Raw genomic sequence first — 57,671 nt, 5'->3', positions numbered from 1 at the left:
GCTTACTTTTAAACCGGAGTGCCACTATGGAATTTGAAATCACTGTCTTCTGAAGTAATAAGGTCAGCTTCCACTTGAGCGAAGTGGGCAATACGCTCTGAAATATCTTTCCCTGCGATCTGTTCTGCTAGCTCAAGGTAGTCTTGGTAGTGGCGAGCTTCTGAACGAAGTAGAGACACATAAAATTTTTCCATGTCTTCTTCTAAGAAAGGAGCTAACTTAGCGAAGCGTTCACATGAACGAGCCTCAATAAACGCACCGATGATCAGTTTATCAACCAGAGCATCTGGCTCGTAAGTTTTAACTTGCTTGATCAAACCTTTCGCATAACGACCTGCTTCAATCGGTTGATAAGTAACGCCTTTCTTTTCCATCAATTCCATCACTTGATAGAAGTGATGCAGTTCTTCTTTAATCAACAGCACCATTTTGTCGATCAGGTCAGCACCGTAGTTACACCCTTCTTTCGCTGTGATTTGTTTGGATACGTTGCTCTTACCACGAAGTGACTCTAGGTCTCCAATACGGCGGTAAGCAAACTGCTCGTATGGCAAGATCCATTCATTCAGTTGCTTGGCACTCTCTTTATCAACCGCGTACTTGCGGATAAGGAACAGAGCGCTTTGAGCCGCTTTAAGCTCACAAAGCATGTGATCGCGTAGAATGATGTGCAGATTTTCTGGCTTTTTGGCTTCATCGATCCATGAATCTGGCGTTTCAGCTTTAAGAAAGGAGTTAATTGGAGCTAATAGTTCTTGATACATGGTAGGGGCAAGTTTGTTGATAATGCGGGATTTTATCACAGCTCACTAGAACTCCCTATACAGAGAAAGGAAATTCATTTGGTACAAAAAGACCGCCTATTTAAGTAAATATGGCGGCCTTTTCTTGTTTGGGTTAGACGATTACCATTTCTTCTTCTGACCAAATAGAGCATCCATATCGTCGTCACGCTCTTTAGATTCCATTTGTTGTAAATCTTGTGCGTTTTTGTCTTGGCGTTTCTGGTCAAGATCGTTAAGCATCTGTTGAAGCTTTTCTTTTGCTTGATTCGAGTATGAATCGTTTTTCGTTGCTAGTGCATCAATGCCTTTTCGCAGTAACTGAATGGCCGTACCCGGCTGTCCGCGAGATATTGAGTCATTTGCACGCTTGATAACGTTCTCGATATTGATGCGGATCTGAATGGTTTCTAAGCGAGCGTTTTCTACGACATAAGCTTGCGTTTCAAAACGGCCTTTGTTGTGTTCGTTGCGCACTGTATCACGTAGGCGTTTAACAAGCTTCAGCATCATTATCGCTTGCTTATCACTACTTGGTACTCGGAAAGCTGTGCTTTCGCCACCTTGGTAGTTTTCCTTAAGCTGAGTGATTTGTTGTTTTACGCTTTCGATTCGTTGAGCCAGTTGCTTATTTTTAGGGTCGAGTTGATACATGTTTTCTAATGCATCAAGAATTCGATTGTTTAAGCATACAAGAAGATCTTGGCTAAAAGGCATGTGATGAGCGTTGCCAATCAATTCTTCTGTTCCATCAATAATGGTTAGATAACGAGAAGCTTCCTGTTTCTTCGCTGTCTCTACCTTAACTTTGTATTGAAGCATGATGTTGTAGCCTAAAACCAACACCAAAAGAACGGCTACTAAGGTGATTATTAAACCAATATTCATATATTTGTGTCTGCTTGTTATTTTCTATAGCTAACTGGAGAGGATACACGATTCCATTGTGTATCTGCACTCGTAAATTGCAATTTCTGATTATCTCTTGTTGAGCGAAATCGGCAATCAAAACTTACCTACTAATGTATGAGAATGAGGAGTGGGTTGCAAAGCGTTAGTGATATTTATGTTTGTTAGTGTCTAAAAGCTCAATTTTTCTGTCATTTTTGTGCTTGAAGCGTTATAACTATTAATTATATTACACAAGACTATAACGCTCTCTTTGCAAATAAGTTAGCACAGAAATGAGTAAAGGATTACGAGGTTAGATATGAAGTTACAGCAACTGAAGTACATTGTTGAGGTTGTTAACCATAACCTAAATGTTTCTGCAACGGCAGAGAGTTTATACACATCTCAACCTGGTATCAGTAAGCAAGTTCGATTGCTAGAAGATGAACTAGGTATTCAGATTTTTGAGCGTAGCGGTAAGCATTTAACGCAGGTAACTCAAGCTGGCGAAGATATCATTCGCATCTCACAAGAGATCTTGGCTCGTGTTGAGAGTATTAAAGCAGTAGCGGGTGAGCATACTCATCCTGAGATGGGCACATTGAACATTTCGACTACGCATACTCAAGCTCGCTATGCACTCCCTGATGTGATCAAGGGCTTTACCGCGCGCTATCCAAAAGTGTCACTTCACATGCACCAAGGCACGCCTAGCCAAATGTCAGAAGCTGTCGCTAAGGGGACGGCGAATTTTGCTATCGCAACGGAGGCCCTTCACCTCTATCAAGATGCGATTATGCTGCCGTGTTATCACTGGAATCGTTCAATCGTCGTGACTAAAGACCATCCTCTGGCACAAAAGCGAAATATTACGATAGAAGATCTTGCGGCCTACTCTCTAGTGACTTACGTATTTGGTTTTACGGGGCGTTCTGAGTTAGATACCGCTTTCAATAAAGTCGGTTTAACACCTCGCGTTGTGTTTACAGCAACTGATGCCGACGTTATTAAAACTTATGTACGTATGGGGATCGGTGTCGGTGTCATTGCAAGTATGGCCATCGACCAAGAACAAGATACTGACCTGGTCGCTATTGATGCTAGTCATTTGTTTGGTGCAAGCACCACAAGCATTGGCTTTAGAAAGGGCACTTTTCTGCGTTCGTACATGTTTGATTTCATGGAGCGTTTCGCCCCGCATTTAACTCGACCTGTTGTTGAACAAGCTATCTCTTTAAAATCGAATGATGAGATCGAAGAGATGTTTAAGGATATCGATCTGCCGGTGAGATAGTGATTAGAACATTACAAGACTAGAAGCTCGGAAGCATTTCTAAATTTTAAATCGGTCTGTTATCAGGCCGATTTTTGTTTTAATTATGTGTCATCCCCAAACGTTCGCATCTCGATAACTTTTCTTTACACTGCCTCTCTTTGCGCCGCATCTCATATAGTGCCTTTCTATTTCGGCCTCTACCCCCTACAATCCACCCATCATAGGGGGAAGCATGCATTCACGATTTAAAATACTCGACTCATTTTTGTTAGAGCACCAAATTTATTGGCGTTCAGATCCCTTCCATCTATGTCGAACTCAGCAAACACCATGGCGCAATGTGAATCGTCCTCTTGTTGATTGGTTAGAAGGCTTGAGTATTCAGCGCATTCAAACGTTGAAAGAGCAGCCTCAGCTAGTGGCCGATGAATTGACTCTTTTCCTCCCTCAATTATATTCCGTTAACCAAAATATCCAGTTTGATAGAGCGACACTTGCCGGGTTAAAGCTTGCTCGCGGTACTGGAGATGGTATTCCTGGAAGAAAGTTGCAACAAATTGTTTCGATGGGAGAAGCTGTGCTTGAGAACCATTATGGGAAAGAGTGGTTGGAATGGTGTTCTGGTAAAGGTTTTCTTGGGCGAATCTTGTCTCAACAATCGAAACAAAAAGTCACCAGTTTTGAATGGCAACAATCTTTGTGTGAGAGCGGGCAAGCTATTGCTGACGCTCAGCAACTAGATATGACCTTTGTTCAGGGGGATGCATTTACAGAAGACGCAGAAGAAGTGTTTAATATAGACCAACATGCTGTTGCACTTCACGCGTGTGGTGATCTCCACGTTGAGTTAGTCAAGAAATCTGTTTTTCATGGATTGCCAGCCGTGACTATTTCACCTTGCTGTTACCATCTGATTAGAGAAGATGTTTATCAAGCGATGTCTTGTGTTGCGAGAAGCTCTGCTTTGACCTTAAGCAAGAGCGATTTAAGAATCCCACTTCAAGAAGCGGTGACGGGTGGTGAGAGAGTAAAGAGGCATCGTCAGCTGGAGATGAGCTATCGACTAGGTTTTTGCCAATTGCTTAAAGCTGAACTCGGTATCGACGAATACATCCCCATACCAAGTATCAAAAAATCAGAGTTATCTGAAGGCTTTGAGTCATTTTGTGGTTGGGCGTCTGAAGTGAAAGGCATGTCACTCGGTGCAGGTATCAACTTTGGTTTATATTTAGAGCAAGGTGAAGCGCTTTTTTGGGAAATGGAAAAGCTGAGTTTAGTTCAACAAGTTTTCAGACGACCATTAGAGATATGGTTGGCCTTAGATCGAGCCATCTATCTACAAGAACAAGGCTATGAAGCTTCGATTGAAGAGTTTTGTGAACGCAGTATTACACCAAGAAACCTATTGATTCATGGAGTTAAGTTCGATCGCTAACTGTGTGTGGTACTGTTACGTGTTTTTACGATTGTAATTCATTAATGCAAATAAAATCATAAATAAAAAAGCCAGTGCGACATCATGTCGTACTGGCTTTTTGTTTAATGTGTATGAGTTAACTGAACGCTTCAACGAGAAGATTATTGCGTTCAGTTAGCCATTACATCATTAGTTAAACATTGCGATTGCTTCAGCTGGGTCTACGTACTCTAGGTCAAAGCTTTCTGCAACTTCTTTACAAGTTACTTTACCGTGGATTACGTTTAGACCTTCTAGGAAGCCTTCATCAGATAGAAGTGCTTCGCGGTAGCCTTTGTTCGCTAACTTAACAATGTAAGGAAGTGTTGCATTGTTTAGCGCGTAAGTAGAAGTACGAGCAACTGCACCTGGCATGTTAGCAACACAGTAGTGAACTACGTCATCAACAATGTAAGTCGGGTCAGCGTGAGTCGTCGCGTGTGAAGTTTCGAAACAACCGCCTTGGTCGATCGCAACGTCAACAACTGCAGAGCCAGGTTTCATTTTTGCGATGTGGTCTTTAGTTACCAATTTAGGTGCTGCTGCACCAGGAATTAGTACTGCACCAATCACTAGGTCTGCTGCTAGAACATGCTTCTCAATAGCGTCTTCTGTAGAATAAACCACTTTTGCACGACCTTGGAATTCTTCATCTAGGCGACGAAGCGTATCCACGTTGCGGTCAAGAATGGTTACATCAGCGCGAAGGCCAACAGCCATACGTGCAGCGTTAGCACCTACAACACCACCGCCAACAACAACAACTTTTGCTGGTTCTACACCAGGAACGCCGCCAAGAAGAAGACCACAACCACCGTTAGACTTCTCTAACGTTTGTGCACCAGCTTGAATAGACATGCGACCAGCGACTTCAGACATTGGTGCTAATAGTGGCAAGCGACCCATATTATCTGTTACAGTCTCGTAGGCTACACAGACAGCTTTGCTCTTGATAAGCTCTTCAGTTTGTGGAAAATCTGGTGCAAGGTGTAAATAAGTAAATAATATTTGCCCTTCGCGAAGCATAGCTCGCTCGACAGCTTGGGGTTCTTTAACCTTTACAATCATCTCTGCTTTCGCGAAAACGTCAGCAGCAGTAGGAAGAATGGATGCGCCTACAGCGATGTAATCATCGTCTGAAAAACCGATACCATTACCGGCATTGGTTTCTACAAAAACTTGGTGGCTGTGTGAGATTAGCTCTCTCACGCTAGCTGGGGTCATACCAACGCGGTATTCGTGGTTCTTGATTTCCTTCGGTACGCCAATGATCATCCTGACTCCTCAATATAATTTGGTTGTTTTATCTATGCGTAGGGTAATTCTGTCGAATTAATATCTAGTATAGATATGTTTAAATAAAATTTGATACTGAATATTAAAAAGTTGTAGTATATTTTTTTGCAAGGAAGTAATAAGGTGGAATAAAAAATGGCAGACAATTATAAGAAGCCGTCCAAGGAACTAGATCGTATTGACCGCAACATTCTTAATGAGTTGCAAAAAGACGGTCGTATCTCAAACGTTGAACTCTCAAAACGAGTAGGACTTTCTCCAACTCCATGTCTTGAACGTGTTCGTCGTTTAGAACGTCAAGGTTACATTACTGGGTATACAGCGTTGCTGAACCCACAGTACCTTGATGCTTCACTTTTAGTGTTTGTTGAAATTACGTTGAACCGTGGTGCTCCAGATGTGTTCGAACAATTCAACACCGCTGTTCAGAAACTAGATGACATCCAAGAGTGTCATTTAGTGTCGGGTGATTTTGACTATCTTCTAAAAACACGTGTATCGGATATGGGTGCTTACCGTAAGTTGCTCGGTGATACGTTACTGCGTCTACCAGGCGTAAACGACACTCGAACTTACGTTGTAATGGAAGAAGTGAAACAAACTAATCAACTTGTGATTAAAACTCGTTAATCACAATTGGTGAAATGAAAGAAAGCGGACATTTGTTCCGCTTTCTTGCTTTCTGGAATTGGGTTTTTCTGTTTGATATGGTTAAATCAACAGTAGTTTCATTGGAACGAGTGGCTCGAGCTGCTCGCGACATTTTCATCTCGTTCAATTATTAAGTTGGTTTATGTTCAAGCAGAGCAGTAATAAAGTAGAAACAATCATTAAAACGAGTGAAGAGCCTCAGTCTCCTCGTTTAAATGGTTCTCAACGTCTTAGAGAGTGCAGCCTGATTCTGGGCGTTCTCTTCTCTATTCTACTTGCCGTTGCGTTATTAACTTTCAGCCCAGCTGACCCATCATGGTCGCAAACTGCATGGGGTGGTGACATTCAAAATGCCGGTGGCTATGTAGGTGCATGGTTGGCTGATACACTTTTCTTTGTGTTTGGTTCTCTGGCTTACCCATTACCTATATTGGTGACGGTGACTGCGTGGGTACTGTTCCGTAAGCGCAATGAAGACGAACAGATTGATTTTATGCTGTGGGGTACTCGCTTACTTGGTCTTACGGTTCTTATTCTTACGAGTTGTGGCCTAGCGGATATCAACTTTGACGATATTTGGTACTTTTCGTCAGGTGGCGTAGTGGGTGACGTATTGTCGAGTCTTGCGCTTCCAACGTTAAACGTTCTTGGCAGTACATTGGTTCTGCTTTTCTTATGGGGAGCTGGCTTTACTCTGCTAACGGGGATTTCTTGGTTAAGCATTGTTGAATGGTTGGGTGAAGGTGCAATTAAATTCTTTACGTCTGCTGTAAACAAAGTTCGTGGACAAGATCAAGAGTTGCTCGAACCTGAACTGAAAGAATCTGCCGACCGAGAACGATTGGAAGATCGTCATAAGCAGCCAAATTATCGAGATTTACCCGCTATAGAAGACAGTGCTGAAGAACAGAGTAAAGAAGCAGAACAAGACTCCCTTGATCCAACCATGAGCTTCTCTGCAACGGCTGAATCTTCAGGAGCGGCGAGCAATACCATTGATAATGCTGTGCCACAGAAGCGCCAGTACAATATTCACATGCCTTTAGAGGCAGTGAAGAAGCAAGACGATTCTACCCATGAGCAAGCATCCATTCAAAACGAAAGTGCTACAGCACAACCGATCTCTGTAGCTCCTGTTTACCAAGCGCCAGAGGAGACTTTAGAAGAAGGTGTTGAGCGTTCTAAGCAGTTGAATGCAACGATAGAGCAGCTAGAAAATGCGGCTATGTATGAAGATGACCTCGCAGAACAGGATCAGGTTGACGCGCATGAATCTCAGATCGCGTATCAGCAATACATGCAGGAAGAGCAACCAGCAGTTCATCCTACTGAAACGGTTGTTGACAGTGTAGAACCAGTAATGGATAGCTCACCAGAAGTAAATAACGAGTTCGATGCGGAAGATGTTCAACCAGAATCTCTATACGCTTCGCCAATGGGTGAAATAGAAGAAACACCACAAGAATTCTCAGCGCCTTTCGAGACAACGGAAGAGCAAAGCTTTGAACCTAATTCAGAGCTAGACGCTGAACCTATTGATAATGATGAAGGGCCACTTGCTCCGTCATCTTATGAACAAGAGCTGACGCAAACGACTGAGCAGAACCAAGCACCAGTTGTTGATCTTCCTTGGGAAGAGGTAACAGAAGAAGAACCTGTACATCAAGACCAAGATGTCGCGGCATTCCAAAACCTTGTTTCTGAAGCCCAAGCGAATATCGCGGCGACACAAAACCCGTTTTTAGTTCAACAAGATGTTAACTTGCCGAAACCTGCAGAGCCATTGCCGACGCTTGAATTACTGTTCCACCCTGAAAAGCGTGAAACCTTTATTGATCGTGATGCGCTAGAAGCCATTGCTCGTCTTGTTGAGTCTAAACTTGCCGATTACAAGATTAAAGCCGAAGTCGTTGATATTTTCCCTGGCCCAGTGATCACCCGATTTGAGCTCGACCTTGCCCCTGGTGTAAAAGTGAGCCGTATCTCTGGTCTATCTATGGACTTAGCGCGTTCATTGTCTGCTTTGGCAGTGCGTGTCGTAGAGGTAATCCCGGGTAAACCTTATGTTGGCTTAGAACTGCCAAACATGAGTCGTCAAACGGTATTCTTCTCTGATGTGGTTGCGAGCCCTCAGTTCCAAGAAGCAAAATCACCAACGACAGTCGTTCTAGGACAAGACATCGCAGGTGAAGCGGTTATTGCTGATCTGTCTAAGATGCCACATGTTCTGGTTGCAGGTACAACCGGCTCTGGTAAATCGGTAGGTGTGAACGTGATGATCTTGAGTATGCTATACAAAGCATCACCTGAAGATGTTCGTTTCATTATGATTGACCCGAAAATGCTTGAACTATCGGTTTACGAAGGTATCCCTCATCTGTTGTCTGAAGTGGTAACCGACATGAAAGATGCGTCTAATGCCCTTCGTTGGTGTGTAGGCGAAATGGAACGTCGTTATAAATTGATGTCAGCACTTGGTGTTCGTAACATTAAAGGCTACAACGACAAATTGAAGATGGCCGCGGAAGCGGGTCATCCAATCCATGACCCACTGTGGAAACCGGGTGACAGCATGGATCCTGAAGCGCCATTGCTAGAGAAGTTGCCTTACATTGTGGTTATCGTCGATGAATTTGCCGACCTAATTATGGTCGTTGGTAAGAAAGTTGAAGAACTTATTGCTCGTTTGGCGCAGAAGGCACGTGCGGCTGGCGTCCACTTGATCTTAGCGACTCAACGTCCATCAGTGGATGTTATTACCGGTCTTATCAAAGCTAACATCCCAACGCGTGTGGCCTTTACGGTATCAACCAAAACGGATTCAAGAACTATCCTTGATCAAGGTGGTGCCGAGTCACTATTGGGTATGGGTGATATGCTGTACTTGCCTCCGGGTTCTAGTCATACAACTCGTGTACACGGTGCCTTTGCATCTGATGATGATGTACATGCAGTCGTGAATAACTGGAAAGCACGCGGTAAGCCAAACTATATTGATGAGATCACTAACGGTGAACAGACGCCTGAAACTTTGCTGCCAGGTGAGAAAATGGAAGGCGATGAAGAAGTCGACCCTTTGTTTGACCAAGTTGTTGAACATGTGGTCCATTCGCGTCGTGGTTCAGTTTCTGGTGTCCAACGTCGATTTAAGATTGGCTACAACCGTGCAGCAAGAATTGTCGAGCAACTTGAAGCTCAAGGTATCGTCAGTGCTCCTGGACATAACGGTAACAGAGAAGTCTTGGCACCAGCTCCACCAAAAGATTAGTTCTACTAGGGCGTGTAGATCTTTCGAGCTGTTTTTTGCAGCGAGTTGCTGGGTATTTATACAAGGCAGAGGCTTTGATGTGTAGCTAGCCTACATGAGAAGGCGATAACGTAGTAGAAATGACCAGCAAACGCTGCCCGAAGGGTTCGAGCTGGGCGCCCCCGCAAAAAGCGTTTTACTCTTTGTTGAGGGAGATTTGCTTAGAATGACTAGGCTACTTCCCCCTCGCCGCGATTAAAACGCTTTTGACTAGGCGTCCCCATCCGAACAAAATTCAACCACGAAAGGTCAACACGCCCTATGAACTTATACCCATTAAGTCGGTCAAATCGAAAATATGACCGACGTATGTTCTAACAGGATTATTGATGAAAAAAGTATTCGCACTTCTATTTATGAGTTTCTCAGTGTTGGCTTCTCCGAAAGAAGAACTGAGTAGTCGCTTAGCATTGAACGCAGGTTTTAGCGCTGACTTTAAACAAGTCGTGACGAGCCCTGATGGTGATGTCGTTATGGAAGGTGAGGGCACGGTAGAGATTGCACGCCCAAGCTTATTCCGTTGGGAAACCACTTTCCCTGATGAAAACCTACTGGTATCTGACGGTCAAAGCTTGTGGTATTACAGCCCATTCATTGAGCAAGTGAGTATTTACTGGCAAGAACAAGCAACATCGCAAACACCTTTTGTGCTGCTGACACGTAACCAAGAAAGCGATTGGGATAACTACAACGTAGCGCAGTCGGGTAATCAATTTACACTAACACCAACGGCAGTCGACTCGAATCAGGGTGACTTCCAGATTAATATCAACGAAAAAGGCATTGTTCAGGGCTTTAATGTGATTGAACAAGATGGTCAGAAAGGTGAGTTTACCTTTAGCAACGTCGACTTAGGTAAACCTGCAGCAGACCGCTTTACTTTTGTGGCGCCGGAAGGTGTCGAGGTCGACGACCAAAGAAACTGATCTAGACCGCAGATCGTTTGGTAGCATGTCGATAGGCATTGATGCCATCAATGAATCAAGAGATTGCAATTGAGTAATTACAGCTTAGATTTTGCAGGGGACGAAGATTTTCGTCCCCTTGCTGCTCGTATGAGGCCTGAAACTGTCGAACAGTACATAGGTCAGCAGCATATATTAGGTCCAGGTAAACCGCTTCGCAGGGCATTGGAAGCGGGCCATATCCACTCGATGGTTTTGTGGGGGCCTCCTGGCACCGGTAAAACCACGTTAGCGGAAGTAGCAGCAAACTATGCTAACGCAGAGGTTGAACGCGTATCGGCAGTAACCTCGGGTGTAAAAGACATTCGTATCGCCATTGAAAAAGCGCGTGAGAACAAGCAAGCAGGACGCAGAACTATCCTGTTCGTGGACGAAGTCCATCGCTTTAACAAAAGCCAGCAAGATGCCTTTCTGCCGCATATTGAAGATGGCACTGTAACCTTTATTGGCGCGACGACTGAAAACCCTTCTTTTGAATTGAACAACGCTTTGTTGTCGCGTGCGCGTGTTTACAAACTGACTTCGCTGAATACAGATGATATCTCCCTTGTCATTCGCCAAGCTATCGAAGATAAACAGCGTGGGTTAGGTGATATGTCGGCCAATTTTGCTGATAATGTATTAGATCGCCTTGCTGAACTGGTCAACGGTGATGCACGCATGTCGCTCAACTATCTTGAGCTTTTATATGACATGGCAGAAGACAACGATAAAGGCGAGAAAGCGATAACGTTGCAGTTGTTAGCTGAAGTGGCTGGCGAGAAGGTTGCTCGTTTCGATAACAAGGGTGATATTTGGTACGACTTGATCTCCGCTGTTCATAAATCGATTCGTGGCTCAAACCCTGACGCGGCTTTGTATTGGTCAGCAAGAATGATTGCAGCGGGTTGTGACCCTTTGTATATCGTAAGGCGTTTGCTGGCGATTGCTTCTGAAGATATTGGCAATGCTGATCCAAGAGCAATGCAGGTCGCAATGTCGGCTTGGGATTGTTTCACTCGCATTGGCCCAGCAGAAGGGGAACGTGCTATTGCGCAGGCGGTAGTTTATCTTGCGTGTGCACCAAAGAGTAACGCTGTTTACACTGCTTGGAAGCAAGCTCTAGCAGATGCTCACAACCTTCCTGAATATGAAGTCCCTCATCATTTGCGAAATGCACCTACAACTTTGATGAAGGACATGGGCTATGGGCAAGAATACCGTTATGCTCATGACGAACCAGGAGCCTACGCGGCTGGTGAAAAGTATCTGCCTCCTGAAATGGGAGAGAAGCAATACTATTTCCCAACAAAACGAGGCTTAGAGACAAAAATTGGCGAGAAGCTAGATTATCTGGCGGATTTGGACGCAAAAAGCCCACAAAAACGCTATGAAAAGTAGTCTTTTTTGGATATCGTTACCTAGTCATAAAAATTCAATTAAATCGTTATAAATTGGTTGAAATAGCACCAGTTTTAGGGGTTTAGCAGTGATTCAGTAGCAATCTACTGAATATTCAAATAACTAAAGCATAGGATTAGCAATGCTGGATTCTAAATTACTTCGAGCTGAGCTGGATGAAACAGCGGCAAAATTAGCACGTCGAGGCTTCACCCTTGATGTAGAGACAATTCGTGAACTTGAAGAAAAACGTAAGTCCCTTCAGATGAAAACTGAAGAGCTACAAGCGTTACGTAACTCTCGATCGAAGTCCATTGGTCAAGCGAAAGCAAAAGGCGACCATGAAGAAGCTGAGCGTATCCTTGCAGAAGTAGGCAACTTAGGCGCAGAACTAGACCAAGCTAAAGTAGCATTGGCTGATCTTCAATCTGAGCTAGAAACGATCACAATGTCTATTCCTAACCTACCTGATGCAGAAGTGCCAGATGGTAAAGATGAAGATGACAACGTAGAAGTTTCTCGTTGGGGTCAACCTAAGACTTACGACTTCGAAGTGAAAGATCATGTAGATCTTGGCGAAATGTCTGGCGGTCTTGATTTTGCTAGCGCAGTAAAAATCTCGGGTTCTCGTTTCATCGTGATGAAAGGAAAATTCGCACGCCTACACCGTGCTATTGCTCAGTTCATGCTTGATCTTCACACTGATGAGCACGGCTACACAGAAATGTACGTACCGTACCTAGTGAACCACGATAGCCTTTACGGTACTGGTCAGCTTCCTAAGTTCGGCGAAGACTTGTTCCACACAAGCCCGCTAACTGAGCAAGTAAGTGACGTGCCTCTTAAGACTCTATCGCTTATCCCAACTGCGGAAGTACCGGTAACGAACATGGTTCGTGACACGATTACTGATGAAGCCGAACTGCCACTTAAGATGACAGCTCACACACCATGTTTCCGTTCTGAGGCGGGTTCTTACGGTCGTGACACTCGTGGTCTTATCCGTATGCACCAATTCGACAAAGTTGAATTAGTACAAATCACTAAGCCAGAAGACTCAATGGCAGCGCTTGAAGAGCTAACAGGTCACGCTGAGAAAGTACTTCAACTTCTAGAGCTTCCTTACCGTAAAGTGATTCTATGTACTGGTGACATGGGCTTCGGTTCTGCGAAAACTTACGACTTAGAAGTCTGGGTTCCAGCGCAAGAGACTTACCGCGAAATTTCTTCTTGTTCAAACATGTGGGATTTCCAAGCACGTCGTATGCAAGCTCGTTTCCGTCGTAAAGGCGAGAAGAAACCTGAACTTGTACACACACTTAACGGTTCTGGTCTTGCTGTTGGTCGTACTATGGTTGCTATTCTTGAGAACAACCAAGAAGCAGATGGCCGTATTGCTATCCCAGCAGTACTTCAGCCATACATGGGCGGCGTAACGCACATCGGTTAATCAGTAAAACTGTTATACGAAAACCCAGTCAATCGGCTGGGTTTTTTTATTATCTGTTACACCGGAAAGCAGTGAGTCGAGGGTCAATTTCATTACTCATTTGTAATAGCGTTTCTCTAATTTAGGTTATTATTACACCACTAAAAAATGGTTATAATGCGCTCCTACCGCGGTAGGTACAAATTTTCTCATGCAAATACAGAGGAGGACTTATGGCCGTAGGATTGGCAGGTGACGATAGCGTCAGTCAGCAAATTCAAAATACCATTGATGATGAGTTCTCTCGTGTAAGAGGGAACATTCAAAGTGGGGAAAGCTTGCATTATTGTGACGAGTGCGGTGATGAGATATCAGAAAAGAGACGGCTAGCAATTAAAGGCGTGCGTTTCTGTATTGGATGCCAGTCCATGTTTGAACACGTTGCGTATCGTCACTCATTGTTCAATCGCAGAGCAAGTAAAGACAGCCAACTTCGTTAGAAGGCGGTCGTTCTCTATTGTCGATAATAATGAACCGGCCTCTCCTTAACTTCAATATTGCAGATAGCAAATGAACCAGTAAGGAGAGGTAATAGCTTTGTCTTCTATTTAAAGCAGTGGCGATCTTTTAATGCGCAATTAATAGCGGAAACAAGTTTCTCGATGTGCTCAGGCTTGCTAATGAAGGGAGGCATCATATAAATCAACTTACCAAATGGACGAATCCAAACCCCTTGTTCAACAAAGTGAGCTTGGATGGTTTCCATATCGACAGGTGTATGGGTTTCAACAACGCCAATCGCTCCCAACCAGCGAACATCTTTGACAAGATCATACTCTCGCAAAGGCGGTAGCAACTCAGAGAAAAGTTGTTCAATTTGTTGAGTCTGATTTTGCCAATCGCCTTGCTCTATGATGGACAAGCTTGCCGCACCTACCGCGCAAGCTAATGGGTTACCCATAAATGTTGGACCGTGCATAAAACAACGCGCTTCACCGCCACATACTGTGTCAGCAACTTCTTTACTCGCAAGCGTTGCTGAAAGGGTCATGTAGCCACCAGTTAGCGCCTTACCTACACATAAGATATCCGGTTGAATATCGGCATGTTCGCAAGCAAAAAGTTTCCCTGTACGGCCAAATCCGGTCGCAATCTCATCCAAGATAAGTAATACGTTGAATTCATCACACAGCAAGCGAACCTGTCTCAGAAATTCAGGATGGTAGATACGCATACCGCCAGCACCTTGAACGATTGGCTCTAAGATCACGGCAGCAACTTCTTGGTGGTGTGCGGCTAGCTTTTCTCGAAAGCTGTTTGTGTCGCTCGCATTCCATTGATCCCAAAAACCTGTTTTCGGAGAGTCTGCAAAAATGTGTTCAGGCAAAAAACCTTTGTAAAGGCTATGCATTGAGTTAGCTGGGTCAGTGACTGACATCGCTGCAAAGGTATCGCCATGGTAGCCATCTCTTAGCGTGAGAAACTTTGAACGAGGTTGCCCTTTAGCGTGCCAATACTGCAGTGCCATTTTTAGGCTAACTTCCACGGCTACCGAGCCAGAGTCGGCCAAGAATACATGTTCAAGATTATTTGGCGCGAGATTCAAAAGCTTTTTACATAGATCGATAGCGGGTTGGTGGGTGATACCACCGAACATAACGTGTGAAACTTTATCGATTTGGCTGTGAGCGGCTGCATTTAATGCTGGGTGGTTGTAGCCATGGATGGTTGACCACCAAGATGACATGCCATCAACAATGCGTTTTCCACCTTCTAATTCTAGGTAAACACCGTCTGCATTGGTGACTGGATAGCAGGTCAGAGGTGTTAACGTTGATGTGTAGGGATGCCAGATATGCTGGCGATCAAAGGCGAGATCCATAGTAACTCCCATTTTTTGTGGTTTAAAAGTAACCACATGTAAACTTTTTATATTATCAATGTGTTGACAGTCTAAAGCTTGTCGGTAGACTATCCAAGCATAAATACAATCTCTATTGATAGAGATGTAATATCAAATAATAAAAAGGATCGACACGTGGAAGTTCGTCATGACTGGACAGTTGCTGAAGTAAGAGCACTGCTTGAAAAACCGTTTATGGATTTAATGTTTGAAGCTCAAGTGGTTCATAGACAGTACCAAGAGCACAACCACGTGCAGGTGAGTACGCTTCTATCGATTAAAACCGGTGCTTGTCCTGAAGACTGTAAATACTGCCCTCAAAGTGCTCACTACCGAACGGATGTCGACAAAGAACGCTTAATGGAAGTCGAGCGTGTTTTGGATGCGGCGCAAAAAGCCAAAAACGCGGGTTCGACTCGTTTCTGTATGGGCGCGGCATGGAAAAATCCGAAAGAACGCGATATGCCTCACCTAACTGACATGATCAAAGGTGTGAAAGGCATGGGCCTAGAAACCTGTATGACGCTAGGTATGCTAACGCCCGATCAAGCTGGCGAGTTAGCGGATGCCGGTCTGGATTACTACAACCACAACCTTGATACTTCTCCGGAGTTCTACGGCAGCATCATTACTACTCGTACTTACCAAGATCGTTTAGATACATTATCTCACGTGCGTGATGCCGGTATGAAGATCTGTTCTGGTGGTATTATTGGTATGGGTGAAAGCACCAATGATCGTGCGGGTCTACTTGTAGAACTGGCTAACCTTCCAGTACACCCTGAGAGTGTGCCAATCAACATGCTCGTAAAAGTGAAAGGCACACCGATGGAAAACGTTGATGATGTTGAGTCTTTTGACTTCATTAAGCTTATTGCGATTGCTCGCATCATGATGCCAATGTCTGCGGTTCGTCTATCTGCAGGTCGTGAGAACATGAATGAACAGATGCAAGCGATGTGTTTCATGGCGGGTGCAAATTCTATCTTCTACGGCTGTAAGTTACTTACTACGCCAAACCCAGACGAAGACACGGATATGCAGTTGTTTAAGAAGTTGGGTATCAATAGCCAACAGGTGGCTCAAAAGCCTGACGAAATTCAAGAAAATGAACTGTTAGATCAAGTGGTGGAGCGCGTTGCTGCTCGTCCAACGAAAGATGACATGTTCTACGATGCCACTGTTTAAATCTCGCATCAAAAGTGCCCTTGCTCATCGTCGCGAGCAAGGGCTAACTCGTCAACTTAAGGTACTCGAAAACAGCAATAGCCCTTTGCTTAATAGTGAAGGTTCTAACTTCATTAATTTTTCGAGTAATGACTATTTAGGCTTGGCAAACGATCCTGAACTGGTCGATGCATGGCAAACCGGACTTTCCCAATATGGTGCCGGCAGTGCGGCATCGCCATTGGTCACAGGTTTTAGTCCTGCTCATCTAAATTTAGAGGCTCAGCTGTGTGAATGGCTTGGATTTGAACGAGCCATACTCTTTAGTTCTGGTTTCAGCGCTAATCAAGCTTTGTTGTTTTCTCTGCTCGAAAAAGACGACTCTCTGTTGCAAGACAAACTTAACCACGCCTCTTTAATGGAAGCGGGGATGCTTTCACCTGCAACCATGAAACGCTTTAAGCGCAACGACACGCAGCATCTAGAGTCTCTACTAAGCCAATCTCCACAATCCTTGGTCGTGACTGAGGGCGTTTTCAGCATGGATGGCGATCAAGCGCCTCTCAGCCAGATCTTTAACCTGACTCATCAATACGACAGTTGGTTGGTGGTTGATGATGCCCACGGTATCGGCGTATTAGGTGATAAAGGGGCTGGGAGTTGCAGTGCAGCACAAATCTCACCGGATATTTTGGTGGTGACCTTTGGCAAAGCATTTGGCCTTTCTGGTGCTGCGATTCTTTGTTCGTTAGAAGTGGGTGATTACTTAACTCAGTTTGCTCGTCATCATGTGTACTCGACGGCGATGCCACCTTCACAAGCAGTGGCTTTGTCTCATGCGTGTCAGATGATTCAGACGCAAGAGTGGCGTCGAGAGAAGCTCATGAAGCTAGGTGCGATCTATGCGGAGGAGATGAGTGGCGTGAAAGGTTTTATAGATACTCAGACTCCGATTAAGCCGTTTGTAATCGGTGAAGCACAGGCGGCACTGTCTGTTGCTGAAGAATTAAAGCGTAAACAAGTTTGGGTAACGGCGATAAGGCCGCCAACCGTTCCGAAAGGGACAGCTCGTTTGCGTATTACCTTAACGGCGAATCACAGTGAGGATCAGATTCATCAGTTAACCAGGTCGTTGCATCAGGCAATTGACCGAAGCAGTGAATCGGGCATCGATCCAAGCTTAGAATCAAATAAAGAGGCTCAGTAAATGTCACAAGAAGCAGTAGTGAATAATTACGTAGGCCAAGACAAAAGTGCGATTGCCAAAGCCTTCGGAAACGCAGCAACAACCTATGACAAACACGCTGAGTTTCAGCGAGATGTCGGCCACCGACTACTGGATAAGTTACCGAGTGATCTATCAGGGTTAAAGGTGCTCGATTTAGGTTGTGGGACTGGTTATTTCTCAGAGCAACTTGTAAAACGAGGGGCCGAAGTAGTATGCGCTGATCTTTCTGTTGGAATGTTGGAAACAGCAGAAAAACGTTGTGGCGCATCTGTCTCTTTATACCAACAAGCCGATGCCGAACAATTACCGTTTGAAGATGGGGGTTTTGACATCGTTTTCTCTAGCCTTGCGTTGCAATGGTGTGACGACTTGTCGTCGCCTTTGAAAGAGATGAAGCGTGTCACTGCGGCTGGTGGGTCTGTGATTTTCTCAACTTTGCTTTATGGGTCACTGTTTGAGTTAGAAAAATCATGGTCTAAAATTGACACACATCAACACGTTAACCATTTTATTACAATCAATCAGGTAAAAATTGCGTTAGCGCAATCTAGCTGTACGGCTCATCAACTAGACTTGCCCACCATCACCGTTTGGTACGACACTGCGTTTGAACTGATGCGCGACCTTAAAGGTATCGGCGCTAATCACGTAAGTGGTCGCTCACAAGGTTTAACAAGTCGCCGCATGTTGCAGCTCGTTGAACGGGAATATCGAGAGTTTAAAAACCATCAAGGTTTCTTGCCAGCAACATATCAAGTTTGTTTAGGGGTTATTCAATTATGATTGATGCATTATTCATTGCAGGTACGGATACCGAAGTTGGAAAGACTGTGGTTTCAAAAGCGATTCTTCAAGCTTTAGCCGCGCAAGATTTATCAACAATTGGCTATAAGCCAGTTGCTGCCGGAAGCGAGCAATACCCAGAAGGGTTGCGTAATAGTGATGCATTGCACCTTCAAGAAGCGGCAACGCAAGATATTGCTTACGAAGACGTGAATCCATATGCGTTATTGCTACCGTCATCGCCTCACATCGCGGCAAAGCATGACGGCGTAGTGATTGATACAGCGATATTATCAGCGAAGCTTGAAGCGCATAAGCAAAATTCTGATATCGTTCTAGTTGAAGGTGCTGGTGGTTGGCGTGTTCCGGTTTCAGACGACGAATATCTGTCTAGCTGGGTTAAAAAAGAACAGCTTCCAGTGGTTTTGACTGTAGGTATTAAACTGGGTTGTTTGAGCCATGCTCTATTAACGGCAGAAGCGATTCGTGCTGACGGCCTAAATCTAGTAGGTTGGGTAGCGAACCGTATTAATCCAGGCACTGAACATTATGCTGATATTATTGCGATGCTTGAGGATAAGCTAGGTGCACCGAAGTTAGGTGAAATTCCTTACGTACCAAAAGCGAAGTCAAAGAACATTGGTAAGTACATTAATGTTCAACCACTACTTGATCTTTAAATCTCAAGTTATACGTCAAACAAGAAAAGGGCTGCGATTGCAGCCCTTTTTCTCTGTTAAGCCTTTGACCATTGGTTTATAAACAATTGGTCTGTTACATAAGCAAGCTTAGGATCAATGTTCTTTTGTTAGTCCCATTAGCGCTTGCTGTGTTTCTGTGATTTCTGCCTGAGCCGTTTGCGGTGTTAGAATTCCAATCTGCTTTTTCGCTTCTTCTTCAGTAATCCCTAGGTGACAGCACAGTAAATCGATAGCCATTTGAGTGTTAGTACCTTCAACCATGATCGTTCCCTTTTTGTACATGGACTAGCCAATAAATCATCTGAAGTCACTGTAAACGGATTGTTATATCGACACCATACGACTTAGGTCTAATAGACCATAATTAACGCGGCTACAATCTCGTAATCAAATGTTGCAATTTAATGCTTAACCTTGTTTTCTTAATCTAAGACTATATGTATAAGTAAGTATAAGTCTTCAAGGCTGGAATCAATTGCTGTCTGCCTTGCCTATAACAATAAGTTTTATAAAAATAGCTTTCATGCGGAGATAAGTAATGAAGCGAGTAATGTTGTTCCTTGCAACCAACCTTGCGGTTGTATTGGTACTAAGTGTTGTTCTTAATATTGTATATGCAGTTACAGGTATGCAACCAGGAAGCCTTTCAGGCTTGTTGTTAATGGCTGCAGTATTTGGTTTTGGCGGTTCATTCATTTCATTAATGATGTCAAAGAAAATGGCACTACGCTCAGTAGGCGGCATGGTCATTGAAAGCCCACGTAACGAAACAGAACATTGGTTGATGGAGACGGTAAGCCGTCAATCTCAACAAGTTGGTATTGGTATGCCAACAGTGGCGATCTACGACTCGCCAGACATCAATGCATTCGCGACGGGTGCTAAGCGTGATGATTCATTGGTCGCAGTATCAACAGGTCTTCTACACAACATGACGCGTGATGAAGCTGAAGCAGTATTAGCACATGAAGTTAGCCACATTGCGAACGGAGACATGGTGACCATGACGTTAATGCAGGGTGTTGTGAACACGTTCGTTATCTTCTTATCTCGTTTCATCGCTAACATTGTTGCGTCGAATGACAACGAAGAAGAGGGCGGCAGCAACATGATGGTGTACTTCGGTGTGTCTATGGTGTTGGAATTGGTATTTGGTTTCTTAGCAAGCTTCATTACGATGTGGTACAGCCGTCATCGTGAATTCCATGCCGATGCAGGTGCAGCGAACCTAGTGGGTAAAGAGAAGATGATTGCCGCTCTGGAGCGTCTAAAGGTGAGCCACGAACCACAACTAGAAGGTTCTATGATGGCGTTTGGTATCAACGGTAAGAAGTCTCTTACTGAGCTACTAATGAGCCATCCACCGTTAGATAAGCGTATTGCGTCTCTACGTAACATGTAATCGCTACGTATTCTTTTGTCACTAATCGACAAGATACATTTGAAAAGCTTCCTTCGGGAGGCCTTTCAAATGTATCTTGTCATTCAAGAGAGTAAGTCTCCGGGAGTTATGTGTCTGGTGATAGAGGGTTACTGGTGATAAAGCGTTACGGTATGGAATGGATTATATCGAACGGATTAAGATGAGTAGGTCAATGATACTGGTTTGCTTTGTATTATTTTGCTGGCGGTTCTTGTGCTCAATACATTTTGTTCCGCTCAACAAAAAGGCTTCCACATGGGAAGCCTTAGTCTATTCTGTGATTCGAAATTCGAACCTTACAGCTTGTCAGTTAGCTCGATTGCTTGACCGATGTAGTTCGCTGGAGTCATCTCTTTTAGGCGAACTTTCTCGTCTTCAGGGATCTCTAGACCATCGATGAATGCACGCATGCCTTCGCCATCTACACGTTTACCACGAGTTAGCTCTTTTAGCTTCTCGTATGGCTTCTCGATGCCATAACGACGCATTACTGTTTGTACTGGTTCAGCCAATACTTCCCAGTTCTTGTCTAGTTCAGCAAGTAGCGCAGCACGGTTAACTTCAAGCTTGCTAATACCTTTCAGAGTCGAAGTGTATGCAATGATTGCGTAGCCAACACCCACACCTAGGTTACGAAGAACCGTAGAGTCAGTAAGGTCACGCTGCCAGCGAGAAACTGGAAGTTTTTGTGCAAGGTGGCTGAATACTGCGTTAGCTAGACCAAGGTTGCCTTCAGAGTTTTCGAAGTCAATTGGGTTAACTTTATGCGGCATAGTAGAAGAGCCGATTTCGCCAGCAATAGTCTTCTGCTTGAAGTGACCAAGAGCGATGTAGCCCCAAACGTCACGGTCGAAGTCAAGAAGGATCGTGTTGAAACGAGCAATTGCATCGAATAGCTCAGCGATGTAATCGTGAGGTTCGATTTGAGTTGTGTACGGGTTCCAAGTTACGCCAAGAGATTCAGTGATGAACTCTTCGCTGAACTTGTGCCATTCAACTTCTGGGTATGCAGAAAGGTGTGCGTTGTAGTTACCTACAGCGCCGTTGATTTTCGCTAGGATCTCAACGTTTTCGATTTGCTTGAATTGACGTTCCATACGGTACGCAACGTTAGCCATCTCTTTACCCATAGTAGAAGGAGAAGCTGGCTGACCATGTGTACGAGACAATAGAGGAATATCACGGTACTCGTTCGCAAGTGCTTTGATAGCATCAATTACGTTACGGATTTCTGGAAGAATCACAGTGTCACGAGCTTCTTTAAGCATAAGTGCGTGAGATGTGTTATTGATGTCTTCAGAAGTACATGCAAAGTGAATGAATTCATTTACTGCGTGAAGTTCAGGAACGCCAGCTACTTTCTCTTTCAAGAAGTATTCAACCGCTTTAACGTCGTGGTTTGTCGTGCGTTCGATCTCTTTGATACGCAGAGCGTCTTCTTCACTGAAGTTAGCTGCTAGTTCATCAAGAAACTGGTTAGCTTCTGCACTGAACGCTGGTACTTCTGCGATTGCATCAGTTTGTGCAAGCTTTTGTAACCAACGAATTTCAACGATAGAGCGGTATTTTAGTAGGCCAAATTCACTAAAGATGCTGCGTAGTGCAATAGTCTTACTTCCGTAACGGCCGTCTACTGGTGAAACAGCAGTCAATGCTGACAGTTCCATGGTGTTCTCCTGAATTGAGTTTTCTAAATTTTGAGAGGTTTATACCAGTAACAATCTCAATTGTCACGCACATTGCGCAAACGTTTGCGTGAGAGTTGTGTTGATACAAAAAACAAGCTCGCGACGAGGCGCGAGCTAATAAATCACATTCGAGCTAATAAGATTTGAGCTTGCTCGATCATCTTCTTACGACCGAAGATTAGGTGGCGACGTTTACCGCCAACCTGGCGCCAAAGCACAGCGCTTCGAATCCCTGATAGAAGAAGCGCACGAACCTTATGTTGGCTCGACGTCTGTTGAAGTACTGATGGTGTCCCAGATACCTGAATGCGAGGGCCGATAGGACTCACAACATCTAGGTAGATGCTCGCTAAGTTACTGATCATTTGCTCGTCAAACAGATCAAAGTGTTCAGTTTGGCGTTCTGCCGTTTGTATACGGTCGCCAAGTTGAGACATCGAATCGTTACGAGAAGATAGTTTACGCTCAAGCGCCATCAAGCTGATGATGTAGCGCGTGATATCGCTACCAGCTGGAGTACTATCGATTCCTTTTACTAAGCACTCAAGGCCAAGCTTTAGGTTCGCTTCACGTCCAAATACGCCCACAGTATTCACCGGATTGGTATTCAAAATAGCACTGAGTGAAGCTTCGAAGGCATCTTTATCACAATGGCCGTCTTTCGCTACTTGTTGAACCAAAGCCACAGCTTGGCAAATTCCGGCGAAAGCAATAGTACGGTCATAAAGTGTATTAGCCACGTAGTAACTCCTAGTTGTCTTCTATCGTTCGTTTGATAATAGTTAGATGCGCTTTTCGATGATACCACCACCAAGACAAACGTCGTCTAGATAGAATACTGCCGATTGACCAGGGGTCACAGCAATCTGTGGTTCATCAAAAATAACCTTAATGTTCTCGTCATCAATTGGGATGATTGTACAAGGAATATCGGTTTGACGGTAACGAGTTTTTACCGTGCATGTCATAACTTCAGTAATTGGTGTGCGATTTACCCAGTGAAGCTGAGAAGCAATCAAACCCTCTGATTTCAAAAGAGGGTGGTCTTTACCTTGTACTGCGATCAGCACATTACGCTTCAGATCTTTTTCACCAACAAACCATGGTTCTTCATTACCACCACCACCTTTGGTGCCACCAATATGCAGGCCTTTACGTTGACCTAATGTGTGGTACATCAAACCTTGGTGTTGACCAATTACTTGGCCTTCAGGTGTCTCGATGTTACCCGGCTGTGCTGGTAGGTACTTGCCTAAGAATTCAGTGAACTTACGTTCACCAATAAAGCAGATGCCCGTTGAGTCTTTTTTCTTTGCTGTAATCAAATCTTGTTCTTCAGCAATACGTCGCACTTCAGGTTTCTCTAATTCACCAACTGGGAATAGGCTGCGTGCCACTTGGTCTGAGCTTAATGTGTATAAGAAATAGCTTTGATCTTTGTTGCTGTCTAGGCCACGTAGCATTTCTGGTTTCACACCAGCGTCTAGCTCTTCTTGAGTAGGAAAAGTACGACGAACGTAGTGACCCATCGCAATGTAGTCTGCGTCTAATACTTCATCTGCAAACTCTAAGAATGCTTTGAATTTGATTTCTTTATTACAAAGAATGTCTGGGTTTGGCGTACGACCTGCTTTGTACTCAGCAAGGAAGTATTCGAATACATTGTCCCAGTACTCTGCGGCAAAGTTGATAGTGTGAAGGTGGATACCTAATTTGTCACATACCGCTTGAGCATCAGCAAGATCTTCAGCTGCCGTGCAGTATTCTTCGTTATCGTCTTCTTCCCAGTTTTTCATGAAAAGGCCTTCTACCTGATAGCCTTGTTGCTGAAGAAGATACGCCGATACTGACGAATCTACACCGCCGGACATACCGACAATTACTTTCTTTTCGCTGTTTCCAGAGCTGATATCTGACATGTCTAAACACCGTTACTATTACTTGGTCGCAGATTCTAACAGAAAGAGAAACGCCGTGACAGATCCGAGACCGGAATCACAGTTTCATTTGCACAAATAGTGCGCTGACTTTGTTAGAGAATCGCATGAGAGCGAGGTGAGTCGCTAGGATGTCAGAAGTATATGTGGCATAGTCGCTCGAAATCCAAGACCTGAGATAAAAAAATGTCTGAACAAAATGAATTTATGCAAGAAGAAGAGCTGATTGAGATCATCGAGAACCAGCTTGAGGATGGCGAACCAGTGAAAGTGAAAGAGACGTTGATGCGTTTAATGATGACTGGTACACCGCGTGAAGAAGCAATTGCGGCTATGGCATGTGCACTGGCTATTGAAGTATTTGACGTAATGAAAAATGGTGCAGAGTTCAATCAAAAACGTTATGCAGAGCATTTGGGTATGCTGCCTGATTTAAGCTTTATGGAAGGCGAATAAAAAAATAGTACAGCAAACGTTTGCTATAGTTTGAAAGATTGCCGCGTTAAATATTGCGCGGTAGAATCCGCCACCTATTTCCCCTTGACTTAGACTAGCCCTATGAAATTCCCTGGACAACGTAAATCAAAGCACTATTTTCCGGTTCACGCTCGTGACCCTTTAGTTAGCCAAGCTCAAACTAGTAAAAGAATGTCACGTACTCATATTATCGGCATTGACCAAACATTGGTGGATATCGAAGCGAAAGTGAGTTCTGAGCTAATCGAAAAATATGGCTTAAGTAAGGGACATTCGCTAGTCATCGGTGACGAAGCTGCAGAGTCTTTATATCAAGAATTAAAAGAGCAGTGCTTGATTACCAATGAATATGCTGGTGGTACGATCGGCAATACATTACACAACTATTCAGTGCTGGCAGATGACCGTTCAACGCTGCTAGGTGTAATGAGCCAAGATATTAAGATTGGTAGCTATGGTTATCGTTATTTATGTAATACATCAAGCAGAATGGATCTGAATCATTTACAAGGGGTAGATGGCGCAATTGGTCGCTGCTTTGCATTAATTACTGAAGATGGTGAACGTACTTTCGCAATTAGCGAAGGTCAAATGAACCAACTAAAACCTGAGAGTATTCCTGAAAAGATCTTCAAAAGTGCTTCTGCTTTGGTATTAACCGCTTATTTAGTTCGTTGTAAACCTGGCGACCCAATGCCTGATGCAACAATGAAAGCGATCGAGTACGCGAAGAAATATGATGTACCCGTTGTATTAACGTTGGGAACTAAATTCGTTATTCAAGATGATCCAGAGTTTTGGAAAGATTTCCTTGAGCAGCATGTAACAGTTGTTGCAATGAACGAAGACGAAGCGGAAGCGTTAACTGGTGAAAGTGATCCTCTTGCCGCTTCTGACAAAGCGCTAGAGTGGGTTGACTTAGTTCTATGTACTGCAGGCCCTGTTGGCCTATTTATGGCGGGTTACACAGAAGACGCCGCAAAGCGTGAAACGTCTTTACCTCTATTACCGGGTTCTATTGCGGAATTTAACCGTTACGAGTTTAGCCGTCCTGCTCATAAAAACTTATGTGACAACCCGACTAAGATCTATTCGCACATTGCACCTTATATGGGTGGCCCTGAAAAGATCAAGAATACCAATGGTGCAGGTGATGCTGCGTTATCGGCTTTATTGCATGATATGGCTGCGAATAAATACCACAAAGAAAACGTGCCTAACTCAAGTAAGCACCAACATTCATTTTTGACGTATTCGTCTTTCTCGCAAGTTTGTAAATATTCAAACCGAGCAAGTTATGAAGTGTTAGTTCAACACTCTCCACGTTTATCTCGTGGTCTTCCTGAAAGAGAAGACAGTTTAGAAGAAGCTTACTGGGAAAGATAAGGTGTCGTACTTATCAAATGAACTTCTCGGTTTATTAAGTACGCTACTGTGTTTATCAAATCCAGTAACGAATAACAAAATATAAAAAAGGCTCCGAAAGGAGCCTTTTTTGTTTCTGAATATATTCAAGCCGTAAATAATACTTTGGTCGACTTAAATATTAATTCTATTGCTTAGTGTGTTATTGATTATTCACTTAGCAAACACGATGCGTTAAAGAGCAAACTCTTCTAGAGATTTACCAGCATCTAGTTGTTCTTGGATAGCTGAAGGCGTACGGCCTTGACCTGTCCAAGTTTTCTCGTTGCCGTTTGCATCTACATATTTGTATTTAGCTGGGCGAGGAGCACGTTTAGCTTTTGTCGTTTTAGATTTTGCTTCACCAGAAAGTGCAGCGATAAGATCAGCAACATCAATTCCGTCTTTTGCAATTTGTTCAGCGATAGCAGAAAGCTTAGCTTCTTGCTCTGCTTTAGCAGCACGTTCTTCAGCTTCAGACTCTTGACGCTCTTGTACAACAATAGTCAGCTTGTCTAGCGCTTCTTCAAGTTGCTCAAGAGTTAATTCACGTGAGAATGCACGAAGGCTGCGGATATTTAATAAAGTTTTTGTTAATTCAGACATGATATTTCCCATCAAGGTAAACTAAATAATCCTCCTAATAATAAACAGAGCCTAGGAATAAAACAAATAGTATTTCTTCTATTACATATTTAAATAAAGAATTGAGATGAATAGTTGAAAATGAAAAGGCGAACTCCTAGTGAATTTATAATAATTATTAAGAATATCTAAAAAACTGATATGTGACTGGTGGAGTAATTACCTTAAGTTGACTATTCTTCTATTGATTACTTCATTAACAAAAAACTATTTTTGTCGGAATGATATGTTGCAATGCTGCCCTTGATGAGTACAATTGCGGCTACCTGATGCGATGCTTTGGTTGATTTGTTGTTAAACTTTGGTTTCAACGGTTAATAATGTTATCGCACGTAGAGGTGCAATTATAAAAAGTAGTTTTCGTTGGGGTGATGCCAATGAACGGGAATGAAAGGTCTAATTGCCGAAGTAAATTGTATATCTAAGCAATTTGCTGGGGTTGTGCTCAATAGGTACAACACTGCCATAGTCTTAATTTTAAACTATGGAGCGCTACTGTAGGGTTGGGTGAAGTGTTCACTTCCCTTTCGCTTAGTTCAACATGAGCTTGATAAGCCGTATCAAGTTTGTCTGCAGTAGATCTCTAGCCAAATAAAAAACTGGTTTTTGAAGATCATGAATTTAATAGATTTTGCAACATCGCCTTTATCTTTGCTTCCTCCCCTTGTGGCCTTAACTCTCGCTATTGTTACCCGCCGTGTATTGGTTTCCTTGGGTGTCGGTATCGTTATGGGTGCGATTTTACTTGCTGATTACTCAGTAGGTAACGCAGCTAGCTACGTGTTTACTAAAGCTTCTGGTGTTTTCATCGAAGATGGTGGCATTAATACCTGGAACATGAGCATCGTCGCATTCCTAATTATTCTTGGAATGACAACCGCCTTATTAACATTATCTGGTGGTACGCGAGCATTCGCTGAGTGGGCCCAGTCTCGTGTTAAGAGCAAACGTGGTTCAAAACTACTTGCTGCTTTCTTGGGTGTGTTCATTTTTGTTGATGATTACTTCAACAGCTTAGCGGTAGGTGCTATCTCTCGTCCTGTTACAGACCGCTTTTACGTATCTCGCGCTAAGCTTGCTTATATTCTGGATTCTACTGCTGCTCCAATGTGTGTGATCATGCCGGCTTCTAGCTGGGGTGCTTACATCATTACTATTATTGGTGGCATCTTAGTAACACACGGTGTGACAGAGTACTCAGCATTGGGTGCTTACGTTCGTCTTATCCCGATGAATTTCTACGCTGTGTTCGCACTATTAATGGTATTTGCCGTTGCATGGTTCGGTCTAGATGTTGGTAAAATGCGTGAACATGAGATCGAAGCATCTCAAGGCCGTGGCTTTGAAGGTGACAACGATCAAAAGCAAGCTCACGACCTAAATGAAGAGCTAGACATTCAAGAGAGTGAAAACGGCTCTGTCTCTGATCTCGTTATGCCAATCGTATCGTTAATCGTAGCGACGGTAGCTGCAATGCTTTATACCGGTGGTCAAGCGCTTACCGCTGACGGTCAAGCATTCAACTTGCTTGGTGCGTTTGAAAATACAGATGTAGGCAAGTCTCTTGTTTACGGTGGTGTTGTTGGCCTGCTTGTTGCGCTAGCGACAGTGTTTAAGCAAAAGCTGCCAATGTCTGATATCGCAAGAACAATGTGGATCGGTGCTAGCTCTATGTTTGGCGCTATCCTGATTCTTGTGTTTGCATGGACTATCGGTTCTGTTATCGGTGACATGAAAACCGGTTCTTACCTTTCGTCTCTAGCAACAGGTAACATTGATTACCACTGGCTACCTGTTATTTTGTTCCTTCTTGCTGGCCTGATGGCATTCTCGACAGGCACATCATGGGGTACATTTGGTATCATGCTTCCTATCGCGGGTGACATGGCTGCAGCCTCTGACATCGCTCTAATTCTGCCTATGTTAAGTGCGGTTCTTGCGGGTTCTGTGTTTGGTGATCACTGTTCTCCAATCTCTGATACGACGATTCTCTCTTCTACCGGTGCTCGTTGTAACCACATTGACCACGTATCGACTCAGCTTCCTTATGCGCTGTCTGTGGCCTTCGTATCGTGTGTTGGTTTCATTACCTTAGGTATGACATCATCAACTGGCATCGCATTTGGTGCGGCGTCTCTAACGTTTGTTGCTGTATGCTTTGCATTGGCTTATTTCTCTCGCTGCAAAATGGCGACGTGCAACAGCTAATCATCATCTGATTGAATAATGAAAAGGGAGGCTGCGGCTTCCCTTTTTTGTACCTGTTAAATTAATTTGAGTTTTAGTGAAAAAAGTTCGAATAAATGGTTGAAAAAGGATGTCAGCTTAGTTAGTGTGGAGACAAGACAGCAAACAACCTAAGAGCTTATAAGTATGCGTAAATTAGTAATGAACATTCATCACCATCATCACCCTATCTAGTCTTTCGGGGAGATTTACGTATACCCGGGAGCAAGAATTCTCCCGGAGGTTAAGTCAAAGAATTTAGATTTAAACCCTCGGGACGACAAAGTCTTCCGAGGGTTTTTTAGTTTTAGCACTTTTAAATAATCAATAAATTCAAATATTTGCACAGGGATACAGCAATGCAGACACAACGCCTAAGAATCGCAATTCAAAAGAAAGGTCGCTTAAGTAAAGAGTGCCAAGACTTACTTAAAAAATGTGGTGTTAAATTTAACATCATGGGTGAGCGCCTAGTGGTTCATTCACTTAATATGCCAATCGACTTGTTACTGGTTCGTGATGATGACATCCCAGGTCTTATCATGGACGGTGTGGTTGACCTAGGTTTCATTGGTGAAAATGAGCTAGAAGAAGTTCGCCTAGACCGCGTTGCTCTAAAAGAGCCATCGCAATTTCACACACTACGTCGTTTAGATTTCGGTGGTTGCCGCCTTTCTATCGCTATCAACAAAGATGAAGAATACAACGGCCCACAAGACCTAGCGGGTAAACGTATTGCAACAACCTACCCACAACTACTAAAAGCCTACATGGATGAGCAGGGTGTTGAATTCAGCACTTGTATGCTAACAGGCTCAGTTGAAGTAGCACCTCGAGCTGGACTAGCGGACGCTATCGCAGATTTGGTTTCTACAGGCGCTACGCTAGAAGCGAATGGCCTAAAAGAAGCAGAAGCTATTTTTCAATCTAAAGCAACGTTAATTCAACGCACCGGCGAATTTGATGCAGACAAAGAAGCATTAATTGAAAAACTACTGACTCGTATGCAAGGTGTTCAGCAAGCGAAAGAGTCGAAGTACATCATGCTTCACGCACCAACGTCTCAATTAGAGCAAATTAAAGCGCTATTGCCTGGAGCTGAAGATCCTACTGTTCTTCCTCTATCTACAGATAAAGACAAAGTTGCCGTTCACCTAGTAAGTACTGAGAACTTGTTCTGGGAAACTATGGAACAGCTGAAAGAGTTGGGTGCAAGCTCGATTCTAGTATTACCAATCGAAAAAATGATGGGGTAGTGATGATGAGAACCGTTGTTTGGCAATCTTTAAGTGAATCACAGCAAGACTCGGTATTAGAGCGTCCAGCTATTACTGAAGGTGCAAACATCACAGCGACTGTTTCTGATGTTATTGCAAAAGTACGAAATGAAGGCGACGCCGCACTCAAAGAACTGACTGAAAAGTTCGATCGTGTGACTCCTGAATCAATTCGAGTTACTTCGAATGAGATTGAAGAGGCGTGTGCTCGTCTAACACCAGAAATGAAGCAAGCGCTAGAGCAAGCTTATAGCAATATTGCTAAGTTTCATGAAGCTCAGAAGCCTCAGTCAATTAAGGTTGAAACTCAACCTGGCGTTTTGTGTGAGCAGGTAACGCGCGCGATTAATACGGTTGGTCTTTATATTCCTGGTGGGAGTGCGCCACTTCCGTCAACGGTTCTTATGTTAGGTGTACCCGCTCAGATTGCGGGTTGTCGTAAAGTTGTCTTGTGTTCGCCTCCACCAATTGCTGATGAAATCTTGTATGTCGCTAAGCTTTGTAAGATCGACGAGGTTTACAACGTTGGTGGTGGTCAAGCGGTTGCGGCAATGGCTTACGGTACCGAGAGTGTGGCTAAAGTCGATAAGATCTTCGGCCCGGGTAATGCCTATGTAACGGAAGCGAAACGCCAAGTCAGCAATGACTTCCGTGGTGCTGCAATTGACATGCCTGCTGGTCCATCAGAAGTGATGGTGATTGCAGATGAAACTGCAGATGCAGACTTCATCGCTGCGGATTTATTGAGCCAAGCGGAACACGGCCCTGATTCTCAGGTTGTCTTGGTTACGCCGTCTCCGGTTATTGCTGATCAAGTAACGGATGCGGTGCAGAAACAACTGAAAGAGTTGTCTCGCGCTAACATCGCTCAGCAAGCATTAGCATCTAGCTTGATTATCATCTCAGAATCAATCACTCAAGCTATCGCAATTTCGAACTTCTACGGTCCTGAGCACTTAATTGTTCAAACCAAGAATCCACGTGAGTTGTTGCCGTTGCTAGATAATGCAGGTTCAATATTCTTGGGTGACTGGTCTCCAGAGTCTGCAGGTGATTATGCATCAGGTACAAACCACGTATTGCCAACCTACGGTTACACCAAAACGTATTCGAGCCTAGGTTTAGCAGATTTCTCTAAACGTATGACAGTACAAGAACTAACAGCCGATGGCTTGAAAGGTCTAGCACCAACAGTGGTGACGATGGCTGAAGCCGAAGGTTTGGATGCTCACAAGCGTGCTGTGACTATCCGAGTTGAAAAGTTAAATAGAGCGAAGTAGGGGCGGAGCATGGAAAAGTTAGCAAGAAAACAAGTTCAGGCTCTAACACCTTACTTGTCTGCAAGACGCATTGGCGGTAGCGGAGATGTATGGTTGAACGCCAATGAATCTCCGTTTGATAACGAGTACAGCTTAAATCTGACTCGCCTTAACCGCTACAGTGAATGTCAGCCAAAAGAATTAATCGATGCTTACGCACAATATGCAGGTGTAACACCAGAGCAAACATTGACAACACGTGGGGCTGACGAAGGCATTGAGTTACTGATTCGCGCTTTCTGTGAGCCAAACGAAGATGCAATTCTTTACTGTCCACCCACTTACGGTATGTATGCGATCAGCGCCGAAACCATTGGTGTCGAACGTAAAGTGGTGCCTCTGACCTCTGAATGGCAATTAGATCTTCCCTCTATTGAAGCTCAACTAGACAACGTGAAAGTGATATTTGTTTGTAGCCCAAACAACCCAACGGGTAACTTAGTTGATCGTAAAGACATCATTAAATTGCTTGAAATGACGCAAGACAAAGCGATTGTGGTGATGGATGAAGCGTATATCGACTTCTGCCCTGAAGCGTCAACGGTCGATTTGCTTGCTCAATATCCGAATTTAGCGATTTTGCGTACTCTTTCCAAAGCTTTCGCATTAGCGGGACTACGCTGTGGCTTTACGCTAGCAAACAAAGAGCTTATCGATGTACTGTTGAAAGTGATTGCACCATACCCAGTGCCAATCCCTGTTGCTGACATTGCGGTTCAAGCCCTTTCAGAGCAAGGTTTAGCAAGAGCTAAGTTTCAAGTTCTCGATTTAAGTGCTAATCGCGCTTATTTACAAGCTGGCCTACTTGGTATACCTCAAGTAACGGTATTTGATGGTTGGGGTAACTATTTATTGGTTAAATTCCCTAACGGTGACGAATTGTTCAAAGCGGCATGGGACACTGGCATCATCTTGCGTAATTCGCCAATTGAAGATTGTGTTCGTATTAGTATTGGTAATCGAGAAGAGTGCGAAAAGACACTTGGATTCATTCGTAACTTTTTTCAGTAACGAAGGCTTACCAGTAATCACATTGGACAGTTGTGTTTAATCAGCATAGCTGGCCAATGAATCAGACATTTGGGTTAGCGGTTGATTTTAGCTAGGCCACCAGATTTAAAATTAAAAGGAAGTTCAAGTGAGTAAACAACAGAAAATACTTTTTATAGACCGTGATGGCACCTTAATTGTTGAGCCGCCAGTCGATTTTCAAGTAGACCGTTTAGACAAATTAAAATTCGAACCGCTCGTGATTCCTAGCTTGTTAGCATTGCAAGATGCGGGCTACCGTTTAGTGATGGTGACTAACCAAGATGGTTTAGGTACCGATAGCTACCCACAAGAAGATTTCGATGCACCACACAATATGATGATGGAGTTTTTCGAGTCTCAAGGCGTTAAGTTTGACGACGTGCTTATTTGTCCTCACTTTGACGAAGACAACTGCTCTTGCCGCAAGCCTAAGTTGGGTATGGTTAAAGAGTATCTACAGGGCGGTAAAGTCGACTTTCAACATTCTGTTGTGATTGGCGATCGAATGACTGATCTTCAACTTGCTGAGAACATGGCAATTCGCGGGATTCAATATGGCCCAGATGCGGAAACGGAAGGTACGCTTAACTGGCCACAGATTGTTAAAGATCTGACGGTTAATGCACGTGTTGCTGAAGTGGTTCGTACGACTAAAGAAACTGATATCAAGGTTGCAGTAAACCTTGATGAAACCGGTGGCAACAAGATCGATACGGGCATGGGTTTCTTCGATCACATGCTTGATCAAATCGCGACACACGGTGGTTTCCAGATGAATCTAACTGTGAAAGGCGATCTACACATTGATGATCACCACACAGTAGAAGATACGGCTTTAGCTCTAGGCCAAGCACTTAAAGATGCGCTAGGTGATAAACGTGGGATTGGCCGCTTTGGTTTCAGTCTACCAATGGATGAATGTTTGGCGCAGTGTGCACTAGACCTTTCTGGCCGCCCATACCTGAAATTTGATGCTAAGTTCAGCCGCGAACAAGTGGGTGATCTTTCGACTGAGATGGTGGTTCACTTCTTCCGTTCTCTAACCGATACGCTAGCTTGTACGCTACACCTTTCTTCTAATGGCAATAATGACCACCACATCATTGAAAGCCTATTTAAAGCGTTTGGTCGTACTCTTCGTCAAGCAATTAAAGTTGAAGGTAACGAGTTACCAAGCAGCAAAGGCGTACTGTAAGGCTAACGTTAGCAAGGAAAAACAATGAAAGATCAAAAAGTCGTTATTATTGATACTGGTTGTGCCAACGTTTCCTCAGTGAAGTTTGCGATTGAACGTCTGGGCTACGCAGTTGAAATTTCGAAAGAACCAAAAGTTGTTCTAGCTGCCGATAAGTTATTCCTACCCGGTGTAGGTACAGCAAGTGAGGCAATGAAGAATTTGCAAGATCGTGACCTCGTTAGCCTTGTGAAGCAAGTCGAGAAGCCTCTGCTTGGTATCTGTTTAGGTATGCAACTGTTAGGTAAACTGTCTCAAGAGAAAGGCCAAAAAGCCGACGAGATAGTGGAATGCTTAGGTTTGTGTGATGGCGAAGTTCGCTTGCTTGAAACGGGTGATTTGCCACTACCACACATGGGTTGGAACACTGTAACCGCAACACCGAATCACCCGCTATTTAAAGACATTGAAGAAGGCGAGTATTTTTACTTCGTACATAGCTTTGCAATGCCAGTAGGTGACTACACAATCGCACAATGTGATTACGGCAATCCGTTTACCGCTGCCGTTCAAAGCGGCAACTATTATGGTGTTCAGTTCCACCCAGAGCGTTCGTCAAAAGCAGGCTCTAAATTGATTCAAAACTTCTTGGAGCTGTAATAAGGATTAGGCATCGGCTAACGCTGCCCTATAAGGAATGTAAATGATTATTCCCGCATTAGATTTAATTGAAGGCCAAGTAGTTCGCTTATTCCAAGGCGATTACGGGCAAGTAACAGAATACAAAGTAGACCCAGCAGAGCAGTTTAATCTGTATCACCAAGCAGGCGCAGGTTGGCTTCACCTAGTAGACTTAACCGGCGCAAAAGATACAACAGCTCGCCAGCTAGACTTAATCGCCAAGCTACTTGCAAGCACACCAGCCAATATTCAAATTGGTGGTGGTGTTCGCAATGAACAAGATGTAATTGATTTGCTAGAAGCCGGCGCACAGCGCGTTGTGGTTGGCTCGACTGCTGTTAAACAACCTGAACTTGTGAAAGGTTGGATGGAAAAATACGGCGCTGAAAAAATCGTACTTGCTCTGGACATCAACATTGATGAAAACGGCACACGTAAAGTGGCGATTTCAGGTTGGCAAGAAGATTCAGGTGTGACCATCGAAGCGCTAATTGAAGATTACCTAACGGTTGGCCTCAAACACGTTCTCTGTACAGATATTTCACGTGATGGCACGCTAGAAGGATCAAACGTAGAGTTATACATTGACCTTTGTAAGCAGTACCCACAAGTACAATTTCAATCATCGGGTGGCATTGGCAGCCTAGCTGATATCGAAGCTCTGAAAGGCAGCGGCGTTGCGGGTGTGATTGTTGGTCGCGCACTGCTTGATGGCAAATTCACCGCAGAGGAGGCATTTGCATGCTGGCAAAGCGAATAATCCCTTGTTTGGATGTCCGTGATGGGCAAGTGGTTAAGGGCGTTCAATTCCGCAACCACGAAATTATTGGTGACATCGTTCCGCTAGCACAACGCTATGCAGAAGAGGGCGCTGATGAATTAGTGTTTTACGATATCACTGCATCAAGTGATGGACGTGTGGTCGATAAAAGCTGGGTGAAACGCGTAGCAGAAGTGATTGATATTCCTTTCTGTGTGGCTGGTGGTATCAAGTCAGCGGAAGATGCAGCACGCATTCTTGAGTTTGGTGCAGATAAAGTCTCAATTAACTCGCCTGCATTGGCTAACCCACAACTGATTACTGACCTTGCTGATAAGTTTGGCGTGCAGTGTATTGTTGTTGGTATCGATTCATACTTCGATAAAGATACCGGTAAATATCAGGTTTACCAGTTCACTGGCGATGAAGCGCGTACTAAAGCAACCAAGTGGGAAACCAAAGATTGGGTGAAGGAAGTACAAAAGCGTGGCGCAGGTGAGATTGTGTTAAACATGATGAACCAAGATGGTGTTCGTAATGGCTACGATATTGATCAGTTAAACATGGTACGCGAAGTGTGTAATGTACCTTTGATTGCGTCTGGTGGTGCAGGTGCGATGGAACACTTTGCTGAAGCCTACAAGAAGACAAACGTGGACGGGGCACTAGCGGCTTCGGTATTCCACAAACAAGTCATCAATATTGGTGAACTTAAACAGTATTTAAAACAACAAGATGTAGAGGTGCGACTATGAGTTTTGAAACCGCAAGCTTATCAAAAACAACAGTAGGCGCATTATCAGAGCGTATTAACTGGGAAAAAGTAGATGGTTTAGTTCCTGCCATTGTTCAAGATTACCAATCTAGCCAAGTGTTAATGATGGGATACATGAACCCTGCAGCACTTGAGAAAACCGGTGAAACTGGCAATGTTACGTTTTTCTCTCGTACTAAAGAGCGTCTTTGGACGAAAGGTGAAACGTCGGGCAACGTATTGCAACTGAAAAACATCGCTTTGGACTGCGATAACGATACTTTACTTGTTAAGGTAAATCCCATTGGCCCAACGTGCCACACAGGTACAACAACGTGTTGGGATGGAGACAAACAAGAAGAAACACAGATGGTGTGGCTTCATCAGCTTGAGCAGCTACTGGCTGCCCGCAAGGACGCAGACCCTGAGTCTTCTTATACTGCCAGTTTATATGCCCGTGGCACCAAGCGTATTTCGCAAAAAGTGGGCGAAGAAGGCGTTGAAGTCGCGCTTGCGGCGACGTCGGGCGATAAGGCGGAATTAGTGTGTGAATCAGCAGATTTGATTTACCACTTGATGGTTCTTTTACAAGACCAAGGCTTATCGATGAACGATGTGGTGAACAAATTAAAAGAGCGCCATAAGTAAGCTCTCTTTAGATTAATCGACTACGTAACAGATAAATAAAAGCCCTTTAAACAATTATGTTTACGGGGCTTTTTTAGCATTCAATTCTTGAGAATATCTCTTCGACTTTAGGCCTCGTCATTCCGAGGAGTCTAAGCGACATCAGGAAACTCTCCTCTTAATCTAACTTCCTAGACACATGAGTTAGCCGCAGCACTTTTTATACTTCTTACTGCTACCACAAATACACGGGTCATTGCGGCCGATCTTGAAGCTCTCTACAGTTTGGTTTAGGCGAGGATCTATCTCTGGTTGTGTTGCGTCTTCTTGTTCATTTTCTTGATTGGGGAAAGCGCCATCAATGTAGAACCAAATACCGTCTTCACGAACAAAGCGAGAACGTTCTTGCATACAGAACTGCTCAGCCCCGTCGTTGAAGTAAGCTTTAAACTCAACAAAGCCTTCGTTCTCATGTGAACCTGCGGCAGTATCGATGACTTCTAAACCCGCCCAATCACTATCAATGGATTCAGCAATACCTTCTCTCTGCGCTTCTGCATTACAAGTCGGGTGGTAAGTAGCAACCACATAATCAACCAAACCAAGTACATGTGCAGAATAGCGTGAGCGCATCAATTGTTCAGGTGTTTCGACTGAATTGTGGTCAAGATGTGCGGATTCACAGCACTGTTGGTAAGTATTTTTGCTACCACAAGGGCATAAAGACATAGTCAGTTCCTGTAAAAATGGCCTCGATTAAGAGGCCATAAATGAATGCATTGGAGTTTAGCAAGAAACGATCGCTCACCAAAGCTTAGTTTCTATTGCTGTTTTTGTAGGGAGTGTATTATTTCAATGAAGGTGATAACAGATCTTGAGCCCAAGTAGTGGCCTCATCATACGCTTGTCCGAGGTCTGCTTCGCTCAGTTTGAGCAGCTTACGAATGCGTGTCGCTTCATCCCAGCGAGCTTGCTCGTACGCAATGACCATCGCCATGATCGCACCAAGTACACCTTTACGCTGAATAAGAGCTTGTTTGATCTCTTCATCGATGGGTACTGAGTCCAATACTTGCTTTAAAGGCTGATCAAAGAGTGAATCGAGTAGCGAGAACATGCCGGTTAAAAAGGCTTGTCCAGGTTCAACTTTCACATTCATCTTTTCTACTAACAGTTCACATTGACGAGCGCGCAGTACCGCTAAACCATAAAGTGAATCCGGTTTATCTTCTTTCGCAGATGCGATTGCCACTAGTGAAACGAACTTACGCAGTTTCTGTTCCCCAAGGTAAATGAGTGCTTGGCGAAATGAACGGATAGTCGTCGCTGAACCGCCCGCAGAGTTTACGTAGGTGAGTAGCTTATAAGAGAGTGTTACATCCAATGTGATCAAACGTTCGACTTCACTGAAATCGATAGGATCGTGGGCTATTTCTTTTAGTAACTGAACGATAGTCAGAAAAGCAGGACTAAGTGCGCGAGTTTGGATCATTTCCGGTTTACTGAAGAAGTAACCCTGAAAATAAGAAAATCCGGCTTGTTTCGCTTCTTGATACTCATCGTAAGTTTCAACTTTTTCGGCAAGAAACTTGATATCCAATTCTCTCATAGAGTTCATGAACATTGATGCTTTTATTATTGAGATCAAACGAATATCAAATTTAATGATAGATACGTAAGGCAAGAAACGTTTCCATGCTTTGCTTGGCACAAAGTCGTCCAGCGCGATGGTATAACCCGCGTCGTAAATGGTTTTGATCGCTTCAAGCAATTCGTCCGTTGGTTCACAATCTTCAAGAACCTCAACAACGAGGCTTTCTTTCGGAAAGAGGGTAGGGACTAAGTTAATCAGACTTGCATAAGGAAAATTCACGAACCCCAACTTATCACCAAGCGTATTATAGTGAGTTGATAGGAAGTGATCGGAAAGCAAGCGGCTTGTAGCGAGTTCCGGTTCTACTTCAGGGAAAGTGTTCTTAGGACCGTCCCTGAATAGCAACTCGTAACCTATGGTTTTCTTGTCAGCATCGAGTATTGGCTGACGCGCTACATATGAATATTTCAACTTCGTACTGTGTTCGGTTTAGTTCTGATACAGAGATAATAGCTAATTGGAGAAAAATTACCATCTACAATCTTAGAAAGTCTGACCCATAATAATAATCAATGTGAAAGATGAGGAGTGACGTTAAAAGCGGTTGCTAAACTCACGATTCTGTAGTTCAAAACTTTGCGGAGTGAATACCAGAACTGAGCCCTGCGTGTACCAATCACCAAGTACGATACGAGTTTTAGTGCAACTATTGGTATTGAACCTATGAATGTCTGGGCGGTGCGTGTGACCGTGGATCATGAGATCTACATTATTTTGCGCCATCACATTTTCAACTTCTTGTTGTGTTACGTCCATGATGTCTAAAGACTTAGTCTGCTTGTCGTCCTTGATATCGGATTGAACCTTAGAAACAATTTTCTTTTTGATAAAGAATGGAATTCTATTGAATACCCATTGTAGCCAGGGCTGATGTACTTTTTCACGGAAGGCGAGATACTTTACATCTTCAGTGCACAAGGTATCACCGTGTAATACCACGGCTTTTTGTCCGTAGATATCGATCGTTGAAACTTCATCTAGTAGTTGGACGCCCGTTTGTTTGGCAAACTTTTTACCAACTAAAAAGTCCCGGTTGCCCTGAGTGAAATAACAAGGCACGCCAGTGTTAACTAGATCAATAAATGCTTGGCGAATGGAAGTAGCGAAATCGCTCGTATCGTCGTCACCAATCCAGAACTCGAAAAGGTCACCAAGTACATACAGTGCATCCGCTTCTACGGCTTCGTTTTTCATGAAGGTTAAGAAACAATCTGTGATGTCTGGTCGCGACGGGGCTAAGTGCAGATCTGATATAAAATATGTTTTCATAGGTCTAAAAAAGGGAGCGATTCGCTCCCTGTATCCTGATTTATCGGTTCACCAATGGTAATGATTAATACTAATCGAAAGCGAGTAATTAAGCTTCGATTGTAGTACCAGTGATGATCACTTCTTCTAGAGGTACATCTTGGTGCATACCCATAGAACCAGTGCTAACACCTTTAATCTTGTTTACGATGTCCATACCTTCAACAACTTCTGCGAATACACAGTAACCCCAACCGTCTAGGCTTTCGCTACGGAAGTTTAGGAAAGAATTGTCGTTCACGTTGATGAAGAACTGAGAGCTCGCTGAATGTGGTTCCATAGTACGAGCCATTGCAAGTGTACCTACTTTGTTAGCTAGGCCGTTGTTTGCTTCGTTCTTGATTGTAGCGCGAGTCGTTTTTTCTTTAAGGCCAGAAGTCATGCCACCGCCTTGAATCATGAAACCATCGATAACACGGTGGAATAGTGTGTTGTCGTAGAAACCGTCACGGCAATACTGTAGAAAGTTTGCGCTTGTTTCTGGTGCTTTTTCTTCGTTAAGTTGAACTTTGATGTCACCAAAATTTGTGTGAAGGATGATCATGATTGTTACCTTACTGTCTTTTTAATATGAAGTTCGAATTCTAGCGCATGTTGGCGGACTTTCAAATCACCAAATCATTCACTTAACTCAGATGTTTGAGGTAATTCCTGCTTTGGGGGATTACCTATTAAGGTATGACTTGTTATACTGCGAGCTTATTTTTGATTAATCCATAAAATAGATAGAGATCATGCTGAAGATATATAACACGCTCACAAGACAGAAAGAGGAATTCAAACCAATTACAGCTGGCAAAGTCGGTATGTATGTCTGTGGGGTAACCATATACGATCTCTGTCATATTGGTCATGGCCGTACGTTCGTTTCTTTCGACGTAGTAACTCGTTACCTTCGTTACCTTGGTTACGATTTGAACTTCGTTCGTAACATTACTGATATCGATGACAAGATCATCAAACGCGCTAACGAAAACGGCGAGTCTTGTGATTCTTTAACTGAGCGCTTGATTGGTGAAATGCATGCAGATTTCGATGCATTGAATATGAAACGCCCAGATGTAGAGCCTCGTGCAACAGAATTCATCACTGAGATCATTGAGTTAGTAGAAAAGCTAATTCAACGCGGCTTTGCTTACGTAGCAAGCAATGGCGATGTGATGTTCGAAGTTAAGAAGTTCGATGAATACGGTAAGCTTTCAAAGCAAGACTTAGATCAGCTTCAAGCTGGTGCTCGTGTCGATGTTGACTCTGCAAAACGCAGCCCATTAGATTTTGTTCTTTGGAAAATGTCTAAGCCAGGTGAACCTACGTGGGAATCGCCATGGGGTCCAGGTCGTCCAGGTTGGCACATTGAATGTTCAGCAATGAACTCTTCTATTCTTGGTAATCACTTCGATATCCACGGCGGCGGTTCAGATCTACAATTCCCTCACCACGAAAACGAGATTGCACAATCTTGCTGCGCACATGGTACTCAGTATGTAAATACTTGGATGCACAGTGGTATGGTAATGGTAGACAAAGAAAAAATGTCTAAATCATTAGGCAACTTCTTCACGATTCGTGATGTGCTAGCTCATTACGATGCCGAAACGGTACGTTACTTTCTAATGTCTGGCCACTACCGTAGCCAACTAAACTACAGTGAAGATAACCTAAATCAAGCACGTGCTTCATTAGAACGCCTCTACACGTCACTTCGTGGCTTGGATCTAACAGCAGCTCCGGCTGGTGGTGAAGAATATGTAACTCGTTTCTCTACTGCGATGAACGATGATTTCAACACACCTGAAGCTTATTCAGTGCTGTTTGAAATGGCTCGTGATATTAACCGTATCAAGACAGAAAGTATTGAAAAAGCAAGCGCTCTCGGTGCATTGATGCGTGAACTTGCCGACATCATCGGTATTCTTCATCAAGACCCAGAAGCTTTCCTTAAAGGTGATGCTGCTGGTAATGACGACGAAGTAGCAGAAATTGAAGCATTGATTAAGCTACGTAATGATTCTCGTGCTTCAAAGGATTGGGCTAACGCTGACCTTGCACGTGACAAGTTGAACGAGTTGGGTATTGTTCTGGAAGATGGTCCAGAAGGCACGACTTGGCGTCGTAAGTAAACTTTATAAAAAAGGGCTGATTTTCAGCCCTTTTTTCTAGCAAAAATTCTTTAATTTCACCTTTGCTTTTATCTTCAGCTTTTAATTAACAGGAATATTTCTGTGGCTCAGATGTATTTTTATTACTCGGCAATGAATGCGGGTAAATCAACAACGCTTCTTCAATCTTCTTTTAACTATCAAGAGCGTGGTATGACGCCAGTGATCTTTACCGCAGCGTTAGACGACCGCTATGGTATTGGTAAAGTGAGCTCACGAATTGGTCTGCAATCTGAAGCTCAACTGTTTAAAAACGACACTAATATGTTTGACGCTATCCAAAAACTTAATGAAGAAGAAAAGCGTCATTGTGTTTTGATCGATGAGTGTCAGTTTTTATCGAAAGAGCAGGTTTACCAACTAACAGAAGTCGTAGATAAGCTGCACATTCCTGTACTTTGCTACGGTTTGCGCACTGACTTCTTGGGTGAGCTGTTTGAAGGTAGCCGTTACTTATTGTCTTGGGCCGATAAGTTAGTTGAGCTGAAAACGATTTGCCACTGTGGTCGTAAAGCGAATATGGTGATTCGTACTGATGAGCACGGTGTTGCGATTGCTGAAGGTGACCAAGTGGCCATCGGTGGTAATGACCAATATGTTTCTGCTTGCCGTCTGCACTACAAAGAAGCGTTAGGTAAATAAACGGCTCTTTGGTTGATTTTGCTTAGAGAACAAAGCAAAGATTAGCAATCTAAAGTAAAAAGCTAAGAATAATAAACGGTGGCCAAGTGCCACCGTTTTTGTTTCCTGAAACGTACTATTACGTTACCTAAAGCTTTATTCTAAACCCAGTTTCTTCAATACTTTGTAAGCATGGTCAACGTCATCAGGGATTGGCATTTCAATCTGAAACCCTTGAGCAGGGTACGTTTTGATTCTTTCAAAGTCGGCAACTAAAGCCCCTAGTACCATGTCCAGTGGCAACTCTTCGTTAAAGTAATCGACCCAACTTTGCCATTGCGAAGTCACTCTAATTTCCGCCGCCTGTTCTGGCCATTGTTTGCTGAATGTTGCGTAGGTACGTTTTTCCATAAAGGGCTTTTGTACCAAGGTCAGTCGCTTCGGTGATAGCCCACGTTTTGTAAGCAAGTCATAGGTAAAACGAACATTTTCGCCAGTATTAGTCGCGTGTTTTTCAATCAAAATGTCTGAATCAGGTACTCCACAATCTCTGGCAATAGCGGCAAATGTTTCAGCTTCTGAGCATTCAAAATTTCCCTCAGTAAAACGTCCCACTCCGCCTGAGAAAACGATGTAAGGCGCTACTTTTTGGTGATAGAGATCTGCCGCGTATTCAGCAACCCGAGTATCGTTGCTACATAACACAAAAATGCAGTCTGAAGTTTCTACGTTATGGTTCATCGACATAAAATTCCAAAGGATGTCTATGGAACGATGCAATTTAACCTTAGGGTTTATAATCGATAGTTCAGTCATGAAGTGCGTCCAGTGTGGAATTGAACTTAAACGAGTAGCCTAAGTCGAGAATCTTTTTCGAAGAGATCAGCTTGTCTGGTGTATCAACAATGGGCGGTAAAGGTTCACTACTGTTGGCGCTTTTCAATGCCGCGGCATAAAATTCCGCCTTACTGACCGTATTTGGCGTCGTCACGTTGACCACTTCGTTGTGCAGCTGACTAATAGCGAAGTCGACCGCGTTAATTGCGTCATCAAGGTGAAGCATGTTGGCGGGAGCCTGAGAGCTGACTTGTCTAAGTCTACTGGCAAATCTTGACGGATGACGATTCGGACCAATTAATCCACTAAAGCGAAGAATGGTATAATCGATACCTGAATCAATCACTGACTGCTCAGCTCGCAACATGACTCGTGCGTTATCAGAAAATGAAGGTGCATGGCCGTTATCTGAGTTTGATAGATTCAGTGACGCATCCGGTTCGTGCAGAACGCCGGGCTTAGTAGGGTAGACCGTTGTTGAACTGACCATGAGCAGTTTCTTTATGTTAGCTTTTTTGCAAGCCGTCGTTAACTGTTTCCAGTAAGTGGCATACTCTTGTCCTGCGCCTTTTCTAAAGCCTGGAGGGAAGCTGCCAATGACGATTTCAGTGTTGTTTTCCAGTAGGAGTGAGTAGAGTCGGCCAATAGAGCGTTCAGGTTGCGCGGCATCAAAACTGAACACTTCACAAGGAATGCATTCGTTGCCAATAGCATCAGCGCCTGACTGAGTGGTCTTCGTAACGACGACTCGGTGACCATGTTTGACGAGATGTTCAGATAAGGGGACACCAACCCAGCCTGCACCAACAATAAATATAGAAGCCATGTGTTCCTCACAACTGCAAATGACGAATTTACATTAAGCCTAACAAACCTTTGGCTAAAAATGAAAAAACTCCACGGCCGAAGCAAGTGGAGTTTTTTCTAGAACAATCGAGCTTTAGTTTAGTACGCGAATGAGCTTATCTGCGCGTTCTGCCATCTCGATACCTTCATCTGTTAGGTAACCGCCGTCTGGCTGAGTGCAAAGGTTTTTTTCGAATAGGCGCTTAACGGCGTCTTGAGTTTCTTGAGCAGCCTCTTGATGAACTTTAATTCCGGTAGCAGCGCTACTTACATCAAATTGAAGAAGGAGGTTTAAATCAGCAATATGTTCAGCGTTGTACTTCATAATTAACCTATATATTCATAACGTTCTCTACCTTCACCTTAGTGCGCATTGACAGCTCAGGCAATAGCAAATAAATAGAATTGATAAGTGATACCAAATTGAATGATTAATCATCGCATGAAGGACTTATTTTGGTTAAATTGGGTAATTTACACACGTTTACATCATGAGTGATGTCTATTGCTAAGTGGTTGTAATATATTGTGTGACTAGAAAGATATTGCATGCAGCTAATATTGTACAAAAAGGAAATGCATCAGTGAGAGTTAACAAAGTAGCATTGGTAATTAGTATGCTATTTGCTATCTCAGGTTGTCAAAGCACACCCTCAGAGCAGACAGACGCGAACCAAATCACAAATAATAATGAATCTACAACAGAGGTCCGTTCTTTTCAGTCTCTCCAAAGTGTTTACTCCCAATGGGAAATTAAACTTGAAGATCATGCTCAATTGTCTCTTTATGCTCCGGAGAATTACCATGAACTTCTAGATGCATGGGATGATGCTGAAAATATTTATGCAGATTTACTGAAAGATGAGAGTCGATTATCTAAAAGTTATTCGATTTTCTCGAGCCTAACTTATGCCGAAGCTTTTGATGAAAAAATTGCTCTGATCAAATCTAACTATGATTCGATTTTAGTTTTGAAGAAAAAAGCCGATCGAGTGCTAGCCGATTCGATAGTACAAATGGAATACCTTCAGTTTCTTGGTGCGGACACCATGTTTACATCGAGCTATAAGAAGTTGTATTCAGAGTACAGCGAGCTATTCGAATATGTATTGGTTGATGAGTTAGAAGATGCTCAGGAAGCACAGATCGAATTCCTCAATAGTGCTCGTCTGTTAGAAGTCAAAGTTGCTCATAAAAAATATATTGAGCCTTTGAAGAACGAATTAGAATTTTTGGAAGACGAAGATTTTGATGATGTGGTTCCCTTAACGTTTGCAAAGGCCGCTTCTCAAATAGCATTAGCTGAAAGCCAAGTGAAAGCGAGCCCACGCGAAAAATCGATTATTGAAGATGCCGTTCAAGCTGCAGAGTTTGAATTGAACCATGTACGTAGTGTAGCGCACGAAGTAAAGCTACTTGCGAGCGTGAAAGGTGATCGATTTGAGCAAACGGTATTGAATGCAGAGAACCAATTGTTAAGTATTTCTCAGGTAATTAATGACAAGGACTATCGTGATGTTGTGTTGCGCCTCCAATCTCAAAAGATTGTTGCTAGCGTTAAGGTATTAAAAAGTTCGGATATGACATCTTTATTAAAGTCAGAGATTGAAGCTTTGACTGAACAATTAGTTAAGTTAGAAAGCGATAATCAAAAGCAAGCTCAGCAATTGTTTGAAGCGACTAAGCACAATGAGTTATTAGGTGAGCAGGTCACCAAGAGCGATGCACACATAAAGAGCTTAGAAGAGCTGGTGGATAGTTTGAAAGGATTAGATGGTAAAGTTGCTAACGGAAGCGATTCTGATCTTGTTCCTTCTAACGTTGAATCTAACCTTGAAGATGAGACTTTAACACAACCATCAGAAGAAGTGATTGAGCCAGCAGTTTAGCATAACTAATGTCTTTATTTGTGACTGACTTAAAAGCGCCTAAGGGCGCTTTTTTACGTTCTGTTGATCTATATCAAAATCTCTAAATAAAAGCCCGTTAAATACGGTTAGAGTGTACGTTATTCTTTTGGTTTTTTCGTAACCTGTTGATATTTATGGATGTGTTATTTTTATTGTTGATAACGATTCATTCATAATAGTTTTGATTTTACTACTAAAGTCGTATGAAATTTTAATATCATTCAGAATTTAGTGCTTTATGCATAGTTAAAGTGAATTTGTGAGAAAAATAGCCCTTGAATTAAGAAATGAAAGAGAGGATTATCGCGCTCCCCGACAACATGTTTCAAAATGTAAATCACATGAATCTAAATCAATTTGACTCATTATTACCGCCACAAATGGCTGAGCGCGCTGCAGATATTGGCGTAGGTAAAGCAACCAAAGATCCCATTAAATCTTTTCTTCTCGCTATTTCTGCGGGTATTCATATCGGTATTGCCTTTGTATTCTATACCATCGTAACGACGGGTGCGGGTGATTTACCATGGGGTATTACTCGCTTATTGGGTGGCCTTGCATTTAGCTTGGGCTTGATTCTAGTCGTCGTGACTGGTGGTGAGCTATTTACTAGCTCTGTTTTAACGTTAGTGGCAAGAGCGAGCGGAAAAATTAGCTGGCGTACCCTGATGAAGAACTGGGCTACGGTTTATATCGGTAACTTGATTGGCGCGTTGCTACTAGTAGCTTGTATGCTTCTGACCAAACAATACATGTTCGACAACGGACAAGTGGGCTTGAATGCCATGGCTATTTCACAACACAAGATGCACCATGATTTTATCCAAGCTATCGCGTTAGGCATCATGTGTAATGTTTTGGTTTGTATTGCGGTGTGGATGACATTCAGTGGCCGTACATTAACGGACAAAATCGCAGTAATGATTTTACCTGTCGCGATGTTCGTGTCGGCAGGCTTTGAGCACTGTATTGCGAACATGTTCCAAGTACCACTCGCTATCGGAATTAAAACCTTTGCTCCCGCTGAATTCTGGACAATGACGGGTGCTAACCCTGCCGACTATGTTGACCTAAACATGATGGATTTCTTAATGAACAACCTGTTACCTGTGACTTTAGGCAACATCATTGGCGGCGGTATCTTTGTGGGTATGTGGTATTGGCTAATTTACTTACGCGATTAATCCAGTTTACAAAATTAACTCGGGTTCAGTAAAAACGCTGAACTGACTTATGACATTTACAAGACGGTCTGCATTGCAGGCCGTTTTTTATTTGTGGAAAACTTACTTATTCATTTCTCTAATTATTGAAACGAACGCCCAACAACGCTGATTTTCATGTGTGTATATGTCTTTGAAAACCCCCAAGGATCAATGGCAATGATCTTTTGTTGAGTCAAAGTGACCAAAAAAGGATCGATGTTGATTTGGTTATCCACAATTTCTGTGGATAACCTGTCTCAAATTCGGTGAGTAACCAGAACTGAGGGGAGGAGGTAGCTAGTTTGTTGGTTGTATACGGGCGAGAACTCGACCTTCTTTTGTTAGAGAGGTCTTCAAAGCTAGGTGAAGTGAGAGTGCCAAAGAACAGCTCATCATCACGAAAATCGCCAACATGATCATAAGCTGATATTTGATAGCAATCATTGGTGAAGCACCACCTAGGATTTGTCCTGTCATCATTCCTGGAAGTGTCACTAAGCCTGTGGTTGCCATGGAAGCCATAATAGGAGACATCGCCTTCTGTATAGCATTACGTATAAAAGGCGCTGCAGCATAGGTTGGAGCAGCGCCTAAAGCGATTGCCGCTTCATATTCTGACTTCTGCGTCTCAAAAGCGCCAAACAAGTTCTGCAGTGCCACAATATTACTGCTCAAGCTATTACCCAATAACATTCCTGCGATAGGTATAAGGTATTGCGCGTTCAAAATCGGTGTCGGTTTAATAATAAAGAAGCAGATAAACATGACTACGGGCACACATGTAACAGAGAGGCTCACGGCAACTGGGGCCAAAAGTAGGTTTTTCGGTAGTTTAGACTTTTCAACAATCGAGCTTGCACCGACGATTATCATGGTGAACAGCCACAATACATTGATCCACAAACTGTTCAGAGTGAACAAATATTCTAGGTAGAGACCGACAAGAAACAGCTGCACAACCATGCGAACAATACCGATAAAAGCTTCTTTGCCAAGGCCCAGTTTTAGCCAGTAATTTATCCCTATGGGGAGTACTAGAAGTGTACTGAATAACAACAATTGCCACCAAGATATATCAATAACGTCTTGCATAGTGCTTCCTTTTAAGTGGATACACATCATATATGAAAGTGTTAAATGATGCATTTTAGCTTCATTCCAGCTTACTCAAAAAACACCCAATGATTTAACAAACAAAACACAAAACATTGGTGATTTTAGGCTTTTTTAGCTACTACTTAGTAGGTAAAAGGTTAAAATTGGTTGCTAAATAGTTGCGCAAATGTTTGTTTTTAACATTTGTGAAATATACTTAATTCTTCACATTTGTTAATAGTTTTTAATAACTTTGTTTAACTGAAAACAAGTTTGGATGAGCTCAAAAAAGTATTGATTAGCAAGGGTTATAACGGGGGATTTGATTGAACCTTACTTTGTGTATGGTCTAAAATTTGTTGTTAGATACTCAAGAACTTTAGCTCCTTAGAATGAGCTACTCAGAATTACTAAATACAAAATAGGCAAAATGTATGAGTGATGTTAAAAAAATTGAAACTGGCGAAAAACGCTCGTTGGAGTGGAAGTCATTCCTCTTCATTGCGGTTGTTCTCTTTCCAATATTAAGTGTGGCTTTTGTAGGCGGTTACGGCTTCATAGTTTGGGCACTGCAAGTATTTGTATTCGGACCTCCTGGTGCTCATGGCGGCATGTAATGCCCTCTAGTAACAACATTTTTTAAAATCAATATTTAAGAGAGCTAAACATGAAATCATTTTTAGTTAAATTATGGCGCACAATGACTCGCCCAGCAGTACACATCAGTCTTGGTGTACTAACTATGGGTGGCTTTATCGCCGGTGTTATTTTCTGGGGCGGTTTCAATACAGCGCTAGAACACACAAATACAGAAGAGTTCTGTGTAAGCTGTCACACTATGCGTGACAACGTGTACGTAGAGCTACAAGAAACGGTTCACTGGAAAAACACTTCAGGTGTACGTGCAACTTGTCCTGACTGTCACGTTCCACATGAATGGACAGCAAAAATTGCTCGTAAGATGCAAGCATCTAAAGAAGTATTCGCTCAAGTATTTGGTGACCTAGACACACCAGAGAAATTCGAAGCGCGTCGTATTGAACTGGCTAAACATGAATGGGATCGTTTCTCTTCGAACAAATCTCTAGAGTGTAAAAATTGTCACAACTACGATTCAATGGATTTCGACAACATGCGCCCAACAGCGCGCATTCAGATGAAAAACGCAGCAGAGCGCGACCAAAGCTGTGTTGACTGTCACAAAGGTATTGCTCACAACCTTCCATTAGATATGGCATCGGCAAGCGGTATTGTTGGTGAGCTAGAAAATGTTGCAAGCAGCACATCTTACGCATCGGGTAGCGACGTTATTTCTATTCGTCATCTTCCAATGTATACAGATGAGACTGCTGAAGTTGAAGCGGGTCTACTAAGCCCTGCAAGTAAAGTTGCTGTGATCGATGAAAAAGGCGACATGATCAAGATTCAAATTGACGGTTGGCGTAAAGCGAAAGGCTTCGGACGTGTAATCCAAGAAGACTTCGGTATGAATATCTCGACTGCAATCTTGACGAAAGAAGTCTCTCAAAGTGACGCAATCACTGTTGGTGAGAAGAAAGAAGATGAGCTTACTGGCCTTCCATGGGAAGAAGTTAACCTAGCACTTTGGATGAAGAAAGAGTCTATGGTTGATAACTTCGATCCAATCTGGAACGCAGCGGGTCAAGCGTACCAATCTAACTGTTCAACGTGTCACTCACAGCCAGATGAAGCTCACTTCAGCGCTAACGGTTGGGTCGGTATGCTAGATGGCATGATTGCATTCGTTAACTTCGATACAGATACAGAAGCACTTGTTCTTAAGTATCTACAGAAGCACTCATCAGATTTTTCTGAAGGCCATCACTAATAAGACGTCAATTGGAGTAACACAATGGCAATTACAAGAAGAAGTTTTCTGAAAGGTGTCGCTACAACAAGTGCGGCATCGGTTATCGGTCCAAGCTTATTGGCGTCGGCATCAGCGTCTGCTGCAGAAACAGACGGCGCGTGGAAAGTCTCTGGTTCTCACTGGGGTGCATTCCGAGCTCGTGTTTACGCGGGTAAAGTACAAGAAATTAAACCTCTAGAAATCGATCAGCACCCAACAGAGATGCTGAAAGGTATTAAAGGTATTATCTACAGCCCATCTCGTGTGCGTTACCCTATGGTTCGCCTAGATTGGTTGAAGAAGCACAAGTACAGCGCTGACACGCGTGGTAACAACCGTTTCATTCGTGTGACTTGGGATGAGGCACTAGATCTTGTTTACCGCGAACTAGAGCGCGTACAGAAAGATTACGGTCCATGGGCACTTCACACCGGTCAAACTGGTTGGAGACAAACAGGTCAGTTCCACAGCTGTACTAACCACATGCAACGTGCAATGGCACTTCACGGTTACTCTGTGAAGAAAATCGGTGACTACTCAACAGGTGCTGGTCAAACGATCATGCCTTATGTGTTAGGTTCGACCGAAGTTTATGCACAAGGCACATCTTGGGAACTTATCTTAGAAAACAGTGACAATATTGTTCTTTGGGGTAACGATCCAGTGAAAAACCTTCAAGTAGGTTGGACATGTGAGACTCACGAGTCGTTTGCATATCTAGAACAGCTGAAAGAGAAAGTTGCTAAGAAAGAGATCAACGTTGTTTCTGTTGACCCTGTTAAAAACAAAACAGGTCGTTACCTAGAAAACGAGCAAATGTACATCAACCCACAAACTGATGTGGCGTTCATGCTAGGTGTTGCTCACGTTCTTTATAACGAAGACTTGTACGACAAAGAGTTCATCGAGACTTATTGTTTAGGTTTTGAAGACTTCATCAAGTACGTTCAAGGTGAAACGAAAGATAAAGTTGAGAAGACTCCTGAATGGGCTTCAGCTATCTGTGGCGCAAGCGCGGATTCAATTCGTGACTTCGCTAAGATGCTGGTTAACGGTCGTACACAGATCCTTGTGGGTTGGAGTATCCAACGTCAACAACACGGTGAGCAGCCTTACTGGATGTGTGCAGTTATTGCAGCAATGGTTGGCCAAATTGGTCTTCCAGGCGGTGGTATCTCTTACGGTCACCATTACTCTGGTATCGGTGTATCTTCAACTGGTTTCGCTGCTCCGGGTTCTTTCCCGTTGAACATCGACCAAGGTCAATCGCCTAAACACACCAACACAGATTACAACGGTTACAGCCGTGTAATCCCTGTTGCTCGTTGGGTAGATAGCTTGCTAGAGCCTGGTAAGAAGATCAAAGCGAACGGTTCTACAGTAACACTACCTGACATCAAGATGATGGTATTCAGTGGTAACAACCCGTGGCACCACCACCAAGATCGCAACAAGATGCGTAAAGCATTCAAGAGCCTACAAACGGTAGTAGCTGTTGATTTCGCTTGGACTGCAACTTGTCGTCACTCTGATATCGTGCTTCCAGCATGTACTCAGTGGGAACGTAACGATATTGATGGTTACGGTGCGTACTCTGGCCGTGGTTTGATCGCAATGCACAAGCTAGTGGATCCTCTGTTCCAGTCTAAAACTGACTTCGAGATCATGTCTAGCCTTACTAAACGTTGGGGTCGTTACGACGATTACACGCGTGGCATGGACGAAATGCAGTGGGTTAAATCTCTGTACGACGAATGTCGTGCTGCTAACGAAGGTAGCTTTGAAATGCCTGAGTTTGCTGAGTTCTGGGAAAAAGGTTTCCTAGACTTCGGTAAAGGCAAGCCATGGACTCGTCACGCTTCATTCCGTGAAGATCCAGAGATCAATGCACTAGGTACTCCTTCTGGTTTCATCGAAATCACAAGCCGTACTGTTGGTAATATGGGTTACGAGCACTGTCAAGAACACCCAATGTGGTTCGAGAAATCTGAACGTTCACACGGTGGTCCAGGCTCTGACAAACACCCGTATTGGCTACAATCTTGTCACCCAGACAAGCGCCTTCACTCTCAAATGTGTGAATCTGAAGAGTGGCGTGCGACTTACGCGGTGCAAGGCCGTGAGCCAATCTACATCAATCCAGTAGATGCTAAGAAGAAAGGCATCAAAGATGGCGATGTAGTACGTGTGTTCAATGACCGTGGTCAACTACTGGCAGGTGCTGTTCTAATGGATAGCTACGCTCCTGGTGTTGTTCGTATCGAAGAAGGTGCTTGGTATGGTCCGATCAACGAGAAAGTGGGCGCGCTAGATACTTACGGCGATCCAAACACACTAACTCAAGACATCGGTACGTCTGAACTTGCTCAAGCGACTTCAGCAAACACATGTTTGGTTAACTTCGAGAAGTTCCAAGGCAAACTACCTCCAGTAACTTCATTCGGTGGTCCAATCGAAGTTTCTTAAGTTCTTGTTAAGCAGCCTAGCTTCTTAGTTGGGTAACTTAAGTACGAAAGCTTGAATTAAAGCCCCTGTAAGCATTCTTACAGGGGCTTTTTGTTTTTCTAGTGTACGTGTTGGGATTTCTAACTAAGCATTGTCACAGCGCCAATTTAGGGTGTTTTTGATACAGGCTTTAATGTGTGTTTGAGGTAGTTTGTCGAAGCAATGAAGCAGTAAGGGAATGTAAAAATAACCTGTTATAAGAACTTAGACCGATGGAAAAAAGGTCAATACAAAGTACTGACCTAATAAAAACCTATTGGAGAAGCTTGAACCTGGGATATAAAGCGGAGCCCTAAATAGAAACTTAAGCTTCGAACATAAACCAATAACCGTATGCGCAAATCAAAGCAGGAACACTCGAATAGAAGGTCGCGACAAGCGCTGCTTTCGGTGCCATTGCAATCGCTGGGAATAGCGCATCACCATCATTCGAAATAGCGTTACCGACCTGAGCCGAGAGTGGTAGTGCGCCTGAGAGATAAAGGCTAGTCACCAATAGCTGAGGACCACAGCCAGGTAATAACCCCATCAACACACCCGCCAGGGGGATCATCATGCCCCAACTCGAGAATAGCGTCGCAAAATCCACATTTGCTATCACAGAGCCAAATTCAAAGAAAAGAAAGGCCACCACAACCCACGCTGTTACGAAATTAGTATCTTGAGCCGTTTTTTGTAGTGGATGAGAGCCCACACACTTTTCGTCTTCACTCACGGCAGATTTGTAATCCTCAATTTCACGGGTCAGCCCCCACAGAAACATGGAGCTGATCAGCAAAATTGTTCCTGCCCACTCCATCGACATTTCAGGCAAAGCGAGTAACTCGTTAACATCGACTTGAAAAGAGCCGAGTAGGGCAACGGCAGCACCAGGAACAATCAGTACAGACCAAAGGTAACCTTGTAGGTTTATCGCTTTTTTAGAGACCGCTTCTTTGTCTTGAGATTGAGAAGCGCAGCTGTTAGTGACTTCACTTTTTTCTGCCGGTTTCGGGCGTAAGAAGTCGTCGGCGTGAAATAAGTTAATGATTCGGCCTGACGCAGTGCCTACAATGACGCCCATCGCCATCATGGCTAAACCTGTCTTAGGCTCGCTCGCTATGAGTAGGAACGCCGCGTCACCCATGGTCGAGACGAGCACCGCAACCACGGCACCAAATCCGAGTTTTCCTGAGATAAATTGTGTGGTCACCACTATCGCACCGCCACAGCCGGGTAGCGCCCCCATGAGAGCCGCGAATACCACTTGATTTGAGCGAGATTGATGAACGAGCTTGTTGAAGACGTTATCTTTGTTGATGTAGAGGCTTAACCAGTGGTAAATAGCCAAGGTTAACGCGACGTAACAAGACACGGCCCAGAAGGCATCTGACAAAGTGGTCACCGTCAATTCACGTGTGGCAGGGGCTGCCACTAAGGCTACAAGTGAGATAGGCAATAGCAGTCGCTTAAATGAGAGTGAAAACTGAGTTGTTTTCGAAGCACGATTGCTTGGCAAAAAAGAGATTAGTCGATCCATAGGTGTTACTCAAAATTAGTGGCTTAAGATAAATATATACGAATGATAATAATTATCAATTGCATTTGTTGTTTTTTTATCTATTGTTACTATTGGTTAAACCTACGAAACATGACCAATCTAAAAAAATGAGGTAAAGTATGGCCAATAAAGAGAGGCTCTAAAGGTAGAGTCATAATTGTTAGTGTAATAGGAAGAAACATGATTTTAGTTGTTGGTCACAAAAACCCTGATAGTGACAGTATTTGTAGTGCGTTAGTTGCAACTGAGCTTCTTAAAGCTCGTGGCGAGGAAGCGACACCAATTCGCCAAGGCGAGATCAACCGCGAAACTCAACACATTCTAGAAGTCGCTGGTGCTGAAAAGCCAGAGCTTCGTACTTCTGTTGCTGGTGAGAAAATCTGGCTAGTTGACTACTCAGATCTAGCACAAGCACCAGATGATGTTGCTGATGCAGAGATCGTAGGTATTGTCGATCACCACCGTCTAGGCGATGTGATGACAGTTAACCCAATGGAAGCTTGGATCTGGCCCGTTGGTTGTACAAACACTGTACTATTCAACATGTTCAAGATTGAAGGTCACGCTATCTCTCAACAAATCGCTAAACTAATGATGTCTGCAATTCTTTCAGACACTGTCGGTTTTGCTTCTCCAACATGTACTCAAAAAGACAAAGACGCCGTTGCTGAGCTTGCTGAAATCGCTGGCGTGACTGACGTTGATGCATTCATCAAAGCGCTTCTAATCGCTAAGACAAACATCGAAGGCCTATCTGCTGCACAGCTAGTAGAAAAAGACCTTAAAGGCTACCCATTCAACGGTCGTGATGTTGTTGTTGGTCAAGTTGAACTTGCGACTCTTGAGCAAGTAGACGGCATGATCGAAGCATTAGAAGCGGATCTTGAAGAGCGTTGTGAGAAAGACGGTCTAGCATTCGCTGCGGTAATGCTAACAGATATTACTACTGCACAAACTCGTCTACTTTACAAAGGTGAGTGGGCTGAGAAATTGGTTAAGCATGAGCAAAATGGTGTATTGATGATGGAAAATACATTAAGCCGTAAGAAGCAAGGTTGGCCTTGGCTTCAAGGCGAGCTAGCTTAATCAAGTCGCTTTAATAGTAAACGCCTGCTTATCTAGCAGGCGTTTTTCTTTGAAGTCGACTTTCTTCTTCAGAGGTATTAGTTGAAGTTAAGAACACTCGGCATAAAATAACTTTAAGAACAAAGTTACTGACTAAAGTAGGAAATTAAGATGACTACACAGCTAGACGATAAAAAAATCGCTGAAATCAACAAGTATACGGGTGAGCAACGCTTAAAATACTGTGTGAAAGAAATCGTAGCGAACCGTGAAGTATGGATCTTAACCGATGAGCACGGTTGTGTAATGTTGAACACAGAAGATGAAGATTGTGTTCCAGTATGGCCAAACCAAGAGTTCGCAGAATCGTGGGCAACGGGTGATTGGTCTGAGTGTAAAGCTGAGTCTATTTCGTTGAACAAGTGGCACAGCCGCTGGACGAACGGTCTTGAAGACGATGAACTTGCTGTTGTGGTATTCCCGAACGAGCAAGAAGAAGGTGTTATCTTGTTCCCGGATGAGTTCGACTTCGAGCTGAAGAAACAAGCGACTAAGCGATAATCCTCTCGTTAAACGGTAAGTTAGCGTTGCCTTCCTTTAGGCAGCGCTGTTGCTCTCTTTCTGATACTACGCTTCAACACTCAGCCACCAAATGAATACGTGTTAAAGTCGGTGCCTGCTTCTTTGCCCATCACCCATTTCTACGTCTAATGACCACCTTTTCATCCAGCAACTCCCTTTTCGTCTAGTAACGACCGCTTAAATTAGTATCCTATGAGCTGATATAAAGGAGCCTGTTGCGCGTTCTTTGACGCTTGTTGAAGTACGCTTGTTTTGCTGTACCTCTCGAGTATCTTTCGAACGATAGGTTTTACTTCAGATTTTGTCATTCCAGCTTTCAGCTCGGGTTCATACAGTAGTTGCAGTAGCACCACATCTAAAGGTGATAATAAGTCTTCTGGTGTATGGTCATTGAAAATAGAAGGGTATGCCTTATCTGAATCATTAGGCAGGCCGAGAACTTGTGTGATCTCTTCTACGATACATGCGACCAGCTTGCCTCGAGATCTGGCTTGATCCACGGGAATAATAACGCCTGCATAAACAATCTCTCCTTTTGAATTTGTACGATAGCCTGCGGTACAGATAGCGCTGCCCAAATGTTGAGTCGATTTAAGTTTGAGTATCGATTTGGCTTCGGAGACCCACTGGCTTTGTCTTGTGTATATCCACTTAACATTGGCATCGGACTCTTTAGTGACTATTTCAATGGGGTGCCGGGTAACCTGAGATAGGTGTTGAATATGGAGTTCTGCAAGCTCTTGATGCAACTCTTTGTCGCCAACTCGATGGTCGATCCAAATTTTGATCGGTTGGGTCCATTTAGCGAGTGGTTTGTTTCCTTCGGTATATTCGTGTTGAAGTGCAACATTATAAAACGCTGTTTCTACAAAGGTTTTATCTAGCCAGGTGAGCGATGTGCTTGCAACGTTAAAGGAAAACAGCCCGAGCAAGAGGGGAAGCATTGAAGCTATTCGTAACATACCTTTCCCCTTTGTAAAATATATCGCGATATGAATTAATGGCTCGGCGCTTTGGAAAAATGGCTCTCAACTAATCGTTGCGTGATTTGGTGAGTTGGATTGGTCAACACTTGATCCGTTTCTCCACTCTCAACCACATTACCTTCGTGCATCACGATGATCTTGTCGGTAATGTGTTTAACAATACCGAGGTGTTGAGATACATAAACGAACGATACTCCCATCTCTTCTTGTAGTTCTAAGAAAAGGTTGATGATTTGAGAGCGCATCGCCATATCCAAACCATTCAACGCTTCATCGGCAACAATGATTGATGGTTGAAGTATCAGCGCGCGAGCCAAACAAACCCTCTGTTTCTGGCCCGCAGCAAGCATCTGAGGATAGAAGTAGGCATGTTCTGGTAACAGGCCAACACGCAATAGTGTGTCTTTCACACGGCGCATTCGGGCTTCTGGTAGCATGTTGGTGTTTCGCTTCAATGGGCCTTCAAGAATACGACCAATCTGTATGCGAGGGTTAAGTGAAGTATTGGGATCCTGGAAGATCATGCGAATCAGCTTACAGCGAGTCGAATAATCTTTGTGTTCTAGCTTTTCACCATTCACACGAATCTCGCCCGCAGTGGGCTCAACCATACCGGCTAGCATTCTTGCTAATGTCGACTTTCCTGAACCATTCTGACCGATAAAGCCAATTGTTTGTCCGGCTTCAAGGGTAAAACTTACAGGCTTCACTGCTTGATGAATCTTTTTACGGAAAAGACCAGAGCGAGTCGTAAAGTCTTTAGATAGATCACTGACTTCTAATAATGCACTCATGATTTCTTTTTCTTCTCCATATTCAGAGGGAAGTGACAGTTAAACTTATGGTTTT

General features: G+C 43.5%; 54 protein-coding genes, 1 riboswitch and 1 other annotated feature (1 of these 56 only partly in view). Of the genes, 33 read left to right on the top strand and 21 right to left on the bottom strand.

From position 1 onward, the window contains the following. Positions 1 to 8 precede the first annotated feature (8 nt). Together miaE and OCW38_RS09545 are read right to left on the bottom strand one after the other, a co-directional pair. Positions 9 to 803 carry a tRNA isopentenyl-2-thiomethyl-A-37 hydroxylase MiaE gene (gene miaE / locus OCW38_RS09550; RefSeq protein WP_277815638.1) on the bottom strand — a complete coding sequence of 265 codons (795 nt, stop codon included), beginning with the start codon at positions 801 to 803 and terminating at the stop codon, positions 9 to 11. 102 nt (positions 804 to 905) lie between these two features. Next, positions 906 to 1,670, bottom strand: a complete 765-nt coding sequence (locus OCW38_RS09545; RefSeq protein ID WP_010439937.1) for a hypothetical protein — start codon at positions 1,668 to 1,670, stop codon at positions 906 to 908. Positions 1,671 to 1,992: 322 nt separating this feature from the next. Here OCW38_RS09545 and cysB point away from each other — a divergent pair, with 322 nt between their 5' ends. Continuing rightward, the gene (gene cysB / locus OCW38_RS09540; protein ID WP_010439939.1) at positions 1,993 to 2,967 is read left to right on the top strand and encodes an HTH-type transcriptional regulator CysB; all 975 of its coding nucleotides are present in this window, start codon (positions 1,993 to 1,995) and stop codon (positions 2,965 to 2,967) included. Positions 2,968 to 3,181: 214 nt separating this feature from the next. Further along, positions 3,182 to 4,384, top strand: a complete 1,203-nt coding sequence (locus OCW38_RS09535; protein WP_261893837.1) for an SAM-dependent methyltransferase — start codon at positions 3,182 to 3,184, stop codon at positions 4,382 to 4,384. Positions 4,385 to 4,555: 171 nt separating this feature from the next. On the opposite strand, the gene ald is transcribed toward OCW38_RS09535, so the two are convergent. Further along, entirely contained in the window at positions 4,556 to 5,680 is a 1,125-nt protein-coding gene (gene ald / locus OCW38_RS09530) for an alanine dehydrogenase (RefSeq protein ID WP_010439944.1), read from the bottom strand. 156 nt (positions 5,681 to 5,836) lie between these two features. Between ald and lrp the strand changes: the two genes are divergently transcribed. The 6 genes from lrp to OCW38_RS09500 all read left to right on the top strand — a co-directional run bounded on the left by lrp (position 5,837) and on the right by OCW38_RS09500 (position 13,933). Then, a complete protein-coding gene (lrp, locus tag OCW38_RS09525) occupies positions 5,837 to 6,331 on the top strand; it encodes a leucine-responsive transcriptional regulator Lrp (protein WP_004734558.1) in 495 nt (164 codons plus the stop codon). Between the two features lie 163 nt (positions 6,332 to 6,494). Next, a complete protein-coding gene (locus tag OCW38_RS09520) occupies positions 6,495 to 9,620 on the top strand; it encodes a DNA translocase FtsK (RefSeq protein ID WP_261893834.1) in 3,126 nt (1,041 codons plus the stop codon). Between the two features lie 368 nt (positions 9,621 to 9,988). Continuing rightward, positions 9,989 to 10,585, top strand: a complete 597-nt coding sequence (gene lolA, locus OCW38_RS09515) for an outer membrane lipoprotein chaperone LolA (protein WP_010439952.1) — start codon at positions 9,989 to 9,991, stop codon at positions 10,583 to 10,585. 63 nt (positions 10,586 to 10,648) lie between these two features. Further along, complete coding sequence (locus OCW38_RS09510) at positions 10,649 to 12,004, top strand: replication-associated recombination protein A (RefSeq protein WP_016768557.1); 1,356 nt, start codon at positions 10,649 to 10,651, stop codon at positions 12,002 to 12,004. Between the two features lie 142 nt (positions 12,005 to 12,146). After that, positions 12,147 to 13,454: a serine--tRNA ligase gene (gene serS / locus OCW38_RS09505; protein ID WP_010439959.1), complete on the top strand. Its 1,308-nt coding sequence runs from the start codon at positions 12,147 to 12,149 to the stop codon at positions 13,452 to 13,454. Positions 13,455 to 13,666: 212 nt separating this feature from the next. Continuing rightward, the gene (locus tag OCW38_RS09500) at positions 13,667 to 13,933 is read left to right on the top strand and encodes a DksA/TraR family C4-type zinc finger protein (RefSeq protein WP_010439962.1); all 267 of its coding nucleotides are present in this window, start codon (positions 13,667 to 13,669) and stop codon (positions 13,931 to 13,933) included. Positions 13,934 to 14,037: 104 nt separating this feature from the next. On the opposite strand, the gene bioA is transcribed toward OCW38_RS09500, so the two are convergent. Next, entirely contained in the window at positions 14,038 to 15,315 is a 1,278-nt protein-coding gene (gene bioA / locus OCW38_RS09495) for an adenosylmethionine--8-amino-7-oxononanoate transaminase (RefSeq protein ID WP_261893830.1), read from the bottom strand. 156 nt (positions 15,316 to 15,471) lie between these two features. Here bioA and bioB point away from each other — a divergent pair, with 156 nt between their 5' ends. The 4 genes from bioB to bioD are packed head-to-tail and all read left to right on the top strand — an operon-like array spanning position 15,472 to position 19,194. Beyond that, complete coding sequence (gene bioB, locus OCW38_RS09490; protein ID WP_010439965.1) at positions 15,472 to 16,524, top strand: biotin synthase BioB; 1,053 nt, start codon at positions 15,472 to 15,474, stop codon at positions 16,522 to 16,524. Continuing rightward, entirely contained in the window at positions 16,511 to 17,710 is a 1,200-nt protein-coding gene (gene bioF / locus OCW38_RS09485) for an 8-amino-7-oxononanoate synthase (protein ID WP_261893827.1), read from the top strand. The genes bioB and bioF overlap by 14 nt, the downstream gene beginning before the upstream one ends. After that, on the top strand, positions 17,711 to 18,514 hold the full coding sequence (gene bioC, locus OCW38_RS09480) for a malonyl-ACP O-methyltransferase BioC (RefSeq protein ID WP_261893825.1): 804 nt from the start codon (positions 17,711 to 17,713) through the stop codon (positions 18,512 to 18,514). After that, on the top strand, positions 18,511 to 19,194 hold the full coding sequence (gene bioD, locus OCW38_RS09475; protein ID WP_010439972.1) for a dethiobiotin synthase: 684 nt from the start codon (positions 18,511 to 18,513) through the stop codon (positions 19,192 to 19,194). The genes bioC and bioD overlap by 4 nt, the downstream gene beginning before the upstream one ends. A gap of 114 nt (positions 19,195 to 19,308) precedes the next feature. On the opposite strand, the gene OCW38_RS09470 is transcribed toward bioD, so the two are convergent. Continuing rightward, positions 19,309 to 19,476 (bottom strand): hypothetical protein, encoded by a 168-nt coding sequence (locus tag OCW38_RS09470; RefSeq protein ID WP_010439975.1) that lies wholly within the window; start codon positions 19,474 to 19,476, stop codon positions 19,309 to 19,311. A gap of 277 nt (positions 19,477 to 19,753) precedes the next feature. On the opposite strand from OCW38_RS09470, the gene htpX reads away from it, so the two are divergent. Further along, positions 19,754 to 20,617 carry a protease HtpX gene (htpX, locus tag OCW38_RS09465; protein WP_010439977.1) on the top strand — a complete coding sequence of 288 codons (864 nt, stop codon included), beginning with the start codon at positions 19,754 to 19,756 and terminating at the stop codon, positions 20,615 to 20,617. A 317-nt stretch (positions 20,618 to 20,934) separates the two neighbouring features. Here the strand turns inward: htpX and purB are convergent, their stop codons facing one another. The 3 genes from purB to mnmA all read right to left on the bottom strand — a co-directional run bounded on the left by purB (position 20,935) and on the right by mnmA (position 24,245). Continuing rightward, complete coding sequence (purB, locus tag OCW38_RS09460) at positions 20,935 to 22,305, bottom strand: adenylosuccinate lyase (RefSeq protein WP_016768562.1); 1,371 nt, start codon at positions 22,303 to 22,305, stop codon at positions 20,935 to 20,937. Positions 22,306 to 22,448: 143 nt separating this feature from the next. Beyond that, positions 22,449 to 23,066, bottom strand: coding sequence for a high frequency lysogenization protein HflD (gene hflD, locus OCW38_RS09455; protein WP_010439981.1), 618 nt, complete (start codon positions 23,064 to 23,066; stop codon positions 22,449 to 22,451). A gap of 42 nt (positions 23,067 to 23,108) precedes the next feature. Further along, entirely contained in the window at positions 23,109 to 24,245 is a 1,137-nt protein-coding gene (mnmA, locus tag OCW38_RS09450; RefSeq protein ID WP_010439984.1) for a tRNA 2-thiouridine(34) synthase MnmA, read from the bottom strand. Positions 24,246 to 24,449: 204 nt separating this feature from the next. Here mnmA and OCW38_RS09445 point away from each other — a divergent pair, with 204 nt between their 5' ends. Both OCW38_RS09445 and OCW38_RS09440 read left to right on the top strand, forming a co-directional pair. Beyond that, a complete protein-coding gene (locus OCW38_RS09445; protein WP_010439986.1) occupies positions 24,450 to 24,719 on the top strand; it encodes a hypothetical protein in 270 nt (89 codons plus the stop codon). A gap of 102 nt (positions 24,720 to 24,821) precedes the next feature. Beyond that, positions 24,822 to 26,126, top strand: a complete 1,305-nt coding sequence (locus OCW38_RS09440; protein ID WP_010439988.1) for an inosine/guanosine kinase — start codon at positions 24,822 to 24,824, stop codon at positions 26,124 to 26,126. Positions 26,127 to 26,339: 213 nt separating this feature from the next. Here OCW38_RS09440 and OCW38_RS09435 read toward each other — a convergent pair whose 3' ends face one another. After that, on the bottom strand, positions 26,340 to 26,750 hold the full coding sequence (locus OCW38_RS09435) for an H-NS family histone-like protein (RefSeq protein WP_010439989.1): 411 nt from the start codon (positions 26,748 to 26,750) through the stop codon (positions 26,340 to 26,342). A 364-nt stretch (positions 26,751 to 27,114) separates the two neighbouring features. Further along, a riboswitch (Lysine riboswitch) is annotated at positions 27,115 to 27,292 on the top strand. Positions 27,293 to 27,404: 112 nt separating this feature from the next. On the opposite strand from OCW38_RS09435, the gene OCW38_RS09430 reads away from it, so the two are divergent. The 9 genes from OCW38_RS09430 (at position 27,405) to hisIE (ending at position 36,660) form a co-directional block, all read left to right on the top strand. Continuing rightward, entirely contained in the window at positions 27,405 to 28,997 is a 1,593-nt protein-coding gene (locus tag OCW38_RS09430) for a Na+/H+ antiporter NhaC family protein (RefSeq protein ID WP_010439990.1), read from the top strand. A 188-nt stretch (positions 28,998 to 29,185) separates the two neighbouring features. Next, positions 29,186 to 29,321: a sequence feature (His leader region), on the top strand. Between the two features lie 53 nt (positions 29,322 to 29,374). Beyond that, complete coding sequence (gene hisG, locus OCW38_RS09425) at positions 29,375 to 30,271, top strand: ATP phosphoribosyltransferase (protein ID WP_010439991.1); 897 nt, start codon at positions 29,375 to 29,377, stop codon at positions 30,269 to 30,271. After that, the gene (gene hisD, locus OCW38_RS09420) at positions 30,271 to 31,572 is read left to right on the top strand and encodes a histidinol dehydrogenase (protein ID WP_261893820.1); all 1,302 of its coding nucleotides are present in this window, start codon (positions 30,271 to 30,273) and stop codon (positions 31,570 to 31,572) included. Before hisG ends, hisD begins: the two co-directional genes overlap by 1 nt. Positions 31,573 to 31,581: 9 nt before the next feature. Beyond that, entirely contained in the window at positions 31,582 to 32,622 is a 1,041-nt protein-coding gene (hisC, locus tag OCW38_RS09415; RefSeq protein WP_010439993.1) for a histidinol-phosphate transaminase, read from the top strand. A gap of 127 nt (positions 32,623 to 32,749) precedes the next feature. Continuing rightward, positions 32,750 to 33,838 carry a bifunctional histidinol-phosphatase/imidazoleglycerol-phosphate dehydratase HisB gene (hisB, locus tag OCW38_RS09410; RefSeq protein WP_010440001.1) on the top strand — a complete coding sequence of 363 codons (1,089 nt, stop codon included), beginning with the start codon at positions 32,750 to 32,752 and terminating at the stop codon, positions 33,836 to 33,838. Between the two features lie 24 nt (positions 33,839 to 33,862). Beyond that, positions 33,863 to 34,477 (top strand): imidazole glycerol phosphate synthase subunit HisH, encoded by a 615-nt coding sequence (gene hisH, locus OCW38_RS09405; RefSeq protein WP_261893817.1) that lies wholly within the window; start codon positions 33,863 to 33,865, stop codon positions 34,475 to 34,477. A 43-nt stretch (positions 34,478 to 34,520) separates the two neighbouring features. Further along, the gene (hisA, locus tag OCW38_RS09400) at positions 34,521 to 35,258 is read left to right on the top strand and encodes a 1-(5-phosphoribosyl)-5-[(5-phosphoribosylamino)methylideneamino]imidazole-4-carboxamide isomerase (RefSeq protein ID WP_010440012.1); all 738 of its coding nucleotides are present in this window, start codon (positions 34,521 to 34,523) and stop codon (positions 35,256 to 35,258) included. Then, entirely contained in the window at positions 35,240 to 36,013 is a 774-nt protein-coding gene (gene hisF, locus OCW38_RS09395; RefSeq protein WP_010440014.1) for an imidazole glycerol phosphate synthase subunit HisF, read from the top strand. Before hisA ends, hisF begins: the two co-directional genes overlap by 19 nt. After that, positions 36,010 to 36,660 (top strand): bifunctional phosphoribosyl-AMP cyclohydrolase/phosphoribosyl-ATP diphosphatase HisIE, encoded by a 651-nt coding sequence (gene hisIE / locus OCW38_RS09390; protein ID WP_010440017.1) that lies wholly within the window; start codon positions 36,010 to 36,012, stop codon positions 36,658 to 36,660. The genes hisF and hisIE overlap by 4 nt, the downstream gene beginning before the upstream one ends. 183 nt (positions 36,661 to 36,843) lie before the next feature. Here hisIE and OCW38_RS09385 read toward each other — a convergent pair whose 3' ends face one another. From OCW38_RS09385 to OCW38_RS09370, 4 genes are all read right to left on the bottom strand, one after another. Further along, on the bottom strand, positions 36,844 to 37,368 hold the full coding sequence (locus OCW38_RS09385; RefSeq protein WP_016784629.1) for a YchJ family protein: 525 nt from the start codon (positions 37,366 to 37,368) through the stop codon (positions 36,844 to 36,846). A gap of 118 nt (positions 37,369 to 37,486) precedes the next feature. Then, the gene (locus tag OCW38_RS09380) at positions 37,487 to 38,704 is read right to left on the bottom strand and encodes an EAL and HDOD domain-containing protein (protein ID WP_261893813.1); all 1,218 of its coding nucleotides are present in this window, start codon (positions 38,702 to 38,704) and stop codon (positions 37,487 to 37,489) included. 123 nt (positions 38,705 to 38,827) lie between these two features. Then, on the bottom strand, positions 38,828 to 39,562 hold the full coding sequence (gene lpxH / locus OCW38_RS09375) for a UDP-2,3-diacylglucosamine diphosphatase (protein ID WP_010440026.1): 735 nt from the start codon (positions 39,560 to 39,562) through the stop codon (positions 38,828 to 38,830). Between the two features lie 88 nt (positions 39,563 to 39,650). After that, positions 39,651 to 40,145: a peptidylprolyl isomerase gene (locus OCW38_RS09370; RefSeq protein ID WP_010440028.1), complete on the bottom strand. Its 495-nt coding sequence runs from the start codon at positions 40,143 to 40,145 to the stop codon at positions 39,651 to 39,653. A gap of 190 nt (positions 40,146 to 40,335) precedes the next feature. Between OCW38_RS09370 and cysS the strand changes: the two genes are divergently transcribed. Together cysS and OCW38_RS09360 are read left to right on the top strand one after the other, a co-directional pair. Then, positions 40,336 to 41,721 (top strand): cysteine--tRNA ligase, encoded by a 1,386-nt coding sequence (cysS, locus tag OCW38_RS09365; protein ID WP_010440031.1) that lies wholly within the window; start codon positions 40,336 to 40,338, stop codon positions 41,719 to 41,721. 102 nt (positions 41,722 to 41,823) lie between these two features. Then, positions 41,824 to 42,402, top strand: a complete 579-nt coding sequence (locus tag OCW38_RS09360; protein WP_004734584.1) for a thymidine kinase — start codon at positions 41,824 to 41,826, stop codon at positions 42,400 to 42,402. Between the two features lie 135 nt (positions 42,403 to 42,537). Here OCW38_RS09360 and OCW38_RS09355 read toward each other — a convergent pair whose 3' ends face one another. The 3 genes from OCW38_RS09355 to OCW38_RS09345 form a co-directional block, all read right to left on the bottom strand. Then, entirely contained in the window at positions 42,538 to 43,128 is a 591-nt protein-coding gene (locus OCW38_RS09355; RefSeq protein WP_016768566.1) for a YdcF family protein, read from the bottom strand. 61 nt (positions 43,129 to 43,189) lie between these two features. After that, positions 43,190 to 44,044: an NAD(P)H-binding protein gene (locus OCW38_RS09350; protein WP_010440036.1), complete on the bottom strand. Its 855-nt coding sequence runs from the start codon at positions 44,042 to 44,044 to the stop codon at positions 43,190 to 43,192. Positions 44,045 to 44,158: 114 nt separating this feature from the next. Next, complete coding sequence (locus OCW38_RS09345) at positions 44,159 to 44,389, bottom strand: TIGR02647 family protein (protein WP_010440041.1); 231 nt, start codon at positions 44,387 to 44,389, stop codon at positions 44,159 to 44,161. 259 nt (positions 44,390 to 44,648) lie between these two features. Here OCW38_RS09345 and OCW38_RS09340 point away from each other — a divergent pair, with 259 nt between their 5' ends. Further along, positions 44,649 to 45,953: a hypothetical protein gene (locus tag OCW38_RS09340; RefSeq protein ID WP_016786269.1), complete on the top strand. Its 1,305-nt coding sequence runs from the start codon at positions 44,649 to 44,651 to the stop codon at positions 45,951 to 45,953. Between the two features lie 362 nt (positions 45,954 to 46,315). Beyond that, the gene (gene focA / locus OCW38_RS09335) at positions 46,316 to 47,158 is read left to right on the top strand and encodes a formate transporter FocA (RefSeq protein ID WP_010440048.1); all 843 of its coding nucleotides are present in this window, start codon (positions 46,316 to 46,318) and stop codon (positions 47,156 to 47,158) included. Positions 47,159 to 47,476: 318 nt separating this feature from the next. Here the strand turns inward: focA and OCW38_RS09330 are convergent, their stop codons facing one another. Beyond that, positions 47,477 to 48,271, bottom strand: coding sequence for an ABC transporter permease (locus tag OCW38_RS09330; RefSeq protein WP_010440050.1), 795 nt, complete (start codon positions 48,269 to 48,271; stop codon positions 47,477 to 47,479). 437 nt (positions 48,272 to 48,708) lie between these two features. Here OCW38_RS09330 and torE point away from each other — a divergent pair, with 437 nt between their 5' ends. The 3 genes from torE to torA are packed head-to-tail and all read left to right on the top strand — an operon-like array spanning position 48,709 to position 52,610. Beyond that, positions 48,709 to 48,891, top strand: coding sequence for a trimethylamine N-oxide reductase system protein TorE (torE, locus tag OCW38_RS09325; protein ID WP_010440051.1), 183 nt, complete (start codon positions 48,709 to 48,711; stop codon positions 48,889 to 48,891). 50 nt (positions 48,892 to 48,941) lie between these two features. After that, positions 48,942 to 50,123 (top strand): pentaheme c-type cytochrome TorC, encoded by a 1,182-nt coding sequence (gene torC / locus OCW38_RS09320; RefSeq protein ID WP_010440053.1) that lies wholly within the window; start codon positions 48,942 to 48,944, stop codon positions 50,121 to 50,123. A gap of 24 nt (positions 50,124 to 50,147) precedes the next feature. Continuing rightward, complete coding sequence (gene torA / locus OCW38_RS09315; RefSeq protein WP_010440056.1) at positions 50,148 to 52,610, top strand: trimethylamine-N-oxide reductase TorA; 2,463 nt, start codon at positions 50,148 to 50,150, stop codon at positions 52,608 to 52,610. 343 nt (positions 52,611 to 52,953) lie between these two features. On the opposite strand, the gene OCW38_RS09310 is transcribed toward torA, so the two are convergent. After that, positions 52,954 to 54,168 carry a putative manganese transporter gene (locus OCW38_RS09310; RefSeq protein ID WP_046208851.1) on the bottom strand — a complete coding sequence of 405 codons (1,215 nt, stop codon included), beginning with the start codon at positions 54,166 to 54,168 and terminating at the stop codon, positions 52,954 to 52,956. Positions 54,169 to 54,369: 201 nt separating this feature from the next. Between OCW38_RS09310 and OCW38_RS09305 the strand changes: the two genes are divergently transcribed. Continuing rightward, complete coding sequence (locus OCW38_RS09305) at positions 54,370 to 55,275, top strand: manganese-dependent inorganic pyrophosphatase (RefSeq protein WP_010440060.1); 906 nt, start codon at positions 54,370 to 54,372, stop codon at positions 55,273 to 55,275. Between the two features lie 150 nt (positions 55,276 to 55,425). Continuing rightward, entirely contained in the window at positions 55,426 to 55,815 is a 390-nt protein-coding gene (locus OCW38_RS09300) for a DUF2750 domain-containing protein (RefSeq protein WP_010440063.1), read from the top strand. Between the two features lie 203 nt (positions 55,816 to 56,018). Here OCW38_RS09300 and OCW38_RS09295 read toward each other — a convergent pair whose 3' ends face one another. The 3 genes in view from OCW38_RS09295 to OCW38_RS09285 are tightly spaced (at most 35 nt apart) and all read right to left on the bottom strand, a layout consistent with a single transcriptional unit that may run on beyond the window. Further along, positions 56,019 to 56,798 carry a DUF2927 domain-containing protein gene (locus tag OCW38_RS09295; RefSeq protein WP_010440066.1) on the bottom strand — a complete coding sequence of 260 codons (780 nt, stop codon included), beginning with the start codon at positions 56,796 to 56,798 and terminating at the stop codon, positions 56,019 to 56,021. Between the two features lie 35 nt (positions 56,799 to 56,833). After that, entirely contained in the window at positions 56,834 to 57,616 is a 783-nt protein-coding gene (locus tag OCW38_RS09290) for a peptide ABC transporter ATP-binding protein (RefSeq protein WP_010440070.1), read from the bottom strand. Further along, positions 57,613 to 57,671 carry the end of a peptide ABC transporter ATP-binding protein gene (locus OCW38_RS09285; protein ID WP_010440073.1) on the bottom strand. Its footprint extends 943 nt past the window's final position, so the window shows 59 of its 1,002 coding nt (coding positions 944-1,002); its start codon lies beyond the right edge, outside the window — the gene reads right to left on this strand; its stop codon occupies positions 57,613 to 57,615. Before OCW38_RS09285 ends, OCW38_RS09290 begins: the two co-directional genes overlap by 4 nt.

The organism is Vibrio cyclitrophicus (genome assembly GCF_024347435.1).
GTDB lineage: Bacteria > Pseudomonadota > Gammaproteobacteria > Enterobacterales > Vibrionaceae > Vibrio > Vibrio cyclitrophicus.
Note: the sequence above shows the minus strand (reverse complement) of the source record. Positions and strands in the feature narration are given on the sequence as shown.

Excerpts from the sequence above, each read along its gene's own strand:
- lpxH (WP_010440026.1), bottom strand. The coding sequence starts at position 39,562 with ATGAAAACATATTTTATATCAGATCTGCACTTAGCCCCGTCGCGACCA.
- cysB (WP_010439939.1), top strand. The coding sequence starts at position 1,993 with ATGAAGTTACAGCAACTGAAGTACATTGTTGAGGTTGTTAACCATAAC.
- OCW38_RS09355 (WP_016768566.1), bottom strand. The coding sequence starts at position 43,128 with ATGTCGATGAACCATAACGTAGAAACTTCAGACTGCATTTTTGTGTTA.
- OCW38_RS09500 (WP_010439962.1), top strand. The coding sequence starts at position 13,667 with ATGGCCGTAGGATTGGCAGGTGACGATAGCGTCAGTCAGCAAATTCAA.
- mnmA (WP_010439984.1), bottom strand. The coding sequence starts at position 24,245 with ATGTCAGATATCAGCTCTGGAAACAGCGAAAAGAAAGTAATTGTCGGT.
- bioF (WP_261893827.1), top strand. The coding sequence starts at position 16,511 with ATGCCACTGTTTAAATCTCGCATCAAAAGTGCCCTTGCTCATCGTCGC.
- OCW38_RS09385 (WP_016784629.1), bottom strand. The coding sequence starts at position 37,368 with ATGTCTTTATGCCCTTGTGGTAGCAAAAATACTTACCAACAGTGCTGT.
- OCW38_RS09435 (WP_010439989.1), bottom strand. The coding sequence starts at position 26,750 with ATGTCTGAATTAACAAAAACTTTATTAAATATCCGCAGCCTTCGTGCA.
- OCW38_RS09290 (WP_010440070.1), bottom strand. The coding sequence starts at position 57,616 with ATGAGTGCATTATTAGAAGTCAGTGATCTATCTAAAGACTTTACGACT.
- OCW38_RS09535 (WP_261893837.1), top strand. The coding sequence starts at position 3,182 with ATGCATTCACGATTTAAAATACTCGACTCATTTTTGTTAGAGCACCAA.
- torA (WP_010440056.1), top strand. The coding sequence starts at position 50,148 with ATGGCAATTACAAGAAGAAGTTTTCTGAAAGGTGTCGCTACAACAAGT.
- hisIE (WP_010440017.1), top strand. The coding sequence starts at position 36,010 with ATGAGTTTTGAAACCGCAAGCTTATCAAAAACAACAGTAGGCGCATTA.
- cysS (WP_010440031.1), top strand. The coding sequence starts at position 40,336 with ATGCTGAAGATATATAACACGCTCACAAGACAGAAAGAGGAATTCAAA.
- hisG (WP_010439991.1), top strand. The coding sequence starts at position 29,375 with ATGCAGACACAACGCCTAAGAATCGCAATTCAAAAGAAAGGTCGCTTA.
- OCW38_RS09545 (WP_010439937.1), bottom strand. The coding sequence starts at position 1,670 with ATGAATATTGGTTTAATAATCACCTTAGTAGCCGTTCTTTTGGTGTTG.
- hisA (WP_010440012.1), top strand. The coding sequence starts at position 34,521 with ATGATTATTCCCGCATTAGATTTAATTGAAGGCCAAGTAGTTCGCTTA.
- bioC (WP_261893825.1), top strand. The coding sequence starts at position 17,711 with ATGTCACAAGAAGCAGTAGTGAATAATTACGTAGGCCAAGACAAAAGT.
- OCW38_RS09295 (WP_010440066.1), bottom strand. The coding sequence starts at position 56,798 with ATGTTACGAATAGCTTCAATGCTTCCCCTCTTGCTCGGGCTGTTTTCC.
- OCW38_RS09330 (WP_010440050.1), bottom strand. The coding sequence starts at position 48,271 with ATGCAAGACGTTATTGATATATCTTGGTGGCAATTGTTGTTATTCAGT.
- OCW38_RS09430 (WP_010439990.1), top strand. The coding sequence starts at position 27,405 with ATGAATTTAATAGATTTTGCAACATCGCCTTTATCTTTGCTTCCTCCC.
- hisC (WP_010439993.1), top strand. The coding sequence starts at position 31,582 with ATGGAAAAGTTAGCAAGAAAACAAGTTCAGGCTCTAACACCTTACTTG.
- htpX (WP_010439977.1), top strand. The coding sequence starts at position 19,754 with ATGAAGCGAGTAATGTTGTTCCTTGCAACCAACCTTGCGGTTGTATTG.
- OCW38_RS09370 (WP_010440028.1), bottom strand. The coding sequence starts at position 40,145 with ATGATCATCCTTCACACAAATTTTGGTGACATCAAAGTTCAACTTAAC.
- OCW38_RS09520 (WP_261893834.1), top strand. The coding sequence starts at position 6,495 with ATGTTCAAGCAGAGCAGTAATAAAGTAGAAACAATCATTAAAACGAGT.
- bioD (WP_010439972.1), top strand. The coding sequence starts at position 18,511 with ATGATTGATGCATTATTCATTGCAGGTACGGATACCGAAGTTGGAAAG.
- OCW38_RS09345 (WP_010440041.1), bottom strand. The coding sequence starts at position 44,389 with ATGAAGTACAACGCTGAACATATTGCTGATTTAAACCTCCTTCTTCAA.
- bioA (WP_261893830.1), bottom strand. The coding sequence starts at position 15,315 with ATGGATCTCGCCTTTGATCGCCAGCATATCTGGCATCCCTACACATCA.
- OCW38_RS09440 (WP_010439988.1), top strand. The coding sequence starts at position 24,822 with ATGAAATTCCCTGGACAACGTAAATCAAAGCACTATTTTCCGGTTCAC.
- OCW38_RS09470 (WP_010439975.1), bottom strand. The coding sequence starts at position 19,476 with ATGGTTGAAGGTACTAACACTCAAATGGCTATCGATTTACTGTGCTGT.
- torE (WP_010440051.1), top strand. The coding sequence starts at position 48,709 with ATGAGTGATGTTAAAAAAATTGAAACTGGCGAAAAACGCTCGTTGGAG.
- purB (WP_016768562.1), bottom strand. The coding sequence starts at position 22,305 with ATGGAACTGTCAGCATTGACTGCTGTTTCACCAGTAGACGGCCGTTAC.
- lolA (WP_010439952.1), top strand. The coding sequence starts at position 9,989 with ATGAAAAAAGTATTCGCACTTCTATTTATGAGTTTCTCAGTGTTGGCT.
- ald (WP_010439944.1), bottom strand. The coding sequence starts at position 5,680 with ATGATCATTGGCGTACCGAAGGAAATCAAGAACCACGAATACCGCGTT.
- serS (WP_010439959.1), top strand. The coding sequence starts at position 12,147 with ATGCTGGATTCTAAATTACTTCGAGCTGAGCTGGATGAAACAGCGGCA.
- lrp (WP_004734558.1), top strand. The coding sequence starts at position 5,837 with ATGGCAGACAATTATAAGAAGCCGTCCAAGGAACTAGATCGTATTGAC.
- hisF (WP_010440014.1), top strand. The coding sequence starts at position 35,240 with ATGCTGGCAAAGCGAATAATCCCTTGTTTGGATGTCCGTGATGGGCAA.
- OCW38_RS09350 (WP_010440036.1), bottom strand. The coding sequence starts at position 44,044 with ATGGCTTCTATATTTATTGTTGGTGCAGGCTGGGTTGGTGTCCCCTTA.
- hisH (WP_261893817.1), top strand. The coding sequence starts at position 33,863 with ATGAAAGATCAAAAAGTCGTTATTATTGATACTGGTTGTGCCAACGTT.
- focA (WP_010440048.1), top strand. The coding sequence starts at position 46,316 with ATGAATCTAAATCAATTTGACTCATTATTACCGCCACAAATGGCTGAG.
- OCW38_RS09310 (WP_046208851.1), bottom strand. The coding sequence starts at position 54,168 with ATGGATCGACTAATCTCTTTTTTGCCAAGCAATCGTGCTTCGAAAACA.
- OCW38_RS09305 (WP_010440060.1), top strand. The coding sequence starts at position 54,370 with ATGATTTTAGTTGTTGGTCACAAAAACCCTGATAGTGACAGTATTTGT.
- torC (WP_010440053.1), top strand. The coding sequence starts at position 48,942 with ATGAAATCATTTTTAGTTAAATTATGGCGCACAATGACTCGCCCAGCA.
- OCW38_RS09445 (WP_010439986.1), top strand. The coding sequence starts at position 24,450 with ATGTCTGAACAAAATGAATTTATGCAAGAAGAAGAGCTGATTGAGATC.
- OCW38_RS09300 (WP_010440063.1), top strand. The coding sequence starts at position 55,426 with ATGACTACACAGCTAGACGATAAAAAAATCGCTGAAATCAACAAGTAT.